Origin of the sequence: Candidatus Aramenus sp. CH1 (genome assembly GCA_022678445.1) — an archaeon.
GTDB lineage: Archaea > Thermoproteota > Thermoprotei_A > Sulfolobales > Sulfolobaceae > Aramenus.
The window spans coordinates 1-41,885 of sequence record JALBWU010000011.1 but is presented as its reverse complement, the minus strand read 5'-3'; the positions used below and the strand labels follow the sequence as shown (position 1 = coordinate 41,885).

The following is a 41,885-nucleotide window of genomic DNA, read 5'->3' as shown; positions in this document are numbered from 1 at the left end:
CCACAGCTTTTCAGTCACGTCCGCCAACTTCCTCAATTTCCTCTTTTGATGACCACTAGGGAAGAGCCTCACAACTGCGGTTTTGACGCTTCCGGAATTGCGGGAGTAATCGGGGCTCCTCATCTTTAGTTCACCAAAGGAAGCGCCATAAAAGGAAATCGTTTTCATGTTAAAACCTTAAACCCCGCCAAGGGAGGTTTGTCTTCTTATTTATCGCTATGTCGTTAGTCTTCGATGATCTGCTTCCCTAGTAAAGTCCATTGCGTTCAAGCTAACGAAGAAGTTAACTATTTCAAGTTCCTTAAGCTAGTGATGAAGTTTAATTTTAGGAGGTTTCCCCCAAACAAGCTTGTCCTAAAAGTAACGTCTGTTGTACTTCAAGTACTACTATTGGTAGGTTTAGTTGCGGTCATTGGGTACACAATAGCGTCCTCGGTATTGTCGTTCTCTCAGGGGCCATTGGCGTTGGCCTTCGCCATCCTCGAGAACTCTCTCCTAGTGGTAGTATTCATTGAGGTGTACCTAAGTGTTGTCGACTTTTTTGAGGGAAGGGGGAGGAGCTTAATTTACGTCCTTGACGCAACTGTCTCCTTCTTGGCAAGGGAAATAATAATAGACGTCCTTACTGGACCAAGCAGTTTCCTTGACATACTGGAGCTCTCTGGGGCCGTGGGGGTTATAGCGACTAGCAGGTTTATGTTGAACAGAAAAAGGTTAAGAAGACCTAAAAAGCACCACTGACTCGTACTCAGGGTCTATTTTGACGTTTATTACGTTTAGCCTATTTACGTCTCTGTTCTTTAGAGCGTCCTTCAACTGGGAGTACGTCTCAACCGTTACTGCTCCCAGCGACTCTAGCTCTTTGTCAATGTCAAACCTACGGCTACTCTTTCCTATTGTTGGCATGTCAGACTTAGAGGAGTCCAGATACGTGGCCCCCTCGTCATTGAATATTACTATGGTTCCCTTGGCGCTTTTTCTCCTGCTCATTATAGCACCCAAATTCCTGTACACGGTCTCTATGTCAACCATCCCCAGGGAGTTGGAGCTGGACTGAAGTACCCCCATAACTCCTATGCCTTTCTCTATGATCGACTCGCTGGTGAACCATATCGGGCCGTTGACTGGTAGCCTTATGGAATCTAAGGTAACCGCCGAGAGGTCTACGAACACCTTGTCGAACTCGAACTGCTGTAATAGCCTTACTACGTCGTAGGGCCATATACCTCCGTGGCCCCTCAACGTGGGAGTCTTCTTGTTAACCATTATGGTCTTAATTGCCTCGTCGCTACGCTGGAGGTTTTTCTGCTTAAGCAACGTAAGAAGCTCTTTCAGGAATAGTCCGGCGTCAGCCACTATCGGTTGTTGGGGCATTACGACCTTTCCTATGTCCTCCCCGTCTATGTTGTTGTGCATTATAAACCCCTTGAATTTCATCGACCAACCTCCTGTGGATAACTGGGTCAGCCTAGAACCTACTATGAGAATGGCGTCGGCTTCACTCAACAGCTTATTGGCTACGTCCGTGCCGAAAACCCCTAGGCCCTCTCCCGCAAAGAGGGGGTTAGAGGCTGGTATGGCACCCTTTGCCCTAATTGTTGTAATAACAGGCGCCTTCAGGAGCTCTGCCAGTTCCACTAGCTCCCTAGTGGCCCAGCCTGATATGACTCCGTAACCCGCTATAATTACCGGTGACTTGGAGTTAGCTAGGACCTCCGCTACCTTAGCAACCGTAGTCTTGTCCGGCGTCTTCTTCTCGGGCTTCTGCTCAGCTGGCGACAAGGGATAGGCCTTCAGCTTAAACAGATCCTCCGCTATTTCCACGTACGCAGGCCTTGGTCTGTTGCTTAAGGCTTCCTTATAGCACTTCTCCACGTTAACTGTGACCTCCTCAATGCTAACTGCCCTTTCCCTAATCTTGGTTATTGGCGCTAGCATTGACGACATGTCGTCGTTTGTCCTAAGCTCCCCTATCCTCGACTTCCCAACGTCCCTGTACGACCTAATTGAGGATACTATGAGGAGAGGGACGGAGTCGCTGAACGCTTGAGCTATAACGCTGGTTCCCTCAAGTAAGGGAGTTCCAGGGATTTGGACGACTGTGCCTATGGTGTTGTTCTCCATGGCGTAAGTGTAAGCGCCAAGGAGGGCCTCCCTCGGGGACAAGCTAACGTCTAGGGAGATACCGTACTGCTTGAACCTCTCTGCCAAGAACTCGGGAAGAGAAGTAGTTGTGAACACCTTCGTTACTCCTATCTCCTTAATAACGTAGGCTAGGGCCTCGTCTCCTGTCATCTCTCTGCCAACTGTTTCCTCCTTCCTCTTGGGCTGACTCAAATCTCCTCAAGATATATTAAGAGAAGGTCTTTTAAACTTAAAAGGAGCTGGGGGCGGGATTCGAACCCGCGAGATAACGGGTTTCTGCAAACCCACTGCGGCCCTTAGCGCTACCGATGGGCAGTGCCGCCTTAGACCGCTCGGCCACCCCAGCAAGAGATTATTGTCAGCTAAAAAATATAAAGTATTTGCACGCATGATGCATGTGAGCTAGTTGATAAGCTTCAACGATGTGGACAAGGTACTTTCTGAGGTAAAGCAGTTGACCGATTTCGTTATAATCGGGGATACAGTTGTCGACCTCCTGCTAAAGAGGAAAGGAACGGAGAGCGACGTTGACCTCTTCCCCTTGGAAATCAGCGTTCTTGCAGAGGAAGACAAGATAAGGGAATTCGCATTGGAACGGGGATGGAACTACGGGACAACGCCCTTAGACACCCCTAGAATAATTGCTCCCGTTGACGATCAACAGCTCCAAATCGACTTTTACGAGAACTTACATGACTTTTACGTACCCAAGGAGATCCTAGACAGTAGCGAGGAGATGAAAATCGGAAAGGACTACTTTAAGGTAATAAGGCTAGAGGACTATTTGCTCTTGAAGGCTAACGCATTTAGGGAGGAGGACGAGGACGAATTAAAAACCGTAGTTTACCTAATAGGCGAGGGAAAGCTAAGCATCGATAAAGAGTACTTAAAGTCCCACATAGACCTTTTCGAGGAAAACTCAAAGAGCATAAGAGATAGGCTGTCTTCAGTTGGAATAAAGGTCTAAAAAAGTCTTCAGGCCTTCTTTGTTGGTAACTCCTTCTTCTTAGGCCTCAGATTTGTGCTGTGACATCTCCTACACTTGGTGGCCCTAATTGAATTTAAGGCACCGCAGTTCCTGCACACCTTCTTTATGAACACGCGTTGTTGTACTATCTGCAACTTAACGGGATCAGTAAGAGGCATTTTTAACCCACTACTTATATATCTGACTAGTTCATAAATATTGCGGTAAGAGGGAGTGGTGGAACCAGAATGAAAATTCCTTTGGATTATTTGTGTGTAAAAAGCGGTCTTCTTTGTAACAGGTGCCAGAGCTTAGTTGACAGCGGGCAAGTGGATCCCTCTGAGATAGACATCATGAGGACTCTGTTGGAGCTGGAGGAGACCCAGTTTAAGGAGCTAAAGGACGCTACCTACTATAAGGCAATAAAGGTAGACAACCTTTTGATTTTGCTGGTCAGCGGAGGCCCCTCAATGACAATCCAGAAGTGGATTAAGGTAGCTAAGGCCCTTCAGGAGAAGCTAGAAATGAAAGTGAGGATAATCGAGAAGACTAGCAACATAAAAAACAGCGCCATTCAGCTCCTGTCCCCAGCGAGGGTCTTGGGCGTCAACACGGTTTGGTTGCCTGACGGTTCTATGCAGTATGTAATTAGGATATCGAAGGCGGAGAAGAGGCTCCTCCCAGCTGACGCTCCAGATCTAGAGACAGCTTTATCAAAGATCCACGACACAAGAGTGAAGATAAGGGTTGAGTAAATGCTAAAGACCCACTTTATTTCCGACTTGACCCCAACCCTCAACGAAAAGGAAGTCGTCGTAGCTGGATGGGTACACCTAATAAGGGATCTAGGAGGTAAGAAGTTCATACTTTTGAGGGACAAGTCCGGCATAGGCCAAGTGGTAGTAGACAGGAACTCACAAGCTTTCCAAGTAGCCAAGGACTTAACCCAAGAGTCAACAATCTCCGTAAAGGGAGTAGTTAAGGCGGACAAGAGGGCTCCCAACGGAGTTGAGATACACGCCCTAGAGATAAGGCCCTTGAGCGTCGCTAAGACGCCTCTTCCCCTAGACGTCTCGGGAAAGGTAAAGGCGGACATAGAGACGAGGCTGAAGGAAAGACTCCTGGACCTCAGGAGGCCAGAAATGCAAGCCGTGCTCAGAATTCAAAACTCTGTGGTTAAGGCGTTCAGGGAGGCGCTGTACAGCAAGGGCTTTATCGAGATCTTTACTCCCAAGATTATAGCGACTGCCACAGAGGGAGGTGCACAGCTGTTCCCTGTAATTTACTTTGGCAAAGAGGCCTTCTTGGCCCAAAGCCCACAGCTCTACAAGGAACTGCTAGCTGGGGCTGTAGAGAGGGTCTTTGAGATAGCCCCAGCTTGGAGGGCAGAAGAATCGGACACTCCTTACCATCTTGCCGAGTTCGTCAGCATGGACGTGGAAATGGCCTTTGCCGACTACATGGACGTAATGGACTTAATAGAGGACATATTCGTCAATATGGTAGAGTACGTTAAGAAGAACAACGAGGAAGACCTAAAGCTCCTTAACCACGAGCTACCCAAGGTTTCAAATCCCATCAAGAAGATCACTTATAAGGACGCAATAGAGTTACTACAGAGTAAGGGAGTTAACGTAAAGTTTGGGGATGACATTAGCACCCCAGAGCTGAGGACGCTGAACAAAGAACTCGGGGAAGACCTATACTTCATTATAGAGTGGCCAGCCAGTGCTAGACCCTTCTACACTAAGAGGAAGGACTCGGACCCTAACTTGAGCGAAAGCTTTGACCTAATCTTCAGGTGGCTAGAACTAGTTTCTGGGAGCACTAGGAACTACAGGAGGGAAGTTCTAGAGGAGGAGCTGAAGGCCAGGGGGTTGAACCCTGTTAACTTCGAGTACTTCCTAAAGTGGTTCGACTACGGGATGCCCCCGCACGCGGGTTTTGGGATGGGCCTACAGAGGCTTATGCTGATGTTCACCGGGCTACAGAGCGTAAAGGAAATATCGCTGTTCCCCAGGGACAAGAAGAGGCTAGTTCCATAAACTTCTAAATAAAGGCGATCTGTTCTTTTTCCTCAAGTTATTTTTAGAGGATCTGCGTTAAGTAACTCCTTTAAAACTATTGTAGCATATGCACCCCTCTCTATCTCAAAGGTAAGTGTCCCATCCTGAAACCTAATATTCCTTACCTTAACAAAGGCTTTTCTCGTTAGTTCCCTCAGATTTACCTTAAGTTCCGGGACTTTAAACTCAGCAAGGCATATTCCTTCTTCCTGTAATACTTCCCTACATACGTCGTCGCACTTACTTGGTTCAACCGGGAGGGTCAAGTAGGTTTCCTTATCTCGTTTTACCTCGTCCATTTTCCTCGAAAGGTATTTATTGAAGAGGTATGACTGGAATGCCTCGACGTAAAAGGACAAGGGAATTAGGGAGCTTTTGAGGGCAGAATAGCAGTCCACTTTCCTCAAGTAATTCTTAAGGAGAACCCTCTCCTGCTTAAACTTCCCTGGGAGTTCCTTTAAGGCCTCTTCTAGGCGCCCCTCGTCCACCAATTTCCTGGCTTTTCTCATTGTCTCGGACTCTGAGTAAAAGGGCCTGCCCAGGATGTGGAAGAGAGCGTTACACCAGTCCCTCCTTAGGAGGTAGTACCCCACAACGTGGGTTATTGGCCTTCTGGTGCCGAACCTCTGGTAGCCTATAAAGTTCGGCACGTAGGGATCCTTCGTAATTTCCTTGACCCTTTCCTCTATTTCAGCCAGCTTATCACTAACTAGCCTTATGGTAAACTCGTTGCCTCCGTGGGACACCTTACCGTCGTAGTACCCCCTGAGCGTTATCTTGAACCCCTCACCTACATATTCCGTGACCTTTGATGGCGCCTTTACGTAGACCAATTGGTAAGTTATAGCGTTGGCGTCCTTTATTCCCAGGTACCTTACCTTGCTACCGAGAACTCTCTCCAGCTCGTTCAAAACGGAAAAGTGGTCTCTATTTACCTTTTCAAGGAGGAAGAAGGCGTACCTTCCCTGTTCTCTACCCCTCCACTCGGTGGCTGGTATTTCCCCTATCTTCTCTACGACCTTAAAGCCCTCAGGCCTTGGGATTTCCACGTCTATCTTTTCCCAATCGTGATAAAGTCGTTCTATGCCTATAGCTAGGTCAAGGGGGTCTAAAGTAATTTCAGGTCACCGGTGATCTCGTCGACTAGCGAGTCCTCTGCAGGACCTATCCCTCCGCACGTAATGGTTCCTGGCTCTACTTGAGTTTTCCCAGCGTCCATAATGATCGTTGTGGGTAACCCCTTTGCTCTAGCCCTCTGTAACCTTTCGTTAAGCTGAGCAAATGAGTCCACTTTGACTACTATCTTTGGTTGCCCTTCCTCTATCCACCTAAAGAGCCATTCCTTCCACTTCTCGTTCTTTCCCTCAATTATCTCCAAGACTAGGGTCACTGCGGCGTGAGCTACTTGGGCAGCTATCTTACCTTTGCCCAGCTTTAAGTCGCTCCTGACCATTACGACCATCTTCAAATCTGATACATTTATAAACTAATTAGAGTGGTTAATAAAAGGGATTGCGAAATGTCAGTGAAGCTTAGCCTAAAAGAGGAGATTGTGCCTCCCGTGTGTTCCAGCTGCGGTAGGCTCATTCATCCAAGGGAAAAGGGCGTCGAGTTCTATTGCCCCAACTGCGGAGAAGTCCTTATACAGAGGGACAAGTACTGTAGGTTGCAAGGCGTGGAGTACACTTGCCCGAAGTGTGGGTTTACCGGTCCTTGAGGTGGAAAACATGGCAGACATGCTGGTTGTGTTAAAGGTGTACCCTGAAGGGGACGAAGTGGACCTAAACAAGGTATCTGAGGAAGTAACGAAGAAACTACCACAAGGCTATAAGTTGATTAGGAAAGAGACCGAGCCAATCGCGTTCGGTATAAACGCTTTGATCTTGTACATACAGATGTCAGAACAGAGCGAGGGAGGGACTGACGAGCTGGAGAGCATAGCGTCCCAAGTTGAAGGAGTTAGCCACGCTGAAGTCGTTGGAATGACGAGGTTGGGTTTTTAAATCGAGGTTACGCGAGGTAAAGTTAATCTCTTTATATCCCTATTTTAATATGTTTTAGTGGAGATAAGAGTTGAGTGCTAGTTTTCAGTCACAACCTAATCAAAGACGCGAAGTAGTGCTTAAGGTCCTCGAGGCTAGGCAAAAGGACGTAGGTAGAGGGAGAGTCAGAATTGACACTGACATAATGGCGTCTATTGACGTTAGCCCAGGCGACGTAGTGGAGATAGAAGGACAGAGGAAAACTGCAGCCATAGCGTGGCCGTTAGCACCAGAGGACATGACAGGAGAAAAGGACATCATAAGGATGGACGGGATAACCAGGAAGAACGCTGGCGTGTCCATAGGTGATAAGGTCATAGTAAGGAAAGCCAACGTTAAGACGGCCACGTCCATCAAGCTCGCCCCCTCCAACTTCTCCATCACCGTGGATCCAGGGTTCGTGGCCTACGTGAAGAAAAAACTGAAGGAGTTCCCATTTGTGGAAGGAGACACAGTACTAATCCCAGTGCTCGGTCAAGCTATACCCTTCACTGTAGTCCAAGTTAGGCCCCCTGGAGTGGTAATGATCACAGACGAGACTAGCATAACTATAAGCGACAAACCCATAGAGCAGAGCAGGTACCCAAGGGTAACTTATGAAGACATAGGCGGAATGAAGAACGTAATACAGAAGATCAGGGAACTCGTGGAGCTTCCCTTGAGGCATCCAGAGCTCTTCAAGAGGCTTGGAATAGAACCACCTAAGGGGATATTACTATACGGCCCTCCTGGCGTGGGCAAGACACTACTTGCTAAGGCAGTTGCCAACGAGACTGAAGCGTATTTCACTTCCATAAACGGCCCAGAGATAATGAGTAAGTTCTACGGCGAGAGCGAGCAGAGGCTAAGGGAGATATTCGACGATGCGAAGAAGCACGCACCCGCGATAATATTCATAGACGAGATAGATGCCATAGCCCCCAAGAGAGACGAAGTAATAGGAGAAGTAGAGAGGAGGGTGGTGGCACAGCTACTGACGTTAATGGACGGCCTGGAAAACAGAGGTAATGTAATTGTTATTGCTGCAACCAATAGGCCAAATGCAGTAGATCCAGCACTGAGGAGGCCGGGCAGGTTTGACAGGGAAATAGAGATCCCACTTCCAGATAAGCAGGGTAGGCTTGAGATACTGCAGATACACACCAGGAACATGCCCCTGGCCAAGGACGTGGACTTGGAGAGGATAGCTGACATAACCCACGGCTACACTGGTGCCGACCTTTCTGCCCTTGTTAGAGAAGCCGCTATGATAGCCCTAAGGAGGTACCTGCCAATGATAGACATTAGCCAGGACAAGATACCGCCAGAGATCCTAGAGCAAATGGAAGTGAAAATGGAGGACTTCCTGAAGGCCCATAAGGAGATAGTCCCCAGCGGCTTCAGAGAGATCTACATAGAAGTTCCCGAGGTAAGATGGAACGACATAGGAGGTTTGGACGATATCAAGGAAGAGCTGAGGGAAGTGGCAGAATACCCGCTAAAGTTCCAGGAGTACTACGAGACTGCTGGCATTGAACCGCCCAAGGGCATACTCCTCTTCGGCCCGCCTGGCACCGGTAAGACTATGCTGGCTAAGGCTGTGGCAACTGAGAGCGGCGCCAACTTCATAGCGGTGAAGGGACCAGAGGTGCTCTCCAAGTGGGTTGGGGAGAGCGAGAAGGCAATAAGGGAGATATTCAGGAAGGCGAGGATGTACGCGCCAGCTGTGATCTTCTTCGACGAAATAGACGCAATAGCTCCGATGAGGGGTATATCCAGTGACACTGGAGTCACTGAGAGATTAGTAAACCAAATGTTGGCTGAAATGGACGGGATAGAGAAGTTGGACAACGTCATCATAATAGCAGCCACCAACAGGCCGGACATCCTAGACCCCGCCCTATTGAGGCCAGGAAGGTTCGAAAAACTAATTTACGTCCCACCCCCAGACAAGCAGGCTAGGTACGAAATATTAAGGGTACACACAAGAAAGGTGGCTCTAAATGACGACGTTAACCTAGAGGAGATATCTGAGAAGACTGAGGGTTACACTGGTGCAGACCTTGCTGCCATAGTAAGGGAAGCTGCTATGATTGCGGTTAGAGAAGGGATGAGAGGGTGCATAACCAAAGTAAGCGAGCTCTGCCCAAGTGATGACAGGGACTGCAGAGATCTTAAGATGAAAGAGTGCATGAGCGGATCTAGCATAAAGATAGAGATGAGACACTTAGAGGAGGCAATGAGGAAGGTGAAGCCATCTGTGACGCCTGACATGATAAGGTTCTATCAGAGCTGGGTGGAGAAGGCAAGGCAGCAATTACCAAAGCAGGCCATAAAGCCTAGCACCTTTGCGTGAGCGTACAATGTGGAGACAGCTCCCCCTTAACTACATAGTCCTAGAGCGAGTCAGGAAACTTGAGGGACCTATAAAGGACGAAGATCTGTTCTCCGAGATCAAGAGGGAAGTAAATTACGATTTTTCGTTTTCCGACTTCTTAAAGGCATTAATGGCCTTAGAGATAAGGGGGTACATATCAGTATCGTTAATTAGGGAGAACACCAGAATGATAACTTATATAGGTGAAAAGGAATAGGCGTAGATCTCTCCGATCTAATAGAGGACGTAAAAAAGGAGATCTCGCTGTCAGAACTTAGGGGAAAGAAGGTCAGCGTTGACGCATACAACGCCCTCTACCAGTTCTTGACCGCTATAAGACAACCTGACGGGACACCACTAATGGACTCCCAGGGAAGGATTACGAGTCACCTAAGCGGTGTCTTTTACAGGACTATAAACCTTGTTGAGGAAGGAATCATACCTATTTACGTATTCGACGGGAAACCCCCAGAGTTAAAGGCAGAGGAACTGGAGAGGAGGAGACAAATTAAGGAGGAGGCAGAGAGGAAACTGGAGAAGGCAAAGGAGGAAGGAAAGGTAACGGAGATGAGGAAGTACTCGCAGATGTCCACTAGGCTAACTAATCAGATGGCAGATGAGGGTAAAAAACTACTTAAAGCTATGGGAATTCCCATTGTTCAAGCCCCGTCGGAAGGTGAGGCCGAGTCAGCCTACCTAAACGCTCAAGGATTGACTTACGCCTCAGCCAGTCAAGACTACGATTCCCTTCTCTTTGGCGCAAAGACCTTGATTAGGAACTTGACTGTTACGGGAAAAAGAAAGCTACCAAACAAAGACGTCTACGTTGAGGTAAGGCCCGAGAGGATTGATTTAGACCAAGTTCTGAAGAAACTTGGGATAACGAGGGAGCAGTTAATCGATATAGCTATCCTAATAGGCACAGACTACGACCCCGAGGGAATAAAGGGGGTAGGCCCTAAGACCGCCTACAAGCTCATAAAGAAGTACGGAAAGATAGAGAAGGCCGTAGAGGCTGGGGAGATACCAAAAAAGGAGATCACCTTCGACGTAGAAAAGATAAGGGAACTCTTCATGAAGCCAGAAGTTACAACTCCTTCAGAACCGTTGGAAATAGGGTCACCTAACGACGAAGAGGTAATAGCAATTCTCGTAAACGAGCACAACTTTAACGAGGAGAGGGTAAGGAACGGGTTGGACAGGCTCAAGAAGGCTATGAAGGAGGCTAAGGGCTTTTCTAGACAAACGGGGTTGGACCAGTGGTTCTAAACCGTTAAAATGTGATTATAATTAGGTTTATATGTTATCCGCAATTACTAATATCTTGTGTCTTTACACTACTTCCCAGTGTTTCTAAATCTCAACGATCTCAAAGTCCTTGTCATTGGCGGGGGATTCGTGGGGACAAAGAGGGCTTTGAAGCTTTCTGCTTACACCCCTAACGTCACCGTATTTAGCCTTGAGTTCTCGAAGGAACTCAAGGAGTCAAACCTAAAGTTAATAAAGGGGAATGCCAGGGACATCAAGGAGGACTTCCTAAGGCAGTTCGACATAATTTTCCTTGCTACTGGTGATCCGCAGCTGAACAGGAGTATTTGTCTCATGGCCAAGAAGCTAGGTAAACTGTGTAACGACCCCAACGACCCTGAGATCTCCTCCTTCATTATGCCGATATTCTACGAAGACGAGGACATTGGAATAGCCGTAACCACGTACGGGAAGTCAAGTACCGTTTCCAAGTACGTAATGGAGAAAATTATGGAGAACGTCTTGAACGATCCCACAATTAAGACGTACGTAGAACTGATGTACGAGATCAAACGGGAGCTAAAGAAAAAAATAAATGACCCAGCAGTAAGATATACTTTATATCACGAAATATTTAATGACGAAAAATTCGAAAATTTCATAAAAAATAAAGATATATTAAACGCGAGAAGTAGGGCGGAGGAGATAGTAAATGAACATACTGGAAAATGAAATAAACGAGAGGTATTACGCCATAATTTACACCTACAAGACGATTGGAATCCAGAAGCTTGCAGACCACTACCTTAAGGAGGAGGAAATCAAGGATCTTTCCAGACACTTCAACGGAGAAATGGCGCTTCTTCAGACTTGCAATAGGATAGAGCTGTACTTGTACACGAAGCACCCCGATGAGGTAAAGAAGTTGTTGGGATACCTTGACCACGTGCACACGAGGAAAATTAGCGACGATGCTGTTGTCTTAAAGGGAATAGACGCAGTTGCTCATCTTTTCGAAGTTTCCGCTGGGATAGACTCCTTATCGATTGGGGAATACGAGATTCTGAGTCAAATTAAGCTAGCTCTACAGAACGCGAGGAGGATCAACATAGCTGGAAAACACGTAGAGGTGCTCTTGGATAGGGCAATTAAGGTGGGAAGGAGAGTCAGACTTTCCACTAACATATCCAAAGGAAAGGTTGGGGTTTACTCGTTAGCCATAGAGCTAGCAAAGGTTAAACTAGGCGACTTGTCTGAGAGGAAAATATGCGTAATAGGCGCGGGTGAGATGGCAAGGAAGCTCACCTTCATGCTAAACAAGGAAGGGGCTAAGAACGTGACGATATTAAATCGTACAGTGGAGAGGGCTAAGGAAATTGCGGAAAAGTACGGATACGCGTACGGTGGACTCGACTTCTCGGTAATTGGAAACTTTGACGTGGTCTTTTCTGCAATATACTACCCCTCGTCTGTAGAAGTTAACGGTAACAACTTGTTGTTCGACCTCTCTTCGCCCCCCGTATTTAAGGGAAACAACGTAATAACTCTGGAAGACCTTCAACAGCTATCGAGTAAGTACTTGGAGCAAAGGAAAAAGGATATTGAAGTGGCCAAGGAAATAATCAAGAATAGTCTAAAGGAGTTCGTAAAGGACTACGAGAACCTGGTGTATAACGAGCTCATTTCCGAGCTAATGGGCAAGATAGAGGAAATAAGGGAGGAGGAAGTCCAAAGGGCCATCAAGAAGTTAAACGACAATAACAAGGAAGAAATCCTCAACGCCATGACTAACTCCATGATAAAGAAGATATTCTCGCCGTTGTTAATGAAGATAAGGCTCGCTCTAGAGAACAACGACATAAACTACATTAACTTCATACTCGAACTATTTAATAATGGTAAGCTTCCCGACGTTAAGACCGAGGAGGTTAAGGGGCAACAAACTAATTAGGGACCTTGTTGCCGAGACCTCCCTTTCTGAGAAAAACCTCATTCTACCCATATTCGTAAAGGAGAACATATCGGAACCCGAGAAAATTGAAAGCATGCCGGGAGTATTTAGGTATCCCCCTAATGACAAGCTAATAAAGTTCGTGGAGGACAGTTACGATAACGGGATAAGAGCTGTGATCCTTTTCGGAATTCCGGCGTATAAGGACGACGTAGCTAGCTCCGCCTACGACAAGAACGGAGTAATACAAAGGTCGGTGAGGCTCATAAAGGAGACGTTCTCTGACAGAGTAATCGTAATTACAGACGAATGCACAGACGAGTACACTACGCACGGACACTGCGGTATGGTAAAAGCGCACAACAACTCATACTACGTGGATAACGACGAAAGTCTGAAAGTCCACGCTAGGATAGCTGTGTCACAAGCTGAGGCTGGGGCCGACGTGATTGCGCCCTCAAGCATGATGGACGGCGTTGTTGGGGCGATAAGGAAGACACTTGACGAATCGGGGTTCACCAACGTCCTCATCATGTCGTATAGCGTAAAGTACGCTTCCACCTTTTACTCGCCCTTTAGGGATGCTGCGTATTCAAAACCTGCCTTTGGAGACAGGAAGACGTACCAGATGGATCCTAGGAACGCCTACGAGGGCTTAAAGGAGGTGGAGCTGGACATCAACGAGGGAGCAGACATACTAATGGTGAAGCCTGCCCACACCTACTTGGACGTAATAAGGCTAGTCAAGGAGAACTACCCAGAGTACCCGTTAGCTGCATATCACGTCAGCGGGGAATACTCAATGATAAAGGCTGCAGTAATAAATGGCTGGATCGACGAGAGGACAGCTGTGCTGGAAGTAACGACGGCAATTAGGAGGGCCGGCGCGGACCTCATTTTGACATACTACGCTAACGATATAGCCAGATGGCTGAGAGAGGGGTTGCCGTTTTGAGCTCGGAACTGTGGAAGAATGCCTTAGAGCTATTTCCAGGAGGAGTGAACTCGCCCGTAAGGGCAGCCGTTAAGCCTTTTCCCTTCTACACTAAGGAGGGAAGGGGGGCCTTCCTAATCACAGAGGACGGCAGGAAGCTCATTGACTTCGTGCTAGGTTACGGACCTCTCATATTGGGTCACTCCCCCATCAGAGTGAAGGAAAAAGTAATTGAACAAATTGAGAAAGGCTGGCTCTATGGAACCCCTTCAAGGGCAGAGATAGAACTGGCTAGGAAGATCTCATCACACATGCACACTATCGAGAAAATACGCTTCGTCAACAGTGGAACGGAAGCTACTATGAACGCCATTAGGCTAGCTAGAGGATTCACCAAGAGGGAGAAAATAATCAAGTTCGACGGAAACTACCATGGGGCTCACGACTACGTTCTCGCTAGCGCTGGGAGCGCAGCAACCGAATTCAGCGTCCCCGATTCTGATGGGATCCCAAAGAACGTCCTCAAGACAGTAATAGTGTGTCCCTACAACCAACTCGAGTGCGTCGAAAAACACCTCAAAAACGAGGACGTCGCAGCAGTAATAGTTGAGCCTATCATGGGAAACATGGGAGTAATCCCGGCAAACCAGAGCTTCCTAGAAGGGTTAAGGGAATTGACTAGGACGTATAATACCCTGCTCATTTTCGACGAGGTAATAACCGGGTTTAGGGTAGGACTTGGAGGGGCGCAGAACTACTATACCGTGTACCCAGACCTAACTACCCTTGGCAAAATTATTGGCGGAGGATTTCCCATAGGGGCCTTTGGAGGTAAAAGAGAAATCATGGAAAACCTCACACCCTCTGGGAAGGTGTTTAATGCGGGTACCTTCAATGCCAACCCCATCTCAATGGTTGCGGGGATAGCCACGATAGAAGAGCTGGAAAAGGAAAAGGCCTATGAAATTGCCAACAAGGCAGCAAAGGAAATAAGCGAGGAACTCGACAAGACCCCGCTTGACCACGTAGTGAACTCCGTGAAGAGCATGTTCCAAATATTCTTCGGAGTCAAGAGCGTCGAGAACGCCGACGACGCCAGAAAGGCGAATAAGGGAAAATACATCGAGTTCCAGAAGGCCTTGCTGGATAGGGGCGTTTTCTTCCCTCCGAGCCAGTTCGAGTCCGTATTTACTTCCAGTGCCCACACGGAGGAAGTAGTCAACGAGGCCTTGGACAAAATTAAGAAGGCGCTAAGTGAAATAAGATGAAGCTCAGAATAGCAGCCAGAACGTCTACGCTGAGCAGGATTCAAGTTAGCGTCGTAGAGAGAAAACTAAACGAGCTAGGAATAGAGACGGAGTTTGTAGGCGTCAAGACAAGGGCTGACATGTTTGCAACTGAACCTCTAAGCAAACTGGGTAAAGGCGTATTCGAGAAGGAAGTTAACGAATATATAGTTGCAGGCAAGGCCGATTTAGCAGTGCACAGCATGAAGGACTTGACCTCATCCCTCGACAACGGTCTTGAAATCCTCGCTACCATCAAAAGGGATCCCCCCTTCGACGTTATCGTCGGGAAACACGACATTTACGAGTTAGGTAGAGGCTCGGTAATAGGTACGAGTAGCGTTAGGAGGAAAAACTTCGCTAAGTTCTTGAGAGAAGACATAAACGTAAAGGACCTCAGAGGTAACATAGATACAAGGATTAGGAAACTGCAGAGCGGAGAGTACGACGCTATAGTTGTAGCGGAGGCCTCCATATTGAGGTTAAAGGCCGACGTTGTCTACCATAGGCTTAGCCCCTACGACTTCACTCCGGAGGTGAACCAAGGTATCATAGCTGTAGTAGGGAAAAAGAACCTAATGGTCAAGGAAATAAAGGAACTCAACGACAGCAAGACCTTTGAAGAAGCCATGGCTGAAAGGGTAGCCTCTCAGATAGTGGGTGGAGGTTGCCACTCTCCCGTAGGCGTGCTTTTCAGAAAAGAGGGGGACTCGCTCGTTGGAATTATGAGTGTAAGTGACGGCAAAAGAAAAATAACCGTTGAAATCTCCACAAATAAGCCACCTAAAGAGGCTGGACTCGAGTTGGGCAAAAAGGTCTTGGGGGAGATGAAGAACGAGGGTCTTGTTCTTTAGTCCCTCCATTGAGCTGGAAAGGCTAAGGATGCACGGAATCGAGGTCGTCCATGTCCCACTTTTTCGAGTTAGGTGTTTAGAATACCGTGTGGACCTAACTCCATTTGAAGGAGTAGCGTTTACGAGTAAGAACTCGGTGGAATGTTTCAAGGACTGGGATAAGGTTAAGGATAAGAAAATATTTGCAATTGGCAAGTCCACACATGGGCTAATAGCTTTAAAGGGCTTCTTTTCGGTCCACCCTGAGGAGTACGATAGTGTTCACCTGGCTCGCCTTATATTACAAAGTGGTGTGAAATCAGTTGCGGCGTTTAGAAGCAGGAAGGCTACGCCGTGCATGAGGAATATCCTTTCAAGTTCAATTAAGTACGAGGAAATCTACGATTACGACGTAGAGCCCCTAGAGGAGAACTTGAGAAAAGCGGAAAGAGTCCTGAGAAATAGGGAGGTGGAAGTTGTCGCCATAACAAGCTCGGAAATAGCTAAAACGGTAGCTAGTTTTTTAACTAATGAGATTAAAGTTGTTAGTATAGGTCCAATGACCTCAAAAACCCTCAGCTCTTTAAGGCCTGACATTACATTTATAGAGAGCAACGAACACGATTTCGAGGGTATAATTAAAACACTAGGTGAAAAATGATGGAAGACGTTAAAGACATACTCGTGAAGATATTAAAAAAGGAAGATCCCAACTTTGTTGAAGAGAGCCTCGACGTAAAGTACGTCCAAAACTTTAACGATGAGAGGTACGACGCATTTGGAGAGTTCCAAGGCACTCACGGAGTTTACGAGTTCGCGATAAGCTTTGACAGGAAGGGTAACGTAAAGAGGAACCACATAAACCTTATAAGGCCAAGTAAATTGGACAGAGAGCTTCACGACAAGTTGAAGTAAAGGTGGATTTTTTGAAAGTCTTATTAACGATAGTTGACGGAATGGCCTTTCACCTCTTTGAGAAGTTCGTCTACTCCTTGGACGAGTTCAAGGAGTTAGTGGAAGGGGGATGCTATGGGCCCTTGGAAAGCACTTACCCTTCTATTACTCCAGTTGCTCTGGCTTCAATGGCAACTGGACTTTACCCTAAGAACAACGGCGTGGTAAGCACTAAGGTATTTGTGAAGGGAAGAAAGATCTCTAGTCCCCTAACCGCCTACAACAGCAACACGTTAATCGCGGAGCCTATATGGAACATCCTTTCCAAGAGGGGACTTAAGACTCTAGTCACCTCCTCTCCACAAGCATTGCCCGACAAATGGAAGAACCAGAACACTGTGCTCTTTGACCCATACAAGTCAAAGCTTGGAAAGTGCAGTGAAGGATTTCTCCTCAAAACAGGAGAGAGCGAAGTTCTAGGAGGAAAGTGGAAAGTGGAGAAAGAGGGGGAGGAGTTTAAGGTAACCATTGACACTTCTGAGGGCAAGACAGAAGTGAAGGGGAAGCAAGGTGAGTGGGTGGGTCCAACAGAGTTCTCCGCTTTATGTAACGAGAAGAGCTTCAAGGGACTATCGTTCTTCCACTTTAGGGAGAACGACGTATATGTGACGCCACCTAGTTTCTTAACAAAGTGGGGGAACAGGGACGATCTCCTGCAGGAGGTATGGGAAAAGGTGTCTAAGAGGACGGGCATGTTGCTTGACGGAGACTACAGGTCGCTGAGCAAGGGAGCCATAACTTTAGAGGAGTACTTGAAGACCGCTGAGCTCTCCTACAATTTCTTCTTCGACTACTCCAATTTCCTTCTCCGACGAGTTGAGTGGGACTTTGCAATAACGTATTTGCCCACAGTCGACAACTTTCAGCACCTTTTCTATGGAATAGACAACGGTAAAGCCTTTGATTACGTCTACCAAGCGTATAAGCATGCTGGGAAGTTCGTTAAATCCTTGATAGACCTCCCCGACGTCATGATAGTCGCTTCCGATCACGGGATCGAGAAGGTTAAAAAGAGGGTCTACGTGAACAAGATCTTGGAAAGGATTAACGTTCTTAAGGTGTCCAACGGCAGGATAGACTGGAGAAAGACCAAGGCTTATTACGCTGGTGGAGGGATCATAAGGGTTAACTTAAGGGACAGGGAAGAACTAGGGATAGTGAGCAGGGAAGAGTTCCCAAAGCTCATAAATTACATAGTTAGAAACCTCGAGAACTACGTAGATCCAGTAACCAATGAGAAGATATTCCCTATGATATACGAGAAACAAGTCCCCGCCGACGATAGGGAGGGGGACATAGAATTAACAGTGGCTAGCTACTACGCCATGAGCTCAAACGTTGAGAAGGATAAGGAAATAGAAGACGTAGTCCCATACAAGAACGCCAGCGGAGACCACGGTTACTACAGGAAGGACGACATGTACGGCGTAGTCATACTATACGGAAAGGGAATAGCAAGGGGTAAGAAGGTTAACGCGAAGATCGTAGACATTGTACCTACTATCTTGAGGCTTTTTGATGTAAATTATAATAAGCTAGACGGCAAACCTATCATTGAAGCCTTAAGATGACATGTATAAGGAGTAAGAGGCATAGGCGGTGTAGGTCCCCAAAGGACTGCGAATACGGCCTGCCTTACACTGAGGTTGTTGAAGGGGGAAAAAGGAGGAGCGCTTGTGAGAACCTCGAGTGGGGCTTCTCCTCGCTTTACTTTCCGTTCAGTAATGACTTGATCCATAGTGGAATTCTAAAAAAGGCTCCTTTCCTGCTCAAGTTCGTTCCAGGCCTCCTTAATCTTCCTTCCCACTACGCTCCAGTAGGAGAGAGCATAGTTGAAAAAATCTCCTTGGATACGTTAATAATAGGGGGAGGGGTCTCAGGGCTTTCCGCTCTTGAAGGACTGAGTAACTCAATAGTTGTGGCCACGGACCTCAACGACCAAGTGTTCTTTGACCCCCTAGCTGACAGCTCTCTCGTCAAGAAGTTAAAGGAAATAGCAAAAAGCTCCGAGGAGAAGGTAATTAGAGGAGTAGTTCTGGGGAGATTTGAGGAAGGAATAGTCGTAAAGACGGGCAACAAACTCCTCGTAGTGAACGCCAAGAGGGTAATTATATCCAATGGTGGAAGGTATATTCCACCGATATTCAATGGTAATGACCTTCCCGGCGTTATTTCCAGAAACCTTTACTTGAGGCTCAGGAGTAAGCTTAAAAGAGTAGTAGTCGTGGGCTCCTCAGACGACGCGTTAAGAACCGCGATGGTTTCTGGAGGAAAGGTCTTGGTCAAGAGGGGGATAGAGAGCTTTTCCAAGTACTGGAGAGAAAGGGCCAAGGAAATGGGAGTAGAGGTGATCCAGGTCGACACTCTTCAATTAAAGAGAAAAGGGAAGAAGCTAGTTGTCTACTCTAACGGGATAAACGAGGAAGTGGACGCCGTAGTATTTGCGGTGATAAAACAACCAAGGATTGAGCTGATGAGTAACCTTGGCGTAAGGTACAAGTTTTACCCTTTCTCTCACGTCTACCTGCCGGAGCACGACTACGCTGGGTCAGCAGGCCACGAGATCGCGGTGTCCGGGGGAAGCAGGGGAATTTCGGACTACGAAGTCTCCTTCTTGAGCTCAAAGGTGCTCTTAGATGACAGATACCTAGACCAACTTAAGTCGGAGCTAAAGGAGAGGGAAACGCACTTGCTTAACTTTTACTCGGGGGCTTGGGAAAGCAGGGATTCCCCATATTTGTTTAGCCGTGGAGGCTACGTTTGCGAGTGCGAGGACGTTACCTTTCACGACTTAGAAAAAGCCCGCCTTCGGGGATACAAAAGCGTCGAAGAAGTGAAAAGGGTGACTGGCTTGTCCACGGGCAGTTGCCAGGGAAAGATATGCACGTACTTGGCAGGAAGTTATTTGAGGAGCGACGAGCTAATAACGTTTAGGTCACCACTTTACCCAATGTGGTAACCATGATCCTAATAGTTGGCGGTGGAAGCCACGGGTTAAGCTTAGCTTATCATCTACACAAGATGGGCGTAAAGGACGTTGTAATCATCGAGAAGAAGAGGATAGGCTATGGGTCGAGTAGCAGGAATGCAGGAAGGTTCAGATACCATTTTTACAGCAGGGAAAACGTAGAGTTTGCTCTGGAGGCCATAAAGTACCTAGAGAGATCCGCTAAGGAACTCCGCTATAACGCCCTTCTATACAGATCGGGGTACTTGTGGATATTAAGCGAGAGGCTTCTTGACTACTTCAAAAAGCTCCACTCGCTTTGGGCGTCTTTAGGCGTAGGAGGAAAATTCGCGGAATGCGGAGAATTCGACTTCCTTAAGGTAGAGGACAATTGCTACTTTGCGCCCCAGGATGGAGCCTTTCACCACGACTACATACTCTACAGCTACTTCGAGGAAATAAGAAGAGACGTAAAGATGATCTACGGAGAGGTAAAGGGCGTCGTAGGTGAGGGGAGGGTAAAGGGAGTGACTACTGGCGATGGGAGGTTCATCGAAGGAGACAAAGTGGTGATAACGGCAGGGGCATGGAGCTCCCAAATAGTACCAGACCTCCCGATTTACCCTGAGAGGAAGCAGATATTCATTACAGAGGACTTAAAGTACAAAGTAAAGCCACTAGTTATCGACTTAGGCAAGGACGTCTACTTCTCCCAGACATTGAAGGGGGAGATCATTGGAGGGGTGGAGTCGACCAGTGAGAGAGGTTACCTCCCCTTTACGGTAAGCCTAGATGAAGCCCTAAAGTTCCTTAGGATCGTAAGAGGTCTCATAAGGGGTGCAGAGGGAATAGGTATAATGAGGGGATGGAGCGGGTATTACGAGATGACCCCGGACCACTCTCACGTAATGGGCTTTTCAGAAAACTGGCCAGAAGGACTATACGTGGACGCAGGCTACAGCGGACATGGAATGATGTTTTCCCCGTTCTCCGGGAAACTAATGGCGGAGCTCGTAGCAGACGGGAAAAGGAACAGGTTCTTCGACGTGTTTTCCCCAGACAGGTTCCAGAAAAACAGGCTTGTGAGGGAGGAGATGGTAATTTAGGGCATGCTTATCGCCTTTTTCTTAAGCCTCTCATTAATGTATTTGGCGAGGTCGTTGGAGTACCCCTTTCTCCCTCCGTCTACTATGACGAGACTGGCGGAGGAGTTGTCTACGTAATATATCGTCTCTTCGAAGTCCCCGTGATCGCTGAAGGCAACGGAGACTGAAGAGCTGTCTATTCGCTTAAATGGCTTGTCGAACTGCCAGCCCGTGAGCACGAAATTTGTGAACCCTTTCTCCCTGTTCCTAAACTCATGAAAGTGCTTAAACTCAACGTACCAGCCCTCCTTTAAGATCTCACTGGCATGGGGGTCGTTCCTGTTAAATACCTCCCCTATCTCCTCTCCGTATTTCTTGGCCACCATAGTTAAGTCGTAGACTTTTCCCTCCGCAACGAAAGGGGCTATTACTTGTGCCCTCCTGAGAAACTTCATCACCTCTTGGATCTTTCCATGATAGGCGTATATCCTCACAGGTCCACTGACAAGGGCGTCGTTGACGTAGTCCGGAAAGAGGGAGTTCACCTCCTCCTTGAACGGTCTCCTAAATTCCGGCCTACCGTAGGTCGAGTCAATTACGAGAATGTCGGGGTTCAATATTGGCGTCCCTTTCCCCGGATTCTTGAAGTCCCCAGTGTAAGCCACTGTGGTGCCGTCCTTCAAGGTTATCATAACTTGGGCAGAGCCCAATATGTGTTCAGCTGGCTTAAGCACTACTGACTCGTCTTCTACGTGAAGCCTTAAGTCGTACTTGAGGCCTAACCTCTTCTTCTGCGGTATCTTGTGCCCAAGCACCTCCAACGCGTCCAAGGTCTGGGGAGTTGCGACGACTCCGTTGCACTCCTTAACGCTCTTAGAGAGGTCAACTATGTGGTCCGAATGAAAGTGTGTCACGACCCTAAAGTTCCTCTCTGAATGCCCGTCAATTGTAAAGTTCTCCCCTACTATTATGGCACCATTGGCTTCGATTTTTACGTGCATAAAATAAATTGGCGTAAGGCGTTTTATATTAGATGCTCTCGCCACTCTTCTCAGTTATCTTCTTTAACTGGGAGTTGTACATCTCGTAGATTTCCTGGTTTGTTGTGGCGTCTTCCGGGCTCTTGTCTGGCCTCCACCTTATAAACCTTGGGAACCTAATCGAGAGCCCTCCGTTTTCGTACTTGTCGCTACAGCACGTGTGTTGCGGGGATATGGTGATCTCTGCGCCTATTATCTCGGCAACTAAAGAAGGCGTCACCCAGATGTCTGGAACCATTTTAGAGTCAACCCTTGGGTGTTTGTCTTGCCTCTTGAGCTCCTCAACCCTCTTCTGAAGCTCGTCCAGTTCCTCATCGCTAAAGCCAGACGCCACCTTACACACAGTCTCGAACACGTCTTTCTCCGGGTTGTAGGCTGCCATTAATAGCGAACTGTACTTTCCCCCTCTTTTACCCTTTCCATAGAACGCCCCTACTACCACTAGGTCAACAGTGTCTGCCATCTCGCTCTGGTAGTCCCTCTTGAACTTAATCCATAACCATCCCCTCGATCCAGCCTGGTAGTTAGAATCGCTAGATATGGACTTGACCATAACGCCCTCGGCTCCTTCTGAAATAGCCTGGAAGAAGAATTCCTTTAGCTTCTCCACGCTGTCGACCACAATATGCGTCGCAATGTGTACCTTATCGTTTTCAGATATTATGGACTCCAGCTTGCTCCTCCTCTCCAGAAGGGGCTTAGTCGTGTAGTCTTCTCCCTCATAATACATAAGGTCGAACAGGAAGACGTTTACTGGGTACTCCTTTATTGCCTCGTGGATATCCGTCTTCCTCTTCCTGTGCATGAGCTCCTGGAACGGCCTCATCTCACCGCTTTCTGGGTCAACGGGGACTATCTCTCCCTCTATTATGAACTCGTTGCCCTTCACGTAGTTAGTCACGTACTCTATTACGTCCGGGTACTGGTTTGTTATATTCTCGAGCCTTCTCGAGAATATGTAGACTTTGTCCCCGGCCTTGTGTATTTGAGCCCTCTCCCCGTCGTACTTGTAATCCACTAAGGCAACTCCGTTTACCTTTTTCAGCATCTCTGCAGGATCGGAAAGCCTCTCAGCTAACATTGGCCTAATTGGAATACCCGGCATGGGCTTCATGGACTTTATTGCCTCTATGCCCCTTTCCACTAGTACTCTCGCTATATTTCCTAGGTCTGCCCTGAGGTTGTATGCCCTCTCCACTATGTTCCTATCAGCCTCTCCTCCCCCGAACGTTATTGCAAGTGCGTCTAGAATGGTCGCGTCGCCTATACCCACCCTTAACCTACCGTCTACGAACCTGACGAGGTACTTCGCCTCAACTGGGGTGGCCTTCTTCAGTAGGCCCGCGAGGAGCCTTATCTTTATGTCCCTGCTCCCTTCTCCCTGAGCAGTAGCTATCTTCACCAAGTTTTCGTAAGTCTCCTCCACGGTAAGGCCTTGAGCACTCTGGGCTCCCAGAAACGAGAGTATGCTCGATGATTGAGACTTCTTTTTTAGCTCAAAGGCCACCTGTCCTAGGTCTCCCAACTTTTTAAATAGGCTATCGACTTCATCCTCCTTAACTCCAGTGGCAATGGAGATGGCCTTTATTAGGAATTTCTCGCCTATTCCTATCTCAGGTTGACCAGAGAAGTCTGGCCACAATTTGCCTTGAATTAGGTAGACTATTTTGTCTATGACGCTCTTATCTGTCTGCTTAAAGAGATCAGCTAAAATAGAGGTAAGCTGAATCCTTGAGCTTATCTTCTCGAGACGGTCGAAGTACTCAGCTATAATTTTAAACTCCATAAATTATTATCTTCATGTCAGCGTTATTAACGTTTGATGATGAATAAAGGCAATAGGAGTTGGTGACTTGTCAGAGTTACACTGACCCTGGAATATTAACCCACAATGTCTTTAAGTAAACGGGAGAAAATGTTTGTTTAGACATGATACTTGGAGACAGAGATCTAAAATACTACCTTGAGAAAAAGTGGATACTCATTGAGCCAATAAGCGACGACACAGTGAGGGAGAACGGCGTTGACCTGAGAGTAGGTGAGCAGATAGCGAGGTTCAAGAAGACGGACAGGGTGTACACAGTGGGGGAAGACTTAAGCGACTTTTACGACATCGAAAACGGTAGCGAGTTCGTAATATACCCGCAGGAACACGTCCTCCTGACGACTAAGGAGTACGTGAAGTTGCCCAACGACATAATGGCCTTCGTCAACATAAGGTCTTCCTTCGCCAGGCTGGGGTTAATGGTGCCCCCTACAATTGTCGACGCGGGTTTTGAGGGCCAGGTAACAATAGAGGTCATAGGGAGCTCCTTCCCCGTGAAGGTCAAGGCGGGTACTAGGTTCATCCACTTAATTTTCGCTAAGACCTTGACCCCAGTTGAGAACCCATATAAGGGGAAGTACCAAGGTCAAAGGGGGGTGACCTTACCTAAGTTCATAGGTTAAGCACTACTGCACGAACTTCCAAGACTTCGAGGAGCTATCAAAGTATATGTACGCAGCTTCCTTTAGCTTCTGGAACATCTTAAACTCCCTCTTGCCTAGCTGTTGCTTCGCAGTTTCGTCGTCTTGTGCCGATAACTTCGAGAGTTTGTCTACGAAGCTATTATAGAAGTTAGGGTCGACTGCTATCCTCTCCTTCTCTGTGACTATGATCTTTGCTCCTTCCCTTTCCAGTTTTTCAAAGAACCTATCCGGATCCTTCAGCTTTAGCTCGCTTTCGAAGATGACCCCTTGCTCCGACAGGATATCTAGGGCAGTCTTTTTCTCCTGAGCAGTAGGCGGTCTCTGCGATTTCTCCTTTGGTTGGAGCTCCTTAGGTTTGGGGCTCTTCTCTTCGAAGGAATCAACCCTCTCCTGGAGGTCTGCAAGCCTTTTCTTAAGATCCTCAATTTGAGAAGTAAACGGGTTGATCATGTCTTGTACTTTCCTTTCTATTTTTCGCAGCATTTCTTCATAATTGACGCTCTCGACCCGTGAAGAACTTGAAGGGGCTAAAGCAGAGCTCGAGAGTAACTTAGACCTCACGTACTCCGTTAACAGAACGTAGCCCTCCCTTCTTGCCTCCTCCTCGAGCTTTGCATATTCCTCGTCTGTGAGTTTAATTATAATGGTCTTCATTATCCTTAAAACTTGAACCCTATTCGTTATAAACTTAATGAAAAACAGGGCTTGGGTATTACTTCTGTTTTTGGACTAGGGTATCAATGAAGTTTTCCTCGTTTGGTACTCCTATGAACTCCACTGACTCGTTCACAGCAAGGGTTGGGACAGACATTACTTGGTACTTCTCGGCTATATCCTGGTTCTCGTATGCCTCAACTACGTCAGATATGATGTTGCATTTACCTGCCTTACAGGCCTCATAAGCTACCATGTGAGATAGCAGAGCTGCGTAAGGACAATATGGACAAGATGGAGTCACCACTACCTCGACCTTTACTTGTCCGTTTAGTTTTTCCTTTATCGCGTTGACGGTCTCTGAACTTAGACCGCTTTCTCCTTGCGAGAGCCTCACTATAGTTTCCACTAGCGCCCTTATCTCCTCGCCTAGTGGAGCTCCGGTCCACCTGATATACCCCTTGTAGAACGCTACTGTCGGAACCCTAGATACGTTAAATTCCGAGAACAGAGCTTTATCGCTCTCCTTCGCCCTGTCCACAACGTGGACCTTTAGTAAACTAGACCCGCTCTCGTCTTTAGGTGCAGCTTTGCTCACAAAATCGAGGAACTTTCTCGTTACCTCGCAGTAATTACAGTTCCTGTCCGAAGAGTCTATAAATACATACACGTCTACGGGACCTTTCATGTCTTTAAGGGCATCCTGCAAAGCACTTTCAACTTCTGGCGTGAATAACTCTGCATATTCCTCTTCTGACATGGAATTCACTCCCAATACTTTATCTTTGTAACCTAAAAAGTTATATATGATAAAGACCTTGCACTTTCATTCCTCCCCTAGTCTCTTGCACTTGACTTCTGAGGGCTTGATCATTATCACGTTGTCCGGTTCTATTTCCCTGAATATTATACCCTTGAACCTCTTAACCTTAACATCTTCGTAAAGCCAACAGTCTGGACTAAGTCCCGCCTTTATACACGTCTCAGCAAGGAAAGTCTCAGAGTCCCAGCAGTACTCCATAGGGACTTGAGGCAGGAGTAACCCGCTGTAGAGGATACCTTTCTCCACTATAAGCCCGTCTTCGCCAACCTTGATAACCTTAGGTAATTCCGTTTTAGGCACGTCAACCACTTCTGGCTTTGTCAAAACCGTGACCTCTATTATCACATCCTGAAACTCCTCCCTTCTAAGGGGCGGAAATCTAGGGTCCGAGAACGCAGCGGCAATTGCAGCGTTATACACTATGTCCTTTAATGGAGCTACAGCCTCTATGTACCCTATACAACCCCTAAGAGAGTAGGTGTTTCCCCTCTTAGTCTCTAGAGTTACAAAAGCCAAGCCCTTCTTATTCAGAATTTCATCTGAGATGTCTTCAGACTTGTCTATTAACTTCAGCTTCGACATTATCGCTAGTCTGGCTATCCTTACTAGCTTTTTCCCTTCCTCTAGGTTTAGTTCCTCTATTGTCACTAGATCCTTCATTACTTTCTACTCTGCTCTGTGCCTTAATAAGAATCTCCTCAATAGTCCTCCAATGTCTCCCCTTCCAGTAAACCTTCTTACACCTAGAACACTGCCACTTGTTTTCCCCAACCTTCAACAATATGCCGTTACATTCGGAACACCTAGTTGCGTCCACGTTTACGTGGAGGTCTATCCTGTACTTCTTCGCCAATTGAGCTAGCGTATTCACAATGTCGTAGTCCGGGTTAACCATAAAACACTCGAGCCCCTTTTTCCTAGCCCTATTGCACAGTCCCCTATCCCTAGTGACTATTATCCTTTTTTGCTCTTCAGCAGTCTTAATTATCTTCCAGTCCTCGTAGCTACTGTCGTAAAGGGTATCGTAGCCTAGAATCCTGAGCCACCGCGCCAACTTTCCGAGCATGGCGTCTACAATGAACTTTTGAGTCTGCATGTGTCAAACTAGGATATTATATACCAAGACCAGTATTAAAAACCAAGCAACAACGTACGTCAGTGTTCCCTTTCCGAACAACAGCCACTTCTTCCCGTGCTTAAACATAACGTAGACTACGAGCACGGACAGTACATAACCTATTAGGGCCACGACGCCGGCTGAGACAATCGAGCCCACAAAGCTCGATATAGCACCTGCAACAACCCCCAATACACCTCTCAAAAGCAATATTTTATCTTCGATATCCATATCATGTGTGTAAGGGAAGATGTCTTTAAAGTTTGCAACGAAGACCTCTATGAGCTACTACGACCTCGTGGCGTGGATAAGTGAAAACTCTAACTTAGTTAACTGCAGAATTGACAACGTTTACTCTACTGTTATTCCCAACGTCTTTGTCTTTAAACTGCACTGTCCACAAGGGATCAAGGAACTGATAATTGAGCCAGGGAGGAGAATTCACTTCACCAAGTATGAAAGGGAAAAGACGTTGGACACGAAGGCAAGGATATTGAGGGAGCACGTTAGGGACGCTTCTATAAGGAGCGTAAGTATTGTAAACGACGAGAGAATACTGAGGATTGATTTAAGTAACGGTAACTCAATTTACGTCGAGCTACTGCCCAGGGGTCTGTTAGTCGTCGCTGACCAGCAGAACAAGGTTTTGTTTTCGACCGAGTACAGGGAATTTAAGGACAGGACGATAAGACCAGGGCACCAGTACTCTGCGCCTCCAAAACCTACAATGGACGTCAAGGAAATAGAAAAAAACTTACAGAAGGGGAACTTGAGTAGGGTACTAGGAGCTCCACAGGATATCATAAGTTACTTGGGAATCCGAGCCAACAGCTTAAGTGAGCTAGAAGAGGCTAAGAGGAAGCTTAAGGAGTTTGAGGACCAGCTTAAGAACGGTCACGTTACACCGTGTTACAGCGAGAATAACGTCATGCCAATAAGGTTTGAGAACTGCGTGGAGGCAAAGTCATTTAACGACGCACTCGACGAGTACTTCACCAAACTGGAAAAAGTAGAGGCTGTGAAGAGAAAGTCAGAGAAAATCGAGGAGGAAAAGAAAAGGCTAGAGAGCTCTATTAACCAATTGCTCTCCACCATAGACGAGTACAAGAAGGAAGAGGAAAAGTTGAGGACTATTGGAAGACTTATAGTGAGTAATTACCAGCTGGTAGAGGACGAAATAAAGAGGAACGCCAAGAAGTTTACATTGAAGCTAGACGGTTACGAGGTGGAAATAGACCCCAAGCTATCTGCAATGAAAAACGCCTCAAAGTACTTCGACGAAGCGAAGGAATACTCGCAAAAGGCTAAAAGGGCGGAAGAAACGCTTGAGGAGCTAAAGAAGAAACTCCAGAGCTTAAGCGCTGAAATAGAGGAAAAGAACCGGGAGTCTGCAATATCGTTTAGGAAAAAGGAGTGGTACGAGAAGTACAGATGGTCATTCACTAGGCACGGGTACCTGGTGATAGCGGGAAAGGACCAGGACCAAAACGAAAGCATTGTGAGAAAGCTACTAGGAGAGAGGGACATATTCCTCCACGCTAACATACAAGGTGCAGCAGCCACCGTAATAAAGGACCCTGAGGGTATACAAGAGGAAGACATGAGGGACGCGGCAGTTATAGCAGCGTGTTACTCAAAGGCATGGAAAGTTGGGCTAGGTTCTGTGGACGTCTTCTGGGTCTATGGAAGTCAAGTTTCCAAGTCTCCGCCTGCAGGAGAGTACTTGCCCAAGGGTTCGTTCATGATTTACGGTAAAAAGAACTTCGTCAACAACGTAAAACTCGAGCTAGCTGTAGGCGTATGCAAGGGTGAGAACGAGGTCAGAGTGGAGGCTGGGCCTGTGGACACAATCTCAGAAAAATGCGACGCTTACGTAGTTATTGCCCCAGGAGGAACAGACCCTGGCAAAGTTGCAGAAAAGATAGCCAGAGATTTTTCCAAGAAACTCGAGTTACCTGCAAAGGTAATTGCCAACGAGATTACTAAGCTTATGCCTGGAAGGAGCGAGATAAAGAAGGTCGAGGTAAAAAACACCGCTTCAACAAACAATAATAACCCAATTTCCCATTAATATTTTAGAAATTATGCCTTTAGCCAGTTTAGCAGAGAAGACTTCTTTAGTATCGTCTTCTGATTACGCTATTCTCAAGACCTTGATAGAGCTAAGAGACCTTTACGAGTACGTACCAAAATCGGTGATCAAGGACAGGCTTGGTTTTACTAGCAAAGAGTTGGACGTGGCGTTAGTAAAGTTGGAGGGACTAAGGTTAATCTCCAGAGAGAGAATAAAAGGAGAGATATCCTATAGGTTGAGCTTCTCAGGGATTGACGTAGTGGCTACAAAAAGTCTTTACGCTAAAGGCGTCGTAAAGTCCCTCGGAGACGTAATAGGCGAGGGAAAGGAAAGTATAGTATATTATGGCTACGACTTCAATTACAACGTAATTGTAGTGAAGTTCCACAGGGTTGGGAGGACAAGTTACAGAAACGCACGTAAACTCCGTGGATACACCGAGAGGAAGAACTGGGTCTCAGTCACGCTCGACAACGCCAAGAGAGAATACGAGGCGTTAGAATGCGTCAATAAAAACATGGGATCTGTACCGAGGCCCCTGGGACTCGCTTACAATGGAGTAGCCAGCGAATTCGTTGAAGGAAACAAGTTAATATACGCTAATCTAAGTTCGCCAAAGGAGGTCCTCGACGTTATTCTAGGTACGATTAGGATAGCCTTTAACTACTGTGATGGGTTGGTACACGGTGATCTTAGCCCTTACAACGTAATTGTTGACAACTCAGAGAAACCGTATGTGATTGATTGGCCACAGTGGCAAAGACATAACAACGAACTTCTAAGAAGGGACTTGCTAAATATTCTTGACTTCTTCAGGAAGAAGTACAGGATCGAGTACGACCTAGACCAAGCTATAGAGTACGTAAGTGGTGGGCCATGAGGAAATTCCTGGGCATAGACATTGAGCCTAGGAATAGTCCTCTTTCAGCTTCACAGCCTAGGTACTCTATTGTAGTAATGGACGAAGTGGGTAACGTCATTCAGAAAATGGAGAACGTTCACCTAAGCAGGGTTATAAGGATAGCGTGGGAACAGGAAATTTCAGTTATTGCAACAGACAACGTCTACGAGTTAGGGAGCAGCGATAGGGAAGTAGTAAAGGTACTTAGCCTCTTTCCGGAGAGCGTTGAGGTAGTCCAAGTAACTTACCTGAATGGGGAGTTCAAGGACATAAGGGAGGTAGCTAAACTCTACGGCGTTGAGGTGCAAGGCAAACCAAATCCTCTGCGTACTGCGTATCTAGCCGCCCTTCTTGCATCTAAGGGAGCTGGCACTAAAATTAAACTAATAGAGAACAAGACCAAGATCATTATATCAAAGGGCAGAAGATCTGGACCAGGAGGTATGAGCTCTAACAGGTATAAAAGACATCTGAGAGGTCTTGTGCTAAGGGTCTTTAAACAAGTAAAGGAGGCCTTAGACAAGAACGGCTTTGACTACGACGTCATCGTAAAGAAAACTAAGGCAGGCATGGAGGGGGCTGTGTTCGTTGTTTACGCTTCCAGGGAGAGCCTATACGGGATAGTTAAGAAAATGAGGGGACACGACGTAAATCTTGAAATAAGACCAGTGTATAAGACTAAAATTGAATTCGCCGACAAGAAGGAGGCATCAAAGCCGCTAATCATAGGCATAGACCCTGGGATAGAAGTGGGGATAGCGGCAATAGACTTCTACGGAAAACCAGTACTTCTTGAAAGCAGAAGAGGTATAGATAGGGACGACATAATATCTTTAGTTAGAGAGAAGGGAGTCCCAGTTATATTGTCTACTGACGTTAATCCTTTGCCCGACACGGTGAAGAGGCTCGCCGGTGCCCTTAACTCAAAGATCTACGTTCCAGAAAAATCCTTGAGCGTTGACGAGAAGCAGGAAATGTTAAACCAGTACTGCGAGAGATTTGGGCTTAAGATAACGAATCCCCACATTAGGGACGCGCTGGCCGCTGCTTTAAAAGCGTATAACGAAGTGGAGAAGAAGATAAGGCAAAGCGAGAGCTTGATAAGAAGGTTCGACATTGACATTGACGAAAACGTGGTGTTTAGATGTATAATAAGTGGAAGTACACTTGCGGAGTGTATAGAAAGAGAAATCGAGAAGAAACTGGAGGGTAAGGAACAGCCTAAGCTAGTAATCACCTCAACCGCTCAACAAAAACCGTTGAAAAACATCGACGACGAGTTGACGTTCTTAAAACACGAGAACAATAGGCTAAGGGCTATCCTCAAAAATCTCTTTAAGGAGAAGGAGGAACTAGAGAAGAAGATTGAGGAGATTAGACTACAGTACAACACAGAAGTGCAGAAGGACAGGAAAATTTACGAGCTCAACAACATAATAGAGCAAAAGAACAAGGCCATACTTCAACTTCAAGAAGAGAACCTGAAAATAAAGGAGAAGATCGAAAGATACAACACGCTCATATCCGATTTACTTAGGGGAAAACTAGCTGTCGTTTCAAAGGACTCTCCGCTACTTTACGTTAATAACGGAAAGCTCTTTGCACTAGGTGAAGAGGTAAACGAGGAGTTGGCCCTTTACGTAGATGCCGACCTAGCCGTAGTGGATCCTAAGTTAATACAAGACTTGAAGGTCTTGCAGAGGGAGAAGGAGTTAAACCAGGATATTAAAGTGGATGACGTAAAGAGGTTAATCGAGAAATATAGGCTTTCTAGATTAAAAGAGCATAACTTTTCCGTCTAGAATTAGCTCAGTTATTTTTTGCATCGAATTGAGGTATTCCTCCACTACGCCGTTGATCTCGTTCTTCAAGTCATCGCTTATCCTCTCGTTGCCTGGATTGACCTCTACGTTAACTATTAACGGATCGTCAATGGGTCTGCCTATCTGACCTAGAACTTCCACTTGAGCGTTTAGCACGTGGGTCTCCTCGACCACTTTCTTAGCTATTAAGTTTGCCAGCACGTTGTATATTTTTCCGACGTGGTTCACTGGGTTCTTACCAGCAGTTGCCTCCAACGACATAGGCCTCATGGGAGTTATTAGCCCAACACCCCTATTACCCCTGCCCGTCATACCGTCATCTCCGTGCTCTGCGGAGGTTCCAGTGACGGTGAGGTAGTAAATACCGTTCTCTGGTTTGTCTCCTGTGTTCACAAACACCTTAACGTCGAAGTCCGGAGCCAGTTTCTTGGCCAAGTCCAGCACTTTCTCCTTCACTTGTTCCTTTACTGATAAGTAGTGCTGAGCATCGTCAATGAGCTGACTTATTGTAGCCATAGCTATAGTCAAGTAGATCTCCTTCCCTCTCCTGAGCCCCATTACTTTTACGTCTTCACCTACCTCTGGTAGTTCTAACTTTAGCCCCTTTGAGTTGAGGAACCTCTCCGTCTGAAAAACCAAGTTCTCGAGGGTAGAGTAGGGGGCGAAGCCTACCCCAAAGCTTGTATCGTTGGACAATGGTTTGGTCTTGCTCTTCTCGAAGATGCCAACTAAGTCAGCGGAACCTTTTCCTATTTTGTAGTCCACAATCACGTGCTTGTCAGCGTCGAGATACCTAAAGTTGTTCCTTATCCACTCCTTTACTGCGTCCAATATTATAGTCCCAACAGGTACGTTCTCCACTCCCTTTTCAGTCTTAACTTCAGTAGTAGCCCTACCAGCAACTATAACGTATATCGGGTGAAGGACTTCTCCTCCTTTGAATGTAGGGCTAGCTTGACCTCCAACAACCAGGGTCTTGTCCAAGTTGTGATGTAGTATAGTGTTGAACTCCTTAAGGTAGTAGAGCGAAAGCTTCCTACTGGCTTCCTCGGAGGCGGAGTCGGCTATGTAATCAGGATGTCCTACTCCCTTTCTCTCTACCAGCTCCACTTCAAGGTTGTCCATATTTGCGATTCTGGCAGGCTGAATGTTTATGTTTTTCATAGTAACTCAACTACCTACGTCTTTTTAAAAAAGCTTACTTCTCCCTGTCCATTATGCTTTCGTAGTCGACGCTGACAAACAGAATATTGCTCCCCCTTATGAGAACTCTCCCGTACTTCGCGACTGGGTCGCTGGAACCCTCGACCATCTCTGTGCAGTCCCTAAGTACTAGGTTCATGGTACCATCGGTCTGCTCTAGCCTTCCAATGTACTCAGAGCCGTCCTTAAGCTTCACGAGTACAATTTTATTAACTGCAGACCTCAAATTCTTTAAGGGATTCTCTACTTTAGTCTGCAAAATTTCTCTCCTCTTCTTACTACTTCATATAACCACTATAAAAGAATGACGCACAATGTGTGCAAATCCTTTTGAATGATACGAGGCAAGCTCTTCCACATGGACCTAGTCTTGGAAGACCCTGAGGAAATAATGAGGATCGCCGATGCCTTGTCCTCAATGACCAGGATAAATATCTTGAAAATAGTTGCGGAATCGCCAAAGAGTGTAACCGAGCTGAGCGAGGAACTGCAGATGACTAAGGGAAACGTGAGCAGTCAACTGGCCCTTTTGGAGAGCGCAGGCTTAATCGAAGTAGAGTACTCAAATGGAGTAAAAGGTATTAAGAAAATGGTAAAAAACAAATATGATAAGATAATAATTAACCTCAAGTCAAGCACTTAGGGTAGCTTTCAAGAACCCCACGAACAGGGGCGATGGATTTAGGGGCCTGCTCTTAAACTCAGGGTGTGCCTGCGTTGCTACGAAGAACCTATGGTTTTTGAGCTCTATCATTTCCACCAGTCCGTTCTCACTCACTCCAGATACAACAAGTCCTGCCTCCTGGAACTTGTCCACGTACTGCGGGTTAACCTCGTACCTGTGCCTATGCCTCTCGTACACCTCGCCCCTTCCGTAAAGGGAATACGCTATCGTCCCTGACTTTAGGATAATCTTCTGGGAGCCCAACCTCATAGTACCCCCGTACTGCGTGACCCTCTTCTGCTCGTCAAGAAGGGTTACTACAGGATGAGGAGTAGAGGGGTCAACTTCGGTTGTGTGAGCTCCTTCCAGTTTCAAGACGTTCCGCGCAAATTCCACAACTGCCAACTGCAACCCATAACATATGCCCAAGTAGGGTATGTCGTGGGTCCTAGCGTAGTTTATTGCCCTTATTTTACCTTCCACTCCCCTGCTACCGAAGCCGGGCAACACAATGATACCGTTCACCTTCCCTAAGATTTGGTCAAGGTTGACGTTGTTCTCTAGGTCCGTTGACTCTATCCAAACCAGCTCGGGCTTTACGCCCAAAGAGGCAGAAGCGTGGAGTATCGCCTCCTTAATGCTCAAGTAACTGTCCTTAAGCCTTGTGTACTTGCCTACCAGAGCTATCTTAACCTTCTTATCTCCGTCCTTTAATGATTCGACAAACTTCTTCCAGCTCTCGAGGTTTGGTGTTACGTCGTTTAGCTTGAGTTTCTCAGAAAGCTTTTGGGCTAAACCTTGCTCGTTCAAGATTAACGGTACTTCGTAGGCGGTTGAAACGTCGTAGCTAGAGAAGATGTAGTCGTACCTAACGTTAGTGAAAAGGGCTATCTTTTTCTTGGTCTCCTCGTCTAAACGGACTGTCGACCTCGCGATGATGATGTCGGGCTGTATCCCAATCCGCCTGAGCTCCTGGACGCTATGCTGGAGGGGCTTCGTTTTTAGCTCGCCTGTAACGTTAAGGTACTCAACAAGCGCCACGTGTACGAACACTACGTTGTTCTCCTCTTCCTCAAGCCTCAATTGCCTTACTGCCTCTAGGAAAGGCAAACTCTCTATATCACCTACGGTACCGCCTATCTCGATTATCACTATGTCGGCGTTCTCTAGCTTTCCCGCCTCCCTAATCATGGACTTTATCTCGTCAGTCACGTGTGGGATTATCTGCACTGTTTGCCCTAGGTACTTCCCTTGCCTTTCCTTCTTTACGACGTTAAAGTAGACCTTCCCGGCGGTAATGTTGTTGTGCTTAGTCATGTTTATGTCCAAAAATCTCTCGTAGTGTCCTAGGTCGAGGTCAGTTTCGGCTCCGTCCTCTGTCACGAACACCTCTCCGTGCATGTATGGATTCATCGTACCTGCGTCTACGTTTATGTAGGGGTCTACTTTTACCGCAGTTACCTTGTATCCCATGTTCTTTAAAAGAAGCCCTACGGAAGCTGCCACTGTGCCCTTTCCTACGCTTGACAGCACTCCTCCCGTCACTATCACATACTTAGCCATCCCTAGCAATCACAGTAACGCCTTTTCAACTTTCTAAAATAAAAACTCTTTTGTAGCTTAGCTTATTATTACTCAAACCGCTGAGTAATCGATATGATCAAGGAAAATATTCTTCAAAGCCTCAAGCAAAGAAAGCACCTTCAAGTAGCCCTTGACTTCATCGACCTAGAGGAGGCCGTTAAGGTGGCTGAAAAGTCGGTGGAGGCGGGTGTGGACATAGTAGAGGTTGGGACTCCGCTGTTAAAGTCCTCCGGTATAGGGGGAATTAGGAGGATCTTGGAAGTGTCAAGAGGTAGAGCAGTATTGGCAGATACGAAAACGGCGGACGCGGGGGACGTGGAAGTACAAATAGCTAAACTGGGAGGCGCTAGCATCATGACTGTCCTAGGTATAATGGACGACTCTACCATTGAATCGGCAGTAAAGAAGGCAAGGGAACTGGACGTACTAGTCCAAGCTGACCTAATAAACGTGAAGGACGTGGTAACCAGGGCAAAGGAGCTTAAGGAGCTAGGAGTGGACATAATAGGCCTCCACGTGGGACTAGACGTCCAGAAGAAACGCGGGATAACTGTAGCCGCACTGAAAGAGGAGATAAGGGAAATCTCCAAGTTCACCGCTGTGTCTGTTGCTGGTGGGTTAAACGGGAACGCTATAAGGGACTTGCTTGATATACCTATCAGCATCTACGTTGTAGGTGGGGCAATAACCAAGAGCAAAGACCCCTACTCAGCGACAAAGGAAATAGTTAATATAATAAGGGGTAATACAAAATAGGTAGAGGGGAATAGATTGTCACAACCATCTCAGACTTCTAAGTCCAAGGACCTTAAAGTAGTCACCCGTCAAGTGATAAATCCTTCAGTAGTTAAGGAGGACAAGAGAAAATTACAATTACTCTATATTATTAAGACCTTAAACTCGGTATCCGAGAAAGCTTTAACGCAGTTTCTCTACGAGGCTAAGGACAAGGGTTTCGATATGGGCTACCCCTTTAGCGTAATAGGGGGCAATGTTGTAAGCCAACAGTTAAAGGACGATATTACGTCGCTCCTCTACCTAGGTCTCATAGAGAACGACCCTGGTAACAAGAAACTAAAGCTAACCATGAGCGGAGAAGAGACGTTGGAGAGAAATATGTTGCTAATTGACGACGCTTTCAAGAACTCCTTTACTCAAGCCCTCAATGAGCTTAAAAACAAGGTCGTAGCCATAGACGAGGAGTACTCGTTAAAGCTAAGGTCTGAAAGAAGAAGTAGAAGAAGGTAAAAGTTTTTGAAATTCCTTTTTCCTTTCACTTCACATTGTCGTGAAGGTACCTCTTCTACTACTCTGCGTCTGCTGTTCTTCGAAGAGTGGTCTACTCCATATTAGTGGATCTAACTTTCCTTCCTTGCCCAGCTTAGTTATTAGTTCCTTTGCCTCAGAGGTGTGCCTAATGTCCAGTTCCAACAGCTCCCTCAGTATCTGCCAGCTTGTCCTCTTTACGTCCTCCAACATCTCTTTAGGCATGTGCCTTATGACCATGGGGTCTTGAAGCCACTGGTCAAAGGCCTTTATCGTCCTCATCATGTGCTGAAACGCTACCCTCGATTCAAGGATCAAGTCAAGCCTATCCAAATCCTTGTCCTGCTTTTCCATGTCCTTAAGCGTCGCCAGCAAGTTCTTCTGCATCTTTATCCACTCGTCTAAGTTAGATATAAAGGAACTTTCCATCGAGTTACACCAAATATACTATTGGCAAACCTATTAATAAGCTCATTTTAACTTTTCATGTTCACTGGCAAACCACTTTCCAGAACTTCCTTGGGGATCCTAGTTCTGTTTTTCTCGAGGAACCTCAAGTCCTCCTCTTTCTTCCTTAGGTTGTCGGGCAACATCCTCGGTATCTCGTCTATTATTGGATACCACCTCTTACAAGAGGTGCAGAAAAGGAGTCCCTCCACGATCTCCTTCCTGAAGCACTCGTCGCATGGCGGAGGTTGCTGTAGCTCCTTTATATAACTTCCCTTGTAAGCGCAGTAAAGCTCGCAGAGGGGCTTTTTTTCGTCAGTGCTCCTCTGAACCTCCCTGACCTCGAAGACGTATAGCTCTAAAGGAAACTTCTTGCACATGGGACACGCCAAAAGGTCTATTAGCCTGTACTTCAAGTTAAACTCCCCACAAACTTAACTAACTCTGAGGCTAAAGAGCTTGCCAGATTTTGATCCTTTGCCTCAATCATTATCCTTATTATTGGCTCTGTACCGCTTTTCCTAACTAGGAACCAGTAGTCCTTTGTCACTATTTTTACGCCATCAACGGTTATGATTTCCCCCCTGTTGCCGTAGGTGGCCTTAAGCTCCTTGTAGATCCTCTGTACATCTGAGGAGGGCTTTATCTCTACCTTTGTCTTCACAGGATAATACTGGGGGAGGGAGTCGAAGAGCTGGGCAGAGGTAGCGTTTTCGCTCGCCATGTATTCCAACATTAGGGCAAAGCTCATGGCTCCGTCCCTGACGTACTGGTGTACAGGGAATATGAAACCGCCGTTCTCCTCGAACCCGGCTATTCCCTTTTCCTCCATAAGGGCGTGGGCTATGTCCACGCTACCCACCTTCGTCCACTTCACCTCGATGTTAAACTTTGAGAGGAACTCCTCCACCAAGACGGAACTAGACACCGCCGTGAATATTCTCCTAGGGAACCCGCTCTCCTTAGTTGACGCCCAGTACGACAGTAGGGCTCCGCTCCTGTCCCCCCACTGCACTCTTCCCTTAGAGTCGATGAATATAGCCCTATCTGCATCGCCATCGTGGGCCACTCCCAAGTCAACTCCTAAGTCAGACGCTACCTTAGCCGTCTCCCTCAGACTGTCCATGGTAGGCTCAGGAGTCCTTGCCGGGAACAGAGGGTCGAGGTTGGTGTTTACCGCGTTTATTTTACAGCCAAGTTCCCTGGCAACAATGGGGGTAGTTATAGAACCTACGCTATTGGCGCCATCTATAAGCACCTTGTAACCCTTTTTCCTCACCTTTTCGACGTCAACGTGGGACAAGATGCCCTTAACGTACGTATCTATTACCCTGTCCTCTCTTTTGACGTCGTAGGTCAGATAGGTCCATTCTACGGCTGAGAACCTCTCTGAGAAGTAAATGTCCTCTATTACCTTTTCCTTTTCCCTGGACACTTCAACACCGTCCTTATCTATTACCTTAATGCCGTTGTACTGAGCTGGGTTGTGGCTAGCTGTTATTATGACGCCTGCATCATAACCCAGCGTCTTCACAGCGTACTGTAGGGCTGGAGTTGGTGCAAATCCGCCCTCATAAACCTTGACGCCTGCGCTCATCAACCCGCTCTCCACAGCCCTAGCGAACATGTCCCCTCCGGCCCTAGCGTCCCTTCCGAGTAGGATAGTAGACCCCTTTCCGAAGAAGGTCCCTATGGCCTTTCCCAGTTTCAGAGCTAGATCCGGGGTTAATTCCCTGTTTATAATTCCCCTGACACCGTCTGTACCAAATAACTTACCCATAGATTATAAGTAAAGTCGATGATTATAAACCTAAATAGGACCAAAAACGTTCAGAATTTCCAGCGCTAATCACCGAGGTCATTCGACCCTCTTCTCATCATTAAGTTTTTTAGCCCTTCTAGGTAAATTAGTATTGCGGCCGTAGTCTAGCCTGGTAGGACGCTGGCCTCCCAAGCCAGTGATCCCGGGTTCAAATCCCGGCGGTCGCACTGTGGGGTTCTGCCCCACAGTTTCCGTATTTTTCAATTTTAGGTAAATCTCAACCACATCAATTAAGGGGCAGACGTAAGTTTCCTTCATCCCGCCTTCAACGTTCTCTAGCTTATACACGTAATACCGACCTTCCCTCGCGCGTATAATGTAGTCGCCGTATTTATAACGGGTCTTCTATCTAATCTATCTAATTATCTCCACATCTGTATTGCGACAACGGGATTCCTTTATAGCTTCATCGCTCGCAAAAAGATTATTGGACCATGTAGACGACTAGGTACTTGCTGAAAATTCCATCTTTTTATAATATACATGAGCAAAACACTATTTGATATCTATTTATTAGATTTTAAAAATAAACTTTTAACTGTATTTTGAGAAGGTATACTGCCATGAGCAATTCGCATGAAGGAATATACGACGTTATAATTGTAGGCGCCGGTATTGCAGGACTAAGCGCCGCCCTTTACACCTCTAGGCAGAAGCTCTCTACCCTAGTAGTCTCCAAGGATCTAGGGGGTCAGCTTAACCTTACACAGCTAATAGAGAACTACCCAGCCATAAATGCTGATACGGGCATAGGGTTGGCTACAAAAGTAGAAAGTCAAGCCAAGAAGTTTGGCGCCAAGTTTATCTACGGCGAAGAAATTAGGGCGATATCAAAGGAAAGCGACTACTTTATCCTTAAGGGATTAAAGGGCGAGTACAAGGCTAAGGCAGTGATCCTGGCCTTTGGTAAGTCGCCAAGGGAGCTTAACGTCCCCGGGGAAAACGAACTTAAAGGAAAAGGAGTTTCCTATTGCGCCATCTGCGACGCTGCCTTCTTTAAAGACGTGCCCGCCGCAGTGGTGGGAGAAGGAGAGCCAGGACTTGAGGCAATAGAGTTACTCTCAAGGTATGCTAAGCCAGCGTACTACGTTTCCAGAACGCCACAACTGGTTGGAGAACCGGAAGTGGTAGACAGTGTAGCCAAGAGGAAAAACGTCGAGCTGTACTTGGGCTACACAGTAAAGGGTATCAAAGGAGAGAACAAGGTCGGGGCCATAGTAATAGAAAACTTAAAGACATGCGAGACTAAGGAGTTGAAGGTTGACGGAGTTATAATAGAGATGGGATACGAGCTTAGGACAGAGTTCTTAAAGGGTTTCGTGAAGCTAAACGAAAAAGGGGAGGTAATAGTGGACGAACTAGGTAGAACGTCAGTTGAAGGGGTATTTGCTGCAGGTGACGTCACCCAGACTCCTTACAAACAGGCTATAGTGGCGTCTGCTGAAGGCGTAAAGGCTGCCCTAAGCGCTTATAACTACTTAAGGAGCTTGAAGGGACTACCACCGGTAAATGTGGACTGGAAGGCTGAGAAAAAGAAAAGTGTTGTGACGTTTAGGTTGTGATTTTTATACTTTATATCCAAATAACCTTGACAAGTACGCTTGTTCCCAGTTGTCCTTCTGCGTAGTGTACTCCTTCTTTAACTGAGGGTCTTTTCCTGGCTTTGGAGGCGAGGAGGTCAAATCGAGGCTGAACTGCAGGCTAAGCGTCTCTAACTTGCCCTCTAAGTTTCCTAAGTAGGCCCAACCTACAAATGCGTACTGCACAGGGACTTTCTCTGAGAGTCCCTCCATCTCCATTATCTTGTTGGCGGCGAACAACGAGCTCTCAAACGCTATTTCTTGGTTCTTGGGAAATGGTAGTTTTGCTGCGTCTCCAACCGCCAAGACGTCGTCGTACTTGGGGTTCCTCAAGTCCTGCGGTGACCTCACGTCGGCGAAGTTCTCGCCAAGTCCAGCCTCAGATATAAATGACGGAGCCCTGTTCGGCTCTAACATCGCCAGCAAGTCGAACTTATACCTCTCACCGCTCGTCGTTACGACCTCGTTTTCACCTATCTCCGCTATCTCTTGGTTAGTCACCAGCTGAATCTTAGCTTGCTCAAGAGTCTTGGACACGACATCTGCTATGAACGGGGGCTGAGTCTTGTCGTTAGCGTCAATGAAAGTAATGTTAAACTTGTCCCTTACCCCCCTATTAACTAGGACTGTGTGAATCAGCATAGCAGTCTCCGTTGGAGCAGGAGCGCATCTATAGGGGGCCTTAGGTGCGTAAACTACCACGTTCCCGCTGTTCAAGCTCCACAACTTTTCCTTTAGGACGCTGAGCCTGCCTAAGTCGTAGACGTTAGTGACCTTCCACCAGTACTTGTCGTAGCCGTTGATCTTACTACCGTCGTAGACGACTCCCGGGGCTACTACCAAGTAGTCGTATGTAAGTTCCCCTGTTGATCCCATATAGGTCTCTGCTACGTAGACCTTCCTGTTTGCTGGATCGACCTTGTAGACGTTGCCCGTAATCACCTTAATCCCCTGCTTGCCCACCTCCTCATATCCTCTCGTCATCCTTTCGAGTCTTTGCTCTCCGGTTAATAGGAGAGGTCTGCTAGGTCCCGTTACGTAATAGTGGTCTTTGTTAACTACAGTTACGTCAAAGCCCTTACCCGCTAAAGTGGTGGCTACTCCCATTCCTCCTATTCCGCCACCTATTACAACTACCTTCTTTTTCATAGTTTAATGTTAATTTTGAAAAGAAATATAGGGTTATCCCCTCTTATACGAGTAGAAAAGTCTAAAAGCGTTAGTTCAATACTTTTATGTTACGGTTTATTATTACAATGATTATGCAACTTAATAAACTTTGTTGAAGAATTTACGGCAAATCCCTCTAACGTCATCACGTCACTCAGTTGGACTGAGAAGAGACCGTTTTAAGGTGGATCTGACCCCCTCCCCTCCCTGCGAGGGTTCTGCATAGGTCTAAGGCGTTACTCCCCTTTAAGGGAGATACTCCGTGATGTGAAGAGAAAGGAAAGAGCCAAAGCGTTGACAATCTTCTTAACTCCAAGTTTCACAATGTTTAACGCACTGTTGACGTCGCTGTGAAGTTTACGGCCAAAAGGACAGCTATCGACACCCCTTGGAATTTCTGTCAACCTTAACGTTATGGAAAGCGCAGAAACGCG

At 46.8% G+C, this 41,885-nt stretch carries 46 protein-coding genes, 2 tRNA genes and 1 pseudogene; 28 read left to right on the top strand and 21 right to left on the bottom strand.

The window, feature by feature from the left end:
* Nucleotides 1-312 precede the first annotated feature (312 nt).
* Nucleotides 313-741, top strand: a complete 429-nt coding sequence (locus tag MPF33_09725) for a phosphate-starvation-inducible PsiE family protein (GenBank protein MCI2415500.1) — start codon at nucleotides 313-315, stop codon at nucleotides 739-741.
* Here the strand turns inward: MPF33_09725 and MPF33_09720 are convergent.
* Nucleotides 715-2,337: a thiamine pyrophosphate-binding protein gene (locus MPF33_09720; GenBank protein MCI2415499.1), complete on the bottom strand. Its 1,623-nt coding sequence runs from the start codon at nucleotides 2,335-2,337 to the stop codon at nucleotides 715-717. The genes MPF33_09725 and MPF33_09720 overlap by 27 nt on opposite strands.
* 45 nt (nucleotides 2,338-2,382) lie before the next feature.
* Nucleotides 2,383-2,491 (bottom strand) — tRNA-Cys (locus MPF33_09715).
* A 60-nt stretch (nucleotides 2,492-2,551) separates the two neighbouring features.
* On the opposite strand from MPF33_09715, the gene MPF33_09710 reads away from it, so the two are divergent.
* On the top strand, nucleotides 2,552-3,112 hold the full coding sequence (locus MPF33_09710) for a nucleotidyltransferase (GenBank protein ID MCI2415498.1): 561 nt from the start codon (nucleotides 2,552-2,554) through the stop codon (nucleotides 3,110-3,112).
* Nucleotides 3,113-3,120: 8 nt separating this feature from the next.
* Here the strand turns inward: MPF33_09710 and MPF33_09705 are convergent, their stop codons facing one another.
* Nucleotides 3,121-3,291, bottom strand: coding sequence for a 50S ribosomal protein L40e (locus tag MPF33_09705; GenBank protein MCI2415497.1), 171 nt, complete (start codon nucleotides 3,289-3,291; stop codon nucleotides 3,121-3,123).
* 69 nt (nucleotides 3,292-3,360) lie between these two features.
* On the opposite strand from MPF33_09705, the gene MPF33_09700 reads away from it, so the two are divergent.
* Both MPF33_09700 and aspS read left to right on the top strand, forming a co-directional pair.
* Complete coding sequence (locus MPF33_09700; GenBank protein MCI2415496.1) at nucleotides 3,361-3,867, top strand: transcription elongation factor NusA; 507 nt, start codon at nucleotides 3,361-3,363, stop codon at nucleotides 3,865-3,867.
* On the top strand, nucleotides 3,868-5,157 hold the full coding sequence (gene aspS / locus MPF33_09695) for an aspartate--tRNA(Asn) ligase (protein ID MCI2415495.1): 1,290 nt from the start codon (nucleotides 3,868-3,870) through the stop codon (nucleotides 5,155-5,157). It abuts the gene before it with no gap.
* Between the two features lie 32 nt (nucleotides 5,158-5,189).
* On the opposite strand, the gene MPF33_09690 is transcribed toward aspS, so the two are convergent.
* Nucleotides 5,190-6,227, bottom strand: coding sequence for a tRNA pseudouridine(13) synthase TruD (locus tag MPF33_09690; protein MCI2415494.1), 1,038 nt, complete (start codon nucleotides 6,225-6,227; stop codon nucleotides 5,190-5,192).
* Nucleotides 6,228-6,286: 59 nt separating this feature from the next.
* Complete coding sequence (gene pth2 / locus MPF33_09685; protein MCI2415493.1) at nucleotides 6,287-6,640, bottom strand: peptidyl-tRNA hydrolase Pth2; 354 nt, start codon at nucleotides 6,638-6,640, stop codon at nucleotides 6,287-6,289.
* A 57-nt stretch (nucleotides 6,641-6,697) separates the two neighbouring features.
* Here pth2 and MPF33_09680 point away from each other — a divergent pair, with 57 nt between their 5' ends.
* The 15 genes from MPF33_09680 to MPF33_09610 all read left to right on the top strand — a co-directional run bounded on the left by MPF33_09680 (nucleotide 6,698) and on the right by MPF33_09610 (nucleotide 20,835).
* Nucleotides 6,698-6,895 carry a zinc finger domain-containing protein gene (locus tag MPF33_09680; GenBank protein MCI2415492.1) on the top strand — a complete coding sequence of 66 codons (198 nt, stop codon included), beginning with the start codon at nucleotides 6,698-6,700 and terminating at the stop codon, nucleotides 6,893-6,895.
* Between the two features lie 10 nt (nucleotides 6,896-6,905).
* A complete protein-coding gene (locus MPF33_09675) occupies nucleotides 6,906-7,181 on the top strand; it encodes an elongation factor 1-beta (GenBank protein MCI2415491.1) in 276 nt (91 codons plus the stop codon).
* A 70-nt stretch (nucleotides 7,182-7,251) separates the two neighbouring features.
* The gene (locus tag MPF33_09670; protein ID MCI2415490.1) at nucleotides 7,252-9,555 is read left to right on the top strand and encodes a CDC48 family AAA ATPase; all 2,304 of its coding nucleotides are present in this window, start codon (nucleotides 7,252-7,254) and stop codon (nucleotides 9,553-9,555) included.
* 7 nt (nucleotides 9,556-9,562) lie between these two features.
* Nucleotides 9,563-9,793: a hypothetical protein gene (locus tag MPF33_09665; protein ID MCI2415489.1), complete on the top strand. Its 231-nt coding sequence runs from the start codon at nucleotides 9,563-9,565 to the stop codon at nucleotides 9,791-9,793.
* Nucleotides 9,790-10,845: a flap endonuclease-1 gene (gene fen, locus MPF33_09660; GenBank protein MCI2415488.1), complete on the top strand. Its 1,056-nt coding sequence runs from the start codon at nucleotides 9,790-9,792 to the stop codon at nucleotides 10,843-10,845. Before MPF33_09665 ends, fen begins: the two co-directional genes overlap by 4 nt.
* Nucleotides 10,846-10,902: 57 nt before the next feature.
* Nucleotides 10,903-11,556, top strand: a complete 654-nt coding sequence (locus tag MPF33_09655; GenBank protein MCI2415487.1) for a bifunctional precorrin-2 dehydrogenase/sirohydrochlorin ferrochelatase — start codon at nucleotides 10,903-10,905, stop codon at nucleotides 11,554-11,556.
* Entirely contained in the window at nucleotides 11,537-12,775 is a 1,239-nt protein-coding gene (locus MPF33_09650; GenBank protein MCI2415486.1) for a glutamyl-tRNA reductase, read from the top strand. Before MPF33_09655 ends, MPF33_09650 begins: the two co-directional genes overlap by 20 nt.
* Nucleotides 12,720-13,730, top strand: a complete 1,011-nt coding sequence (hemB, locus tag MPF33_09645) for a porphobilinogen synthase (protein ID MCI2415485.1) — start codon at nucleotides 12,720-12,722, stop codon at nucleotides 13,728-13,730. The genes MPF33_09650 and hemB overlap by 56 nt, the downstream gene beginning before the upstream one ends.
* Nucleotides 13,703-14,977, top strand: coding sequence for a glutamate-1-semialdehyde 2,1-aminomutase (hemL, locus tag MPF33_09640; GenBank protein ID MCI2415484.1), 1,275 nt, complete (start codon nucleotides 13,703-13,705; stop codon nucleotides 14,975-14,977). The genes hemB and hemL overlap by 28 nt, the downstream gene beginning before the upstream one ends.
* Nucleotides 14,974-15,849 (top strand): hydroxymethylbilane synthase, encoded by an 876-nt coding sequence (gene hemC, locus MPF33_09635; protein MCI2415483.1) that lies wholly within the window; start codon nucleotides 14,974-14,976, stop codon nucleotides 15,847-15,849. Before hemL ends, hemC begins: the two co-directional genes overlap by 4 nt.
* Before the next feature lie 28 nt (nucleotides 15,850-15,877).
* Nucleotides 15,878-16,489 (top strand): uroporphyrinogen-III synthase, encoded by a 612-nt coding sequence (locus MPF33_09630; GenBank protein MCI2415482.1) that lies wholly within the window; start codon nucleotides 15,878-15,880, stop codon nucleotides 16,487-16,489.
* On the top strand, nucleotides 16,489-16,743 hold the full coding sequence (locus tag MPF33_09625) for a hypothetical protein (protein ID MCI2415481.1): 255 nt from the start codon (nucleotides 16,489-16,491) through the stop codon (nucleotides 16,741-16,743). The genes MPF33_09630 and MPF33_09625 overlap by 1 nt, the downstream gene beginning before the upstream one ends.
* A 2-nt stretch (nucleotides 16,744-16,745) precedes the next feature.
* A complete protein-coding gene (locus MPF33_09620; protein ID MCI2415480.1) occupies nucleotides 16,746-18,353 on the top strand; it encodes an alkaline phosphatase family protein in 1,608 nt (535 codons plus the stop codon).
* Nucleotides 18,350-19,741 (top strand): (2Fe-2S)-binding protein, encoded by a 1,392-nt coding sequence (locus tag MPF33_09615; protein ID MCI2415479.1) that lies wholly within the window; start codon nucleotides 18,350-18,352, stop codon nucleotides 19,739-19,741. Before MPF33_09620 ends, MPF33_09615 begins: the two co-directional genes overlap by 4 nt.
* 2 nt (nucleotides 19,742-19,743) lie before the next feature.
* Nucleotides 19,744-20,835: an FAD-binding oxidoreductase gene (locus MPF33_09610; GenBank protein ID MCI2415478.1), complete on the top strand. Its 1,092-nt coding sequence runs from the start codon at nucleotides 19,744-19,746 to the stop codon at nucleotides 20,833-20,835.
* Here the strand turns inward: MPF33_09610 and MPF33_09605 are convergent.
* Together MPF33_09605 and MPF33_09600 are read right to left on the bottom strand one after the other, a co-directional pair.
* Complete coding sequence (locus MPF33_09605) at nucleotides 20,832-21,815, bottom strand: MBL fold metallo-hydrolase (protein ID MCI2415477.1); 984 nt, start codon at nucleotides 21,813-21,815, stop codon at nucleotides 20,832-20,834. The genes MPF33_09610 and MPF33_09605 overlap by 4 nt on opposite strands.
* Nucleotides 21,816-21,843: 28 nt before the next feature.
* Nucleotides 21,844-23,640, bottom strand: a complete 1,797-nt coding sequence (locus MPF33_09600) for an ATP-dependent DNA ligase (GenBank protein MCI2415476.1) — start codon at nucleotides 23,638-23,640, stop codon at nucleotides 21,844-21,846.
* 143 nt (nucleotides 23,641-23,783) lie between these two features.
* Between MPF33_09600 and dcd the strand changes: the two genes are divergently transcribed.
* Nucleotides 23,784-24,302 carry a dCTP deaminase gene (gene dcd, locus MPF33_09595; protein MCI2415475.1) on the top strand — a complete coding sequence of 173 codons (519 nt, stop codon included), beginning with the start codon at nucleotides 23,784-23,786 and terminating at the stop codon, nucleotides 24,300-24,302.
* Between the two features lie 3 nt (nucleotides 24,303-24,305).
* Here dcd and MPF33_09590 read toward each other — a convergent pair whose 3' ends face one another.
* The 5 genes from MPF33_09590 to MPF33_09570 form a co-directional block, all read right to left on the bottom strand.
* Entirely contained in the window at nucleotides 24,306-24,977 is a 672-nt protein-coding gene (locus tag MPF33_09590; GenBank protein MCI2415474.1) for a CopG family transcriptional regulator, read from the bottom strand.
* A gap of 58 nt (nucleotides 24,978-25,035) precedes the next feature.
* The gene (locus MPF33_09585; protein MCI2415473.1) at nucleotides 25,036-25,737 is read right to left on the bottom strand and encodes a thioredoxin family protein; all 702 of its coding nucleotides are present in this window, start codon (nucleotides 25,735-25,737) and stop codon (nucleotides 25,036-25,038) included.
* A gap of 66 nt (nucleotides 25,738-25,803) precedes the next feature.
* Nucleotides 25,804-26,460, bottom strand: coding sequence for a TIGR00296 family protein (locus MPF33_09580; GenBank protein ID MCI2415472.1), 657 nt, complete (start codon nucleotides 26,458-26,460; stop codon nucleotides 25,804-25,806).
* Nucleotides 26,351-26,896: a hypothetical protein gene (locus MPF33_09575; GenBank protein MCI2415471.1), complete on the bottom strand. Its 546-nt coding sequence runs from the start codon at nucleotides 26,894-26,896 to the stop codon at nucleotides 26,351-26,353. Before MPF33_09575 ends, MPF33_09580 begins: the two co-directional genes overlap by 110 nt.
* A 3-nt stretch (nucleotides 26,897-26,899) precedes the next feature.
* Nucleotides 26,900-27,148, bottom strand: coding sequence for a hypothetical protein (locus MPF33_09570; protein MCI2415470.1), 249 nt, complete (start codon nucleotides 27,146-27,148; stop codon nucleotides 26,900-26,902).
* 19 nt (nucleotides 27,149-27,167) lie between these two features.
* Here MPF33_09570 and MPF33_09565 point away from each other — a divergent pair, with 19 nt between their 5' ends.
* The 3 genes from MPF33_09565 to MPF33_09555 are packed head-to-tail and all read left to right on the top strand — an operon-like array spanning nucleotide 27,168 to nucleotide 31,694.
* Nucleotides 27,168-28,988, top strand: a complete 1,821-nt coding sequence (locus tag MPF33_09565) for an NFACT family protein (GenBank protein MCI2415469.1) — start codon at nucleotides 27,168-27,170, stop codon at nucleotides 28,986-28,988.
* A 13-nt stretch (nucleotides 28,989-29,001) separates the two neighbouring features.
* On the top strand, nucleotides 29,002-29,871 hold the full coding sequence (locus MPF33_09560) for a serine/threonine protein kinase (protein MCI2415468.1): 870 nt from the start codon (nucleotides 29,002-29,004) through the stop codon (nucleotides 29,869-29,871).
* Nucleotides 29,868-31,694 (top strand): DUF460 domain-containing protein, encoded by a 1,827-nt coding sequence (locus MPF33_09555; GenBank protein MCI2415467.1) that lies wholly within the window; start codon nucleotides 29,868-29,870, stop codon nucleotides 31,692-31,694. Before MPF33_09560 ends, MPF33_09555 begins: the two co-directional genes overlap by 4 nt.
* Here MPF33_09555 and MPF33_09550 read toward each other — a convergent pair.
* Nucleotides 31,668-32,879, bottom strand: a complete 1,212-nt coding sequence (locus MPF33_09550) for a methionine adenosyltransferase (protein MCI2415466.1) — start codon at nucleotides 32,877-32,879, stop codon at nucleotides 31,668-31,670. The two genes, MPF33_09555 and MPF33_09550, sit on opposite strands and share 27 nt — an antisense overlap.
* Nucleotides 32,880-32,913: 34 nt before the next feature.
* Complete coding sequence (locus MPF33_09545; protein ID MCI2415465.1) at nucleotides 32,914-33,177, bottom strand: U6 snRNA-associated Sm-like protein LSm6; 264 nt, start codon at nucleotides 33,175-33,177, stop codon at nucleotides 32,914-32,916.
* A gap of 99 nt (nucleotides 33,178-33,276) precedes the next feature.
* Between MPF33_09545 and MPF33_09540 the strand changes: the two genes are divergently transcribed.
* On the top strand, nucleotides 33,277-33,561 hold the full coding sequence (locus MPF33_09540; protein MCI2415464.1) for an ArsR family transcriptional regulator: 285 nt from the start codon (nucleotides 33,277-33,279) through the stop codon (nucleotides 33,559-33,561).
* On the opposite strand, the gene MPF33_09535 is transcribed toward MPF33_09540, so the two are convergent.
* Entirely contained in the window at nucleotides 33,550-35,145 is a 1,596-nt protein-coding gene (locus MPF33_09535) for a CTP synthase (protein ID MCI2415463.1), read from the bottom strand. The two genes, MPF33_09540 and MPF33_09535, sit on opposite strands and share 12 nt — an antisense overlap.
* Before the next feature lie 96 nt (nucleotides 35,146-35,241).
* Here MPF33_09535 and MPF33_09530 point away from each other — a divergent pair, with 96 nt between their 5' ends.
* Nucleotides 35,242-35,922, top strand: coding sequence for an orotidine 5'-phosphate decarboxylase (locus MPF33_09530; GenBank protein ID MCI2415462.1), 681 nt, complete (start codon nucleotides 35,242-35,244; stop codon nucleotides 35,920-35,922).
* A gap of 15 nt (nucleotides 35,923-35,937) precedes the next feature.
* Complete coding sequence (locus tag MPF33_09525) at nucleotides 35,938-36,414, top strand: hypothetical protein (GenBank protein MCI2415461.1); 477 nt, start codon at nucleotides 35,938-35,940, stop codon at nucleotides 36,412-36,414.
* Nucleotides 36,415-36,444: 30 nt separating this feature from the next.
* Here the strand turns inward: MPF33_09525 and MPF33_09520 are convergent, their stop codons facing one another.
* From MPF33_09520 to glmM, 3 genes are read right to left on the bottom strand one after another with little or no spacing between them, the layout of a single operon-like run.
* Nucleotides 36,445-36,861 (bottom strand): DUF2153 domain-containing protein, encoded by a 417-nt coding sequence (locus MPF33_09520; protein MCI2415460.1) that lies wholly within the window; start codon nucleotides 36,859-36,861, stop codon nucleotides 36,445-36,447.
* Nucleotides 36,862-36,908: 47 nt separating this feature from the next.
* Nucleotides 36,909-37,295, bottom strand: a complete 387-nt coding sequence (locus MPF33_09515) for a Trm112 family protein (GenBank protein ID MCI2415459.1) — start codon at nucleotides 37,293-37,295, stop codon at nucleotides 36,909-36,911.
* Entirely contained in the window at nucleotides 37,292-38,659 is a 1,368-nt protein-coding gene (gene glmM / locus MPF33_09510; protein MCI2415458.1) for a phosphoglucosamine mutase, read from the bottom strand. The genes MPF33_09515 and glmM overlap by 4 nt, the downstream gene beginning before the upstream one ends.
* A 135-nt stretch (nucleotides 38,660-38,794) precedes the next feature.
* On the opposite strand from glmM, the gene MPF33_09505 reads away from it, so the two are divergent.
* Nucleotides 38,795-38,868: transfer RNA gene (locus MPF33_09505), tRNA-Gly, on the top strand.
* Nucleotides 38,869-38,899: 31 nt separating this feature from the next.
* Here MPF33_09505 and MPF33_09500 read toward each other — a convergent pair.
* Nucleotides 38,900-38,989: pseudogene (locus MPF33_09500) on the bottom strand (putative integrase).
* Nucleotides 38,990-39,264: 275 nt separating this feature from the next.
* Here MPF33_09500 and MPF33_09495 point away from each other — a divergent pair.
* Entirely contained in the window at nucleotides 39,265-40,263 is a 999-nt protein-coding gene (locus MPF33_09495; GenBank protein MCI2415457.1) for an FAD-dependent oxidoreductase, read from the top strand.
* Between the two features lie 3 nt (nucleotides 40,264-40,266).
* On the opposite strand, the gene MPF33_09490 is transcribed toward MPF33_09495, so the two are convergent.
* A complete protein-coding gene (locus tag MPF33_09490) occupies nucleotides 40,267-41,430 on the bottom strand; it encodes an NAD(P)/FAD-dependent oxidoreductase (protein ID MCI2415456.1) in 1,164 nt (387 codons plus the stop codon).
* Nucleotides 41,431-41,687: 257 nt separating this feature from the next.
* Nucleotides 41,688-41,885, bottom strand: a 198-nt coding sequence (locus tag MPF33_09485; GenBank protein ID MCI2415455.1) for a hypothetical protein, incomplete at its 5' end; no start/stop codon positions are given.

Coding starts and splice junctions, on each gene's coding strand:
- MPF33_09725 (MCI2415500.1), top strand. CDS start 313: ATGAAGTTTAATTTTAGGAGGTTTCCCCCAAACAAGCTTGTCCTAAAA.
- MPF33_09705 (MCI2415497.1), bottom strand. CDS start 3,291: ATGCCTCTTACTGATCCCGTTAAGTTGCAGATAGTACAACAACGCGTG.
- MPF33_09700 (MCI2415496.1), top strand. CDS start 3,361: ATGAAAATTCCTTTGGATTATTTGTGTGTAAAAAGCGGTCTTCTTTGT.
- aspS (MCI2415495.1), top strand. CDS start 3,868: ATGCTAAAGACCCACTTTATTTCCGACTTGACCCCAACCCTCAACGAA.
- pth2 (MCI2415493.1), bottom strand. CDS start 6,640: ATGGTCGTAATGGTCAGGAGCGACTTAAAGCTGGGCAAAGGTAAGATA.
- MPF33_09680 (MCI2415492.1), top strand. CDS start 6,698: ATGTCAGTGAAGCTTAGCCTAAAAGAGGAGATTGTGCCTCCCGTGTGT.
- MPF33_09675 (MCI2415491.1), top strand. CDS start 6,906: ATGGCAGACATGCTGGTTGTGTTAAAGGTGTACCCTGAAGGGGACGAA.
- MPF33_09665 (MCI2415489.1), top strand. CDS start 9,563: ATGTGGAGACAGCTCCCCCTTAACTACATAGTCCTAGAGCGAGTCAGG.
- MPF33_09650 (MCI2415486.1), top strand. CDS start 11,537: ATGAACATACTGGAAAATGAAATAAACGAGAGGTATTACGCCATAATT.
- hemB (MCI2415485.1), top strand. CDS start 12,720: ATGGTAAGCTTCCCGACGTTAAGACCGAGGAGGTTAAGGGGCAACAAA.
- hemL (MCI2415484.1), top strand. CDS start 13,703: ATGGCTGAGAGAGGGGTTGCCGTTTTGAGCTCGGAACTGTGGAAGAAT.
- hemC (MCI2415483.1), top strand. CDS start 14,974: ATGAAGCTCAGAATAGCAGCCAGAACGTCTACGCTGAGCAGGATTCAA.
- MPF33_09630 (MCI2415482.1), top strand. CDS start 15,878: ATGCACGGAATCGAGGTCGTCCATGTCCCACTTTTTCGAGTTAGGTGT.
- MPF33_09625 (MCI2415481.1), top strand. CDS start 16,489: ATGGAAGACGTTAAAGACATACTCGTGAAGATATTAAAAAAGGAAGAT.
- MPF33_09615 (MCI2415479.1), top strand. CDS start 18,350: ATGACATGTATAAGGAGTAAGAGGCATAGGCGGTGTAGGTCCCCAAAG.
- MPF33_09610 (MCI2415478.1), top strand. CDS start 19,744: ATGATCCTAATAGTTGGCGGTGGAAGCCACGGGTTAAGCTTAGCTTAT.
- MPF33_09605 (MCI2415477.1), bottom strand. CDS start 21,815: ATGCACGTAAAAATCGAAGCCAATGGTGCCATAATAGTAGGGGAGAAC.
- MPF33_09600 (MCI2415476.1), bottom strand. CDS start 23,640: ATGGAGTTTAAAATTATAGCTGAGTACTTCGACCGTCTCGAGAAGATA.
- dcd (MCI2415475.1), top strand. CDS start 23,784: ATGATACTTGGAGACAGAGATCTAAAATACTACCTTGAGAAAAAGTGG.
- MPF33_09590 (MCI2415474.1), bottom strand. CDS start 24,977: ATGAAGACCATTATAATTAAACTCACAGACGAGGAATATGCAAAGCTC.
- MPF33_09585 (MCI2415473.1), bottom strand. CDS start 25,737: ATGTCAGAAGAGGAATATGCAGAGTTATTCACGCCAGAAGTTGAAAGT.
- MPF33_09580 (MCI2415472.1), bottom strand. CDS start 26,460: ATGAAGGATCTAGTGACAATAGAGGAACTAAACCTAGAGGAAGGGAAA.
- MPF33_09575 (MCI2415471.1), bottom strand. CDS start 26,896: ATGCAGACTCAAAAGTTCATTGTAGACGCCATGCTCGGAAAGTTGGCG.
- MPF33_09570 (MCI2415470.1), bottom strand. CDS start 27,148: ATGGATATCGAAGATAAAATATTGCTTTTGAGAGGTGTATTGGGGGTT.
- MPF33_09565 (MCI2415469.1), top strand. CDS start 27,168: ATGTCTTTAAAGTTTGCAACGAAGACCTCTATGAGCTACTACGACCTC.
- MPF33_09560 (MCI2415468.1), top strand. CDS start 29,002: ATGCCTTTAGCCAGTTTAGCAGAGAAGACTTCTTTAGTATCGTCTTCT.
- MPF33_09555 (MCI2415467.1), top strand. CDS start 29,868: ATGAGGAAATTCCTGGGCATAGACATTGAGCCTAGGAATAGTCCTCTT.
- MPF33_09550 (MCI2415466.1), bottom strand. CDS start 32,879: ATGAAAAACATAAACATTCAGCCTGCCAGAATCGCAAATATGGACAAC.
- MPF33_09540 (MCI2415464.1), top strand. CDS start 33,277: ATGGACCTAGTCTTGGAAGACCCTGAGGAAATAATGAGGATCGCCGAT.
- MPF33_09535 (MCI2415463.1), bottom strand. CDS start 35,145: ATGGCTAAGTATGTGATAGTGACGGGAGGAGTGCTGTCAAGCGTAGGA.
- MPF33_09520 (MCI2415460.1), bottom strand. CDS start 36,861: ATGGAAAGTTCCTTTATATCTAACTTAGACGAGTGGATAAAGATGCAG.
- glmM (MCI2415458.1), bottom strand. CDS start 38,659: ATGGGTAAGTTATTTGGTACAGACGGTGTCAGGGGAATTATAAACAGG.
- MPF33_09495 (MCI2415457.1), top strand. CDS start 39,265: ATGAGCAATTCGCATGAAGGAATATACGACGTTATAATTGTAGGCGCC.
- MPF33_09490 (MCI2415456.1), bottom strand. CDS start 41,430: ATGAAAAAGAAGGTAGTTGTAATAGGTGGCGGAATAGGAGGAATGGGA.